The sequence below is a fragment of the Amycolatopsis sp. cmx-8-4 genome, assembly GCF_046548675.1.
In the GTDB taxonomy this organism is placed as follows: domain Bacteria; phylum Actinomycetota; class Actinomycetes; order Mycobacteriales; family Pseudonocardiaceae; genus Amycolatopsis.
Genome location: NZ_JAEBDZ010000042.1, coordinates 1 through 56505, shown reverse-complemented (window position 1 = coordinate 56505; position 56505 = coordinate 1). Strand labels below are relative to the sequence as shown.

At 71.5% G+C, this 56505-nt stretch carries 52 protein-coding genes and 1 riboswitch (1 of these 53 only partly in view); of the genes, 26 read left to right on the top strand and 26 right to left on the bottom strand.

Features of this window, described 5'->3' with window-relative positions; genetic code table 11:
* Together ACLJQZ_RS44540 and ACLJQZ_RS44535 are read left to right on the top strand one after the other, a co-directional pair.
* Positions 1-269: the final stretch of a LacI family DNA-binding transcriptional regulator gene (locus tag ACLJQZ_RS44540; RefSeq protein WP_326951631.1), read on the top strand. It extends 718 nt beyond the left edge of the window; only the last 269 of its 987 coding nucleotides appear in the window; its start codon lies beyond the left edge, outside the window; the stop codon is at positions 267-269.
* A gap of 128 nt (positions 270-397) precedes the next feature.
* Positions 398-583, top strand: a complete 186-nt coding sequence (locus ACLJQZ_RS44535) for a hypothetical protein (RefSeq protein ID WP_247056556.1) — start codon at positions 398-400, stop codon at positions 581-583.
* A 7-nt stretch (positions 584-590) separates the two neighbouring features.
* Here ACLJQZ_RS44535 and ACLJQZ_RS44530 read toward each other — a convergent pair whose 3' ends face one another.
* Positions 591-1214, bottom strand: coding sequence for a DsbA family oxidoreductase (locus ACLJQZ_RS44530; RefSeq protein ID WP_410627372.1), 624 nt, complete (start codon positions 1212-1214; stop codon positions 591-593).
* A 142-nt stretch (positions 1215-1356) separates the two neighbouring features.
* Between ACLJQZ_RS44530 and ACLJQZ_RS44525 the strand changes: the two genes are divergently transcribed.
* Positions 1357-1944 (top strand): QsdR family transcriptional regulator, encoded by a 588-nt coding sequence (locus ACLJQZ_RS44525; RefSeq protein WP_410627356.1) that lies wholly within the window; start codon positions 1357-1359, stop codon positions 1942-1944.
* On the opposite strand, the gene ACLJQZ_RS44520 is transcribed toward ACLJQZ_RS44525, so the two are convergent.
* On the bottom strand, positions 1941-2111 hold the full coding sequence (locus tag ACLJQZ_RS44520; protein ID WP_410627354.1) for a hypothetical protein: 171 nt from the start codon (positions 2109-2111) through the stop codon (positions 1941-1943). The two genes, ACLJQZ_RS44525 and ACLJQZ_RS44520, sit on opposite strands and share 4 nt — an antisense overlap.
* Positions 2112-2450: 339 nt before the next feature.
* Between ACLJQZ_RS44520 and ACLJQZ_RS44515 the strand changes: the two genes are divergently transcribed.
* Complete coding sequence (locus ACLJQZ_RS44515) at positions 2451-3377, top strand: alpha/beta hydrolase family protein (protein ID WP_410627352.1); 927 nt, start codon at positions 2451-2453, stop codon at positions 3375-3377.
* A gap of 20 nt (positions 3378-3397) precedes the next feature.
* On the opposite strand, the gene ACLJQZ_RS44510 is transcribed toward ACLJQZ_RS44515, so the two are convergent.
* The gene (locus ACLJQZ_RS44510) at positions 3398-4243 is read right to left on the bottom strand and encodes a helix-turn-helix transcriptional regulator (protein ID WP_410627351.1); all 846 of its coding nucleotides are present in this window, start codon (positions 4241-4243) and stop codon (positions 3398-3400) included.
* A gap of 101 nt (positions 4244-4344) precedes the next feature.
* Between ACLJQZ_RS44510 and ACLJQZ_RS44505 the strand changes: the two genes are divergently transcribed.
* Both ACLJQZ_RS44505 and ACLJQZ_RS44500 read left to right on the top strand, forming a co-directional pair.
* Positions 4345-5214, top strand: coding sequence for an aldo/keto reductase (locus tag ACLJQZ_RS44505; protein ID WP_410627349.1), 870 nt, complete (start codon positions 4345-4347; stop codon positions 5212-5214).
* A gap of 101 nt (positions 5215-5315) precedes the next feature.
* Positions 5316-6320 (top strand): LLM class flavin-dependent oxidoreductase, encoded by a 1005-nt coding sequence (locus ACLJQZ_RS44500; RefSeq protein WP_410627347.1) that lies wholly within the window; start codon positions 5316-5318, stop codon positions 6318-6320.
* Positions 6321-6379: 59 nt separating this feature from the next.
* Here the strand turns inward: ACLJQZ_RS44500 and ACLJQZ_RS44495 are convergent, their stop codons facing one another.
* The 3 genes from ACLJQZ_RS44495 to sigK form a co-directional block, all read right to left on the bottom strand.
* Complete coding sequence (locus ACLJQZ_RS44495; RefSeq protein WP_410627345.1) at positions 6380-7051, bottom strand: fasciclin domain-containing protein; 672 nt, start codon at positions 7049-7051, stop codon at positions 6380-6382.
* Positions 7052-7213: 162 nt separating this feature from the next.
* On the bottom strand, positions 7214-7939 hold the full coding sequence (locus tag ACLJQZ_RS44490) for an anti-sigma factor domain-containing protein (protein ID WP_410627343.1): 726 nt from the start codon (positions 7937-7939) through the stop codon (positions 7214-7216).
* Positions 7936-8532 carry an ECF RNA polymerase sigma factor SigK gene (gene sigK, locus ACLJQZ_RS44485; protein WP_247056573.1) on the bottom strand — a complete coding sequence of 199 codons (597 nt, stop codon included), beginning with the start codon at positions 8530-8532 and terminating at the stop codon, positions 7936-7938. Before sigK ends, ACLJQZ_RS44490 begins: the two co-directional genes overlap by 4 nt.
* 390 nt (positions 8533-8922) lie before the next feature.
* Between sigK and ACLJQZ_RS44480 the strand changes: the two genes are divergently transcribed.
* Both ACLJQZ_RS44480 and ACLJQZ_RS44475 read left to right on the top strand, forming a co-directional pair.
* Positions 8923-9336, top strand: a complete 414-nt coding sequence (locus ACLJQZ_RS44480) for an SsgA family sporulation/cell division regulator (RefSeq protein ID WP_247056575.1) — start codon at positions 8923-8925, stop codon at positions 9334-9336.
* Between the two features lie 16 nt (positions 9337-9352).
* Positions 9353-10726, top strand: coding sequence for a class I adenylate-forming enzyme family protein (locus ACLJQZ_RS44475; RefSeq protein ID WP_410627341.1), 1374 nt, complete (start codon positions 9353-9355; stop codon positions 10724-10726).
* Here the strand turns inward: ACLJQZ_RS44475 and ilvD are convergent.
* Positions 10705-12396: a dihydroxy-acid dehydratase gene (gene ilvD, locus ACLJQZ_RS44470; RefSeq protein WP_410627340.1), complete on the bottom strand. Its 1692-nt coding sequence runs from the start codon at positions 12394-12396 to the stop codon at positions 10705-10707. The two genes, ACLJQZ_RS44475 and ilvD, sit on opposite strands and share 22 nt — an antisense overlap.
* A gap of 114 nt (positions 12397-12510) precedes the next feature.
* On the opposite strand from ilvD, the gene ACLJQZ_RS44465 reads away from it, so the two are divergent.
* Together ACLJQZ_RS44465 and ACLJQZ_RS44460 are read left to right on the top strand one after the other, a co-directional pair.
* Positions 12511-13587, top strand: coding sequence for a dihydrodipicolinate reductase (locus tag ACLJQZ_RS44465; RefSeq protein WP_410627339.1), 1077 nt, complete (start codon positions 12511-12513; stop codon positions 13585-13587).
* On the top strand, positions 13584-14069 hold the full coding sequence (locus tag ACLJQZ_RS44460; protein WP_326958590.1) for a carboxymuconolactone decarboxylase family protein: 486 nt from the start codon (positions 13584-13586) through the stop codon (positions 14067-14069). Before ACLJQZ_RS44465 ends, ACLJQZ_RS44460 begins: the two co-directional genes overlap by 4 nt.
* Positions 14070-14123: 54 nt before the next feature.
* Here the strand turns inward: ACLJQZ_RS44460 and ACLJQZ_RS44455 are convergent, their stop codons facing one another.
* A complete protein-coding gene (locus ACLJQZ_RS44455; protein ID WP_410627337.1) occupies positions 14124-15680 on the bottom strand; it encodes a GMC oxidoreductase in 1557 nt (518 codons plus the stop codon).
* Positions 15681-15887: 207 nt separating this feature from the next.
* Between ACLJQZ_RS44455 and ACLJQZ_RS44450 the strand changes: the two genes are divergently transcribed.
* Positions 15888-16253: an RNA-binding S4 domain-containing protein gene (locus ACLJQZ_RS44450; protein ID WP_256475414.1), complete on the top strand. Its 366-nt coding sequence runs from the start codon at positions 15888-15890 to the stop codon at positions 16251-16253.
* 19 nt (positions 16254-16272) lie between these two features.
* Here ACLJQZ_RS44450 and ACLJQZ_RS44445 read toward each other — a convergent pair whose 3' ends face one another.
* On the bottom strand, positions 16273-16644 hold the full coding sequence (locus ACLJQZ_RS44445) for a glyoxalase (protein WP_410627335.1): 372 nt from the start codon (positions 16642-16644) through the stop codon (positions 16273-16275).
* 4 nt (positions 16645-16648) lie between these two features.
* Positions 16649-17518, bottom strand: coding sequence for an alpha/beta fold hydrolase (locus ACLJQZ_RS44440; RefSeq protein WP_410627333.1), 870 nt, complete (start codon positions 17516-17518; stop codon positions 16649-16651).
* 89 nt (positions 17519-17607) lie between these two features.
* On the opposite strand from ACLJQZ_RS44440, the gene ACLJQZ_RS44435 reads away from it, so the two are divergent.
* Together ACLJQZ_RS44435 and ACLJQZ_RS44430 are read left to right on the top strand one after the other, a co-directional pair.
* The gene (locus ACLJQZ_RS44435; RefSeq protein WP_410627331.1) at positions 17608-20598 is read left to right on the top strand and encodes a BTAD domain-containing putative transcriptional regulator; all 2991 of its coding nucleotides are present in this window, start codon (positions 17608-17610) and stop codon (positions 20596-20598) included.
* Positions 20599-20771: 173 nt separating this feature from the next.
* Complete coding sequence (locus ACLJQZ_RS44430; protein WP_410627329.1) at positions 20772-22052, top strand: IS256 family transposase; 1281 nt, start codon at positions 20772-20774, stop codon at positions 22050-22052.
* A 142-nt stretch (positions 22053-22194) separates the two neighbouring features.
* On the opposite strand, the gene ACLJQZ_RS44425 is transcribed toward ACLJQZ_RS44430, so the two are convergent.
* Positions 22195-23172: a GlxA family transcriptional regulator gene (locus tag ACLJQZ_RS44425; RefSeq protein ID WP_410627327.1), complete on the bottom strand. Its 978-nt coding sequence runs from the start codon at positions 23170-23172 to the stop codon at positions 22195-22197.
* A gap of 98 nt (positions 23173-23270) precedes the next feature.
* Between ACLJQZ_RS44425 and ACLJQZ_RS44420 the strand changes: the two genes are divergently transcribed.
* The 5 genes from ACLJQZ_RS44420 to ligD all read left to right on the top strand — a co-directional run bounded on the left by ACLJQZ_RS44420 (position 23271) and on the right by ligD (position 29070).
* Positions 23271-23975 (top strand): DJ-1/PfpI family protein, encoded by a 705-nt coding sequence (locus tag ACLJQZ_RS44420; RefSeq protein WP_410627326.1) that lies wholly within the window; start codon positions 23271-23273, stop codon positions 23973-23975.
* A 104-nt stretch (positions 23976-24079) separates the two neighbouring features.
* On the top strand, positions 24080-27025 hold the full coding sequence (locus ACLJQZ_RS44415) for a BTAD domain-containing putative transcriptional regulator (RefSeq protein WP_410627325.1): 2946 nt from the start codon (positions 24080-24082) through the stop codon (positions 27023-27025).
* Positions 27026-27123: 98 nt separating this feature from the next.
* The gene (locus ACLJQZ_RS44410; RefSeq protein WP_410627323.1) at positions 27124-27630 is read left to right on the top strand and encodes a hypothetical protein; all 507 of its coding nucleotides are present in this window, start codon (positions 27124-27126) and stop codon (positions 27628-27630) included.
* Positions 27631-27734: 104 nt separating this feature from the next.
* Positions 27735-28088 carry an SPW repeat protein gene (locus ACLJQZ_RS44405; RefSeq protein WP_326952977.1) on the top strand — a complete coding sequence of 118 codons (354 nt, stop codon included), beginning with the start codon at positions 27735-27737 and terminating at the stop codon, positions 28086-28088.
* A gap of 97 nt (positions 28089-28185) precedes the next feature.
* Positions 28186-29070 (top strand): non-homologous end-joining DNA ligase, encoded by an 885-nt coding sequence (gene ligD / locus ACLJQZ_RS44400; RefSeq protein WP_410627321.1) that lies wholly within the window; start codon positions 28186-28188, stop codon positions 29068-29070.
* Between the two features lie 18 nt (positions 29071-29088).
* Here the strand turns inward: ligD and ACLJQZ_RS44395 are convergent, their stop codons facing one another.
* The 4 genes from ACLJQZ_RS44395 to ACLJQZ_RS44380 form a co-directional block, all read right to left on the bottom strand.
* A complete protein-coding gene (locus tag ACLJQZ_RS44395; protein ID WP_410627319.1) occupies positions 29089-30165 on the bottom strand; it encodes a DNA polymerase ligase N-terminal domain-containing protein in 1077 nt (358 codons plus the stop codon).
* Positions 30166-30280: 115 nt separating this feature from the next.
* Positions 30281-32293 carry an ABC transporter ATP-binding protein gene (locus tag ACLJQZ_RS44390; RefSeq protein ID WP_410627317.1) on the bottom strand — a complete coding sequence of 671 codons (2013 nt, stop codon included), beginning with the start codon at positions 32291-32293 and terminating at the stop codon, positions 30281-30283.
* Positions 32290-34023 carry an ABC transporter ATP-binding protein gene (locus ACLJQZ_RS44385; protein WP_328648090.1) on the bottom strand — a complete coding sequence of 578 codons (1734 nt, stop codon included), beginning with the start codon at positions 34021-34023 and terminating at the stop codon, positions 32290-32292. Before ACLJQZ_RS44385 ends, ACLJQZ_RS44390 begins: the two co-directional genes overlap by 4 nt.
* Entirely contained in the window at positions 34017-34682 is a 666-nt protein-coding gene (locus ACLJQZ_RS44380; protein ID WP_410627315.1) for a TetR/AcrR family transcriptional regulator, read from the bottom strand. The genes ACLJQZ_RS44385 and ACLJQZ_RS44380 overlap by 7 nt, the downstream gene beginning before the upstream one ends.
* Positions 34683-35093: 411 nt before the next feature.
* Here ACLJQZ_RS44380 and ACLJQZ_RS44375 point away from each other — a divergent pair, with 411 nt between their 5' ends.
* Positions 35094-35981, top strand: a complete 888-nt coding sequence (locus ACLJQZ_RS44375; protein ID WP_410627314.1) for a Ku protein — start codon at positions 35094-35096, stop codon at positions 35979-35981.
* A gap of 320 nt (positions 35982-36301) precedes the next feature.
* Here ACLJQZ_RS44375 and ACLJQZ_RS44370 read toward each other — a convergent pair whose 3' ends face one another.
* The 5 genes from ACLJQZ_RS44370 to ACLJQZ_RS44350 form a co-directional block, all read right to left on the bottom strand.
* Positions 36302-36457, bottom strand: coding sequence for a hypothetical protein (locus ACLJQZ_RS44370; RefSeq protein WP_247052228.1), 156 nt, complete (start codon positions 36455-36457; stop codon positions 36302-36304).
* Between the two features lie 126 nt (positions 36458-36583).
* Positions 36584-38044 (bottom strand): adenosylhomocysteinase, encoded by a 1461-nt coding sequence (gene ahcY, locus ACLJQZ_RS44365; RefSeq protein WP_410627312.1) that lies wholly within the window; start codon positions 38042-38044, stop codon positions 36584-36586.
* 166 nt (positions 38045-38210) lie between these two features.
* Positions 38211-38289, bottom strand: a riboswitch (S-adenosyl-L-homocysteine riboswitch).
* A gap of 66 nt (positions 38290-38355) precedes the next feature.
* On the bottom strand, positions 38356-38838 hold the full coding sequence (locus ACLJQZ_RS44360) for a GNAT family N-acetyltransferase (RefSeq protein WP_410627310.1): 483 nt from the start codon (positions 38836-38838) through the stop codon (positions 38356-38358).
* Positions 38835-39560, bottom strand: a complete 726-nt coding sequence (locus ACLJQZ_RS44355; protein ID WP_410627308.1) for a hypothetical protein — start codon at positions 39558-39560, stop codon at positions 38835-38837. Before ACLJQZ_RS44355 ends, ACLJQZ_RS44360 begins: the two co-directional genes overlap by 4 nt.
* 58 nt (positions 39561-39618) lie before the next feature.
* Positions 39619-40509, bottom strand: a complete 891-nt coding sequence (locus ACLJQZ_RS44350) for an AurF N-oxygenase family protein (protein ID WP_410627306.1) — start codon at positions 40507-40509, stop codon at positions 39619-39621.
* Between the two features lie 87 nt (positions 40510-40596).
* Here ACLJQZ_RS44350 and ACLJQZ_RS44345 point away from each other — a divergent pair, with 87 nt between their 5' ends.
* Positions 40597-41259: a TetR/AcrR family transcriptional regulator gene (locus tag ACLJQZ_RS44345; protein ID WP_410627304.1), complete on the top strand. Its 663-nt coding sequence runs from the start codon at positions 40597-40599 to the stop codon at positions 41257-41259.
* Here ACLJQZ_RS44345 and ACLJQZ_RS44340 read toward each other — a convergent pair.
* Positions 41256-42281 carry a DNA polymerase IV gene (locus ACLJQZ_RS44340; RefSeq protein ID WP_410627302.1) on the bottom strand — a complete coding sequence of 342 codons (1026 nt, stop codon included), beginning with the start codon at positions 42279-42281 and terminating at the stop codon, positions 41256-41258. The genes ACLJQZ_RS44345 and ACLJQZ_RS44340 overlap by 4 nt on opposite strands.
* 23 nt (positions 42282-42304) lie before the next feature.
* Positions 42305-42568 (bottom strand): DUF3040 domain-containing protein, encoded by a 264-nt coding sequence (locus tag ACLJQZ_RS44335; protein WP_410627300.1) that lies wholly within the window; start codon positions 42566-42568, stop codon positions 42305-42307.
* Positions 42569-42861: 293 nt separating this feature from the next.
* Here ACLJQZ_RS44335 and ACLJQZ_RS44330 point away from each other — a divergent pair, with 293 nt between their 5' ends.
* A complete protein-coding gene (locus ACLJQZ_RS44330) occupies positions 42862-43923 on the top strand; it encodes a cobalamin-independent methionine synthase II family protein (RefSeq protein WP_410627298.1) in 1062 nt (353 codons plus the stop codon).
* Positions 43924-43962: 39 nt separating this feature from the next.
* Here ACLJQZ_RS44330 and ACLJQZ_RS44325 read toward each other — a convergent pair whose 3' ends face one another.
* Both ACLJQZ_RS44325 and ACLJQZ_RS44320 read right to left on the bottom strand, forming a co-directional pair.
* On the bottom strand, positions 43963-44595 hold the full coding sequence (locus tag ACLJQZ_RS44325; RefSeq protein ID WP_410627296.1) for a LysE family translocator: 633 nt from the start codon (positions 44593-44595) through the stop codon (positions 43963-43965).
* A 106-nt stretch (positions 44596-44701) separates the two neighbouring features.
* Positions 44702-45178 (bottom strand): MarR family winged helix-turn-helix transcriptional regulator, encoded by a 477-nt coding sequence (locus ACLJQZ_RS44320; RefSeq protein ID WP_410627294.1) that lies wholly within the window; start codon positions 45176-45178, stop codon positions 44702-44704.
* Positions 45179-45255: 77 nt separating this feature from the next.
* Here ACLJQZ_RS44320 and ACLJQZ_RS44315 point away from each other — a divergent pair, with 77 nt between their 5' ends.
* Positions 45256-45867, top strand: a complete 612-nt coding sequence (locus tag ACLJQZ_RS44315) for a GTP cyclohydrolase II (RefSeq protein ID WP_410627292.1) — start codon at positions 45256-45258, stop codon at positions 45865-45867.
* 135 nt (positions 45868-46002) lie between these two features.
* Here ACLJQZ_RS44315 and ACLJQZ_RS44310 read toward each other — a convergent pair whose 3' ends face one another.
* Entirely contained in the window at positions 46003-46533 is a 531-nt protein-coding gene (locus ACLJQZ_RS44310) for a MarR family winged helix-turn-helix transcriptional regulator (RefSeq protein ID WP_410627291.1), read from the bottom strand.
* Between the two features lie 98 nt (positions 46534-46631).
* On the opposite strand from ACLJQZ_RS44310, the gene ACLJQZ_RS44305 reads away from it, so the two are divergent.
* Both ACLJQZ_RS44305 and ACLJQZ_RS44300 read left to right on the top strand, forming a co-directional pair.
* A complete protein-coding gene (locus ACLJQZ_RS44305) occupies positions 46632-47594 on the top strand; it encodes an MBL fold metallo-hydrolase (RefSeq protein ID WP_410627289.1) in 963 nt (320 codons plus the stop codon).
* A gap of 2 nt (positions 47595-47596) precedes the next feature.
* On the top strand, positions 47597-49087 hold the full coding sequence (locus ACLJQZ_RS44300; protein ID WP_410627287.1) for an FAD-dependent monooxygenase: 1491 nt from the start codon (positions 47597-47599) through the stop codon (positions 49085-49087).
* 15 nt (positions 49088-49102) lie between these two features.
* On the opposite strand, the gene ACLJQZ_RS44295 is transcribed toward ACLJQZ_RS44300, so the two are convergent.
* Positions 49103-51316, bottom strand: coding sequence for a discoidin domain-containing protein (locus ACLJQZ_RS44295; protein ID WP_410627285.1), 2214 nt, complete (start codon positions 51314-51316; stop codon positions 49103-49105).
* 496 nt (positions 51317-51812) lie between these two features.
* On the opposite strand from ACLJQZ_RS44295, the gene ACLJQZ_RS44290 reads away from it, so the two are divergent.
* Both ACLJQZ_RS44290 and ACLJQZ_RS44285 read left to right on the top strand, forming a co-directional pair.
* Complete coding sequence (locus ACLJQZ_RS44290; RefSeq protein WP_410627283.1) at positions 51813-53519, top strand: discoidin domain-containing protein; 1707 nt, start codon at positions 51813-51815, stop codon at positions 53517-53519.
* Entirely contained in the window at positions 53516-56446 is a 2931-nt protein-coding gene (locus ACLJQZ_RS44285; protein WP_410627281.1) for a glycoside hydrolase family 3 C-terminal domain-containing protein, read from the top strand. Before ACLJQZ_RS44290 ends, ACLJQZ_RS44285 begins: the two co-directional genes overlap by 4 nt.
* The last annotated feature ends 59 nt before the right edge of the window (positions 56447-56505 follow it).

The window sequence follows — 56505 nt, the reverse complement described above, 5'->3', positions numbered from 1 at the left end:
ACCAGATGGCGCTCGGACTGCTGCGCGCGTTGCACGAAGCCGGCCGGAGCGTGCCGGGCGAGGTGAGCGTCGTGGGCTTCGACGACATGGACGAGTCCGCCCACTTCTGGCCGCCGCTCACGACGATCCGCCAGTCGTTCGAGGCGGTCGGCCGTCACGCGGTGGCGGCCCTGCTCGCCGAGATCGCGGCGGACGTCGAAGCGGGCGCGCCGGTGACCGTCCCGACCGAACTGGTCGTCCGCGCCAGCACGGCACCGCCGCCGGAATAGCCGGTTTCACCCCGCGTCCCAGGGGGAACTACTGGCCACCAGCCGGACGGCGATTTTGTTGCCCGGTAACGCAAATGCCGTAGTGGTGTGGACCATTCAGCGGTGTCCACCAAGGAAACGAGGACGTCATGCTCGCCATCGTCGCCGCAGTGCTGTTCGGGATCGCCCTGATCATGGAGCTCGCCGGGTTCAGCCTCGGCCCGGTCATCACCACGAGCACCCTGACCACCGCCGGGCTCCTGTGCGTCGCGCTGCACCTGGCCGGTGTCGCCACCGACCGGTCGCGCTTCAGCCGGAGCCGCCGTCGCCGCTGACCCGCCGCTAGCCCGCCGCGGGCTCCAGCGCCCGGCGCAGCACCTGGGTGAACACCTCGGGTGTCTGCGCGCCGGCGACACCGAACCGGCTGTCGATCACGAAGAACGGCACACCGGTCGCCCCGAGGGCCCGCGCCTGCTCACCGTCCGCCTCGACTTCGGCTTCGTAGGTGCCGGACGCCAGCACGGCGCGGGCCTCGTCGGCGTCCAGGCCCGCCTCGGCGGCCAGCTCGACCAGCGAGTCGCGGTCGAACAGCGACCGCCGCTCGGTGAAGTGCGCGCGGTAGAAGCGGTCGACGACCTCATCGGCCAGGCCGCGGTCGGCGGCCAGGTGGACCAGCCGGTGCCCGTCGACGGTGTTTCCCATGTGGACACCGTCGAGGTGGTACTCGAGCCCGTCGGCCGCGGCGCGCTGTTCCATCTGCGCCTCCATCTCGTCGGCCTCTTCGAGCGTCCGGCCGTACTTCTCCGAGAGGAGCTCGCGCGTCGGCCGCGACGTCCCGCGCGGGAACGACGGGTCGAGCTGGAACGAGTGGTGCACCACCTCGACGTCCACGCCGAGCTCGGCCACGGCCTGCTCGAACCGGCGCTTGCCGAGGTAGCACCACGGGCAGACGAGATCGGACCAGATGTCGACGCGCACGACGTACTCCTTGATCGGGAACTCCCACCACCGTAACCACGGGGCGCCACGCACTTCAACGTAACCGTCGGCGACCTGCGGGGAATTCCCTGCGCTCAGGGGGATCCGGGCGGGTACTAGGCTGCGCCCGGTGACTGTCTCGACCGACGACATCGTCCGGCACGCGGCCCGGCTGCTGTTCGCCGGCACCCGTCTCGACCTCGGCCGGATGGCCGCCGAGCTGGGGATCTCGCGCACGACGTTCTTCCGCCGCGTCGGCAACCGCGACGACCTGATGGGCGCCGGGCTCCTGCTGCTGTCCGACCGCACCTGGCAGCAGGCGCTGGAGCGCTGGCACGCTCGGTACGGCGACGACGTCCGCGGCCCGGACGGGCGGCTGCGCTGCCTGTGGGTGATGGAGGAGTACCGCCGCGAGGTCGCCGGCAACGAGGGCATGCGCAAGCTGTTCGCGACCGAGTCGACGGTCGCCCTGCGGGTCCTGACCGACCCGCGTGGCGGCGTCCAGCCCGCCCTGGTCGACGCGCACGTCGACCTGTTCCGCGCCGACGCCGAGGCCGCCGGGCTCACCCCGCTGGTCCCGCTGCCCGACCTGGCGTTCGCCGTGGTCCGCCTGGGCGAGTCGTTCCTCTACTCCGACGTCCTGGCCGCGCGCGCGGTCGACCTGGCGGTGGCGACGACGCTGCTCGACAAGCTCGTCCAGGGCGCCCTCGAACGCTAGGCGGGCGCCGTGTTGGCCACTCCGGTCGCCATGTTGGCCACTCCCGGCAGCGTGTTGGCCACTCCGGTCGCCATGTTGGCCACTCCGGGCAGCGTGTTGGCCACTCCGGTCGCCGTGTTGGCCACTCCGGTCGCCATGTTGGCCACTCCGGTCGCCGTGTTGGCCACTCCGGGCAGCCTGTCGGCCGTTGGCGGGCGCCCGGACGTTCACGAACGGCCAATACGGTGACCGGAAGCACCAACACGGCGACCGGAGCGGCCAACACGGCATTGCTCGTCCAGGGCGCCTTGGAGCGCTAGGTCTGGTCCTCATTCACCAGCAACCGGACAATTCCTCACCCGTTCGGCCGTTGTGGAACATTTCAGCGAAGTGTTTCATGGGGCGACGGGAGCGGCCCACTCCGCCTCCTCGCACGCGGCATGCGTTCCCCTGCCGTGCAACGGTTCCATCGATCCGCCGTCCGTATCCGGGCGCACTTTCGCCTGCCCGGGGAAAGAGAGCGATCCATGTCCGTACTCACCAGCCCGCCGACGTCGTCTGGCTCGGGTGAGAAAACCCGCCGCCTCGGCTGGCGCAGCAAGACCGCCGGTGTCGTAGCGGCCGCGCTGGCGCTGACCACCGGTGTCGTCGCGCCGGCCCCGGCCGCCGCGAACCCCTACGAACGGGGTCCGGCACCGACCACGTCCAGCATCGAAGCCAGCCGCGGCAGCTTCGCGACCAGCACCACCACGGTGTCCCGGCTGGCCGTCTCCGGCTTCGGCGGCGGCACCATCTACTACCCGACGAGCACGACCGCCGGCACGTTCGGCGCGATCTCGATCGCCCCCGGCTTCACGGCCACCCAGTCGAGCATCTCCTGGCTGGGCCCGCGGCTCGCGTCGCAGGGGTTCGTGGTGTTCACCATCGACACGCTGACCACGAGCGACCAGCCCGACAGCCGGGGCAGGCAGCTGCTGTCCTCTTTGGACTACCTGACCCAGCAGAGCTCGGTGCGGTCGCGGATCGACAGCAGCAGGCTCGGCGTCGTCGGGCACTCGATGGGCGGCGGCGGCACCCTGGAGGCAGCGCGCTCGCGGCCGTCCCTGCAGGCGGCCATCCCGCTGACCGGCTGGAACCTGACGAAGAGCTGGTCGACCGTGCGGGTGCCGACGCTGGTCGTCGGGGCCCAGGCGGACACCGTCGCCCCGGTGGCGTCGCACTCGATCCCGTTCTACACGAGCCTGCCGTCCTCTTTGGACAAGGCGTACCTGGAACTGCGTGGTGCCAGCCACTTCGCGCCGAACTCGGCGAACACGACGATCGCGAAGTACACGCTGTCCTGGCTCAAGCGGTTCATCGACGACGACACCCGGTACGAGCAGTTCCTCTGCCCGATCCCGGGCACCAGCACGACGATCTCCGACTACCGGGGCAACTGCCCGCACGCCGGCTGATCGGTCCGCCGGGCCCGCGCTCAGCGCGGCGCGGGCTCGGCGGCCCACTGCAGCAGGAACCGCAACGCGGATTCCGAGCCGGACCCGGGCTCGGCGGTGTAGGCCACCAGCCGCTGACCCGGGTGCGTCTCCACCGAGAACTGCTGGACGTCCAACGTGACCGCGCCCGCCACCGGGTGCACGTAGGTCTTGGTCAGCTCCCGCGGCCCGCGCACCTGGTGGCTGCTCCACCACGACCGGAACTCCGCGTCCTTCAGCACCAGCTCACCGACCAGCGCCGCCAGCACCGGGTCGGCGGGGTCCCGGCCGGCCTCCATGCGCAGCACCTCGACGCACGCGCGCGCCGCCCGCGGCCAGTCCGCGTAGCGGGAGCGGTAGCCGGCGTCGAGGAACGTCAGCCGGATCAGGTTGCGCTCGGCCGGCGCCAGCGCACCGAAGTCGATCAGCAGCGCGACGGCCGCGCGGTTCCACGCCAGCACGTCCTGCCGGCGGTTCAGCACCAGCGCCGGGATGTCGGGCATGCTGTCGAGCAGCCGCCGCAACGGGCCCGCGACCCGATCCGCCGCGGACGGCCGGGGTGAGGTGCGCGGCGCGACGTCGGCCAGCGTGAACAGGTACGCGCGCTCGTCCGGGGCCAGCCGGAGGGCGTCCGCGAGCGCGTCCAGGATCGTGCGGGACACGCGCCGGGTGCGGCCCTGCTCCAGCCGGATCACGTAGTCCGTGCTCACGTGCGCGAGCTGCGCCAGCTCCTCCCGGCGCAGGCCGGGCACCCGTCGCGGCCGGTCGTCGTCGGGCAGCCCCGCCCGGCGCGGGTCGAGCGCGGCGCGGCGGGCCCGCAGGAATGCGCCCAGTTCGGTGCCATCCACGCCTCCAGTGTCGCACCGGTCGGCGCCCGGCTGCCTGGTACGCGCGTGCATAGGCAACACCCTCCCTGGCCCGCCGCCCGCGGCCGGCCGACGGTGGGGTCATGACCACTCCACGAATCGGTTACGGCGCGATGCGGCTCACCGGGCCGGGCCACTGGGGCGACTATCCCGACCGCGAAAGCGGCGTCAAGCTGCTGCGCCAGGTCGCCGACGCCGGCGTGACGCTGATCGACACCGCCGACGTCTACGGCCCGCACACGAACGAACAGCTGATCCGCGACGCGCTCCACCCGTACCCGGCGCACCTGCGGATCGCGACCAAGGGCGGGTTCGTCCGCAGCGGCCCGGAGATCTCGACGATCGCCGCGCTCGGCCACCGCCAGTACCTCCGCCAGTCCGCGAAGCTGAGCGCGCGCCGCCTCGGCGTCGAGCGGCTCGACCTCTACTACCTGCACAGCGGCTGGGCGCGGGACGCGTCGTTCGAGGAGCAGGTCGGCACCCTCCCCGAGCTGCGGGACGAGGGCGTGATCGGCGACGTCGGCCTGTCGAACGTGACGCTCGAGCAGCTCCGCACCGCGCAAGGCATCGTCGAGGTCGCCGCCGTCACCGCGCACTACAACGTCGCGGACCGCCACGAGCAGCCGCTGCTGGACGCCGCCACCGAGGCCGGCGCGGTCTTCGTCCCGTGGCAGCCGGTGTCGTTGTCCGTCCCGGGCGCACCGACGGACACCGCCGGGCCGGACGCGGTCCGCCGCGTGCTCGAGCCCATCGCCGCGCGGCACGGCGCGACCGTCTCCCAGGTCGCGCTGGCCTGGCTGCTCGGCCGCTCCCCGGCCGTCCTGCCGATCCCCGGCACGACGTCGATCGCGCACGTGCGGGAGAACCTGGCCGCCGCGGACCTGGCCCTGAGCCCCAAGGACCACACGACGATCACCCGGCTGGGGGGTCGTGAGTGTTTAGGAGGGTTCTAACCCTCCTAAACACTCACGACCGGCGTTCAGCAGGTGGGACGACGGCGTCCGAGGGGCAGAATCGAGAGCGTCATCCCGTCCCGGATCGTGGAGGAACACCGGTGTCGCGACCCCTGCGGAAGCTCGGCTTCCTGACCATCGGCCTGTTCGACGCGGCCGACCCGCGCCGCGGCCACGAATCGACCCTCGAGATCATCGAGCTCGGGGAACAGCTCGGCTTCGACAGCGCCTGGGTGCGGCACCGCCACCTGCAGTACGGCATCTCGTCGCCGGTCGCCGTGCTGGCCGCGGCGTCGCAGCGCACCAGCCGGATCCACCTCGGCACCGCGGTGATCCCGCTGGGCTGGGAGAACCCGCTGCGGCTGGCCGAGGACCTCGCCACGGTCGACCTGCTCTCGGGCGGGCGGCTCAACCCGGGCCTGAGCGTCGGGCCGCCGATGCGCTGGGACGAGGTCAAGCCGGCCCTCTACCCGGACACCGCGGACGCCGAGGACTTCGGCTACGAGCGCGTCCAGCGGCTGCTGGACTTCGTGCGCGGCGAGCCGGCCACGGAGTTCAGCGGCACCGCGGGCTTCGAGGTGTTCTCCGACCGCGTCCAGCCGCAGGCGCCCGGGCTCGGCGACCGCCTCTGGTACGGCGGCGCGAGCCTGCGCTCGGCCGAGTGGGCCGGCAAGCACCGGATGAACTTCCTGACCAGCAGCGTCGTCAAGGCCGAAGAGGCGGACGACTTCGCGGACATCCAGCTGTCCCACATCCGGACCTTCCGCGCCGCCCACCCCGATGGCGAAAACGCGCGGGTCTCGCAGGGGCTCGTCGTCGTCCCGACCGACAGCGCCACGCCGGAACAGCGCGCCAAATACGAAGCGTTCGCCGCGAAACGGCTGCCGCGCACGGAAACCCCGCAGGGCCCGGCGCGAATGCTGTTTTCCCCCGATTTCGTCGGCACTTCCGCGGAAATCGCCGAGCGGCTGCACGCCCACGCCGCGTTCCGGGAAATCGACGAGGTCGCTTTTGCGCTGCCGTTCACCTTCGAGCACGAGGACTACGTCCAGATCCTCACGGACATCGCGACGAAGCTCGGCCCGGAGCTCGGCCGGCACCCCTGAGACGCGGAAAGTCCACAGTGGCCTCGATGAGGCCACTGTGGACTGATCCGGGGAAATGCTTACTTGTTGGTGCCCGGGGTGAGCACCTTGTCGATCACGAAGACGGTGGCGTTCTTGGTGGGGATGTTGCCACAGAGGATCTTCGCGCCGTTGACGGTCATGTTGTCACCGGTGCCCTCGATCTTCAGCGGGCCACCGGCGGCGTTCAGCGAGTCGAGGGTGCCGGCGGACGCGAGGCCCTTGGCGTCGTAGCGCTTGCCGACGACGTGGTACTGCAGGATCGGCGAGAGCTCGGCCGGCTTGCCCGCCAGTTCGTTGAACTTGGCGTCACCCAGCGCCGCGAAGGCCGGGTCGGCCGGGGCGAACACGGTGATGGCCGGGGCGCTGTTGAGGGTGTCGACCAGGTTGGTGGCCTTGACCGCGGCGACCAGCTTGGTCAGCAGCGGGTTGGTCGAGGCGGCGGAGGCGACGGGCTGCGGGCCCATCGAGTCCAGCGAACCCGGCGCGGACCCCTGCGGCAGCTGCGAACAGGCCGGGCCGAAGACGTCGGCGTTGGTCGTCATGCCATCGGAAGCACCGGCGTCGGCGCTGGAGGACGGGGCGGCCATCGAGGACGACGGGGCCGGGGCGCTGGAGCTGCTCGACGACGCGGTGTCGCTGCCGCTGCACGCGGTCAGGGTGAGCGCGGCGGCCGCCGTCAGACCGATACCGGCAATACGAAGGTTACGCACGAAAAATCACTCCATTAAGCGGCTTGGACAGTTCACTCGGAACTGTTTGTTGTGGGTCATTCGGGGCTGCGGTAAAAACGGATTGGGTCCGATCGGGTGACACGGCTCACTATGCGGTGAAAACGAAACCGTGTCACCCTGCCGGCGTTTCGGCGAAACCGGTCAAGAAAGGGAAATCGTGCTGACCGGCGCGGTCGTCGGACCCGCGGAACCGCCCGCGGGCTCGACGGTGATCCCGATGTGGTCGGTGCCCGGCGGGATCGCGGCGAGCATCGGGCGCATCTGGTGCGGCGACTCGGGTTGCATCAACCCCGCCGACCGCGTGCCGTCGGCGCCGGTGAACCACACCTGGTAGGCGTGGCCCGCGTCGAGCGCCGGGAACCCGGAGGCGAGCAGGACGGCCTTGCCCTGGCCGCGCGACACCACGAGCGTGGCGCCGCTCTGGCCGGAGCCCTTGAGCGTCGAGGCGTCCGGCGCGGTCAGCACCGAGTTGAGCGACGCCTGTTCCTGCTGGGCGGTGTCGAGCTGCCGGTCGCTGGAGGCGGTGTGCACGCCGAACGCGACCGCCACGACGGCCGCGGCGGCGGCGCCGAGCAGCGCGACGCGCACCTGCCAGGTCCGCGCCCGGCCGGACGCGGCGCCGATGGCGGTCACCTTGGGCGGCACCTGCCGGGTCCGGGCCACCTCGGCCAGCACGCGGGCCCGCAGCTCCGCCGGCGGGTCGACCGCCACGGCGACGGCGAGCCGCGAGCCGGTCGCCCGCAGCTCTTCGACCTCTTGGCGGCAGGCGGCGCACTCCCCGAGGTGCCGTTCGAACTCGGCACGCTCCGCATCGGACACCGCGTCGAGCGCGTAAGCGCCGGTCAGTGTGTGCAGTTCGGCAGTCATCGTTCCACCCCCAAGCAGTCGCGCAGCCGGATGAGCCCGTCCCGGATCCGGGTCTTGACGGTGCCGGGTGCCACCTTCAGCACCTCGGCCACTTCCGGGTAGGTGTAGCCGTTGTAGTAGGCCAGCACGATGGACTCGCGCTGCAGGTCGGTCAGCGCGGACAGGCACTGGCGCACCCGCTCCTGGTCCAGGCTGGCCATGGTGGACTCGGTGACCTCGTCGAACGGCCGCTGCACGTCCATCCGGCCGACCTTGTCCTCGCGGTCGAGCACGGCCTGGTGGGAGCGCACGCGGTCGACGGCCCGGCGGTGGGCGATCATCAGCACCCACGACAGCGCGCTGCCGCGCTCCGGGGCGAACCTCGTGGCCTTGCGCCACACCTCCACCAGTACCTCCTGAGCCACTTCCTCGGCCTGGGCGTGGTTGCGCAGCACGCGCATCGCCAGACCCAGCACCGGACCGGCGATGAGGTCGTAGAGCGCCGAAAAAGCGCTCTCGTCCCCGGCCCCGACCCGCTGCAGCAGCTCCTCGGCACTGGCCACGGTCACCGGAGCCTCGTCCGTATGCAGCCGCAGCCGCCCACGCTCACCCATCCCCGGCAACCTCCACGTCACCCACGACGCCCTCCGGCATCTGCGAGGGATTCGCGACCGGCGGGCGCGGCGGACTGGTCTGTGCGGCGATGAGGTGGCGTGTCCCACCCGGACGGGGCAAGTTCGGCAACCGGACCCATCCGTCCGGTCAGCGGCTCCGAACGCTTGGTGTCGCGGACTGGGTCCGGTCCGGCCGCTTTGTGAAAGTCGCGACGAATCCTTCACGTTCGAGGCTGCGCGTTGCCCGTTTTTCCGCGCTCACGGTGACCTTTAGCACTTCTCGGTCCCCCTATGGAGTGAAACGCTTTCGCGTTGAGAAGGCATTGACCTCACTATGGGTTATCTCCAGAGCAAGATCGACAGAACCGACGAGACGTGAGGGGCCACCCCATGGCCGAGCCGCACAGCCTGACCAGCACCAGCGTCGACTTCGCCCTCCGCACCTTCGGGGCGGAGCCGAAGCCGGTGCCGGCCGAGCTCGAGTACGACACCCGCGACCCGTACGCGGTCGCCGTCGTGCTCCACGCGGGTGCGAACGCCGTCCGTTGGCTGTTCGGGCGCGACCTGCTCGCCGACGGCCTGCTCGCCCGCTGCGGCGACGGTGACGTGCGCATCGGCCCCGCCGGCAACCCGGAGCTGGTGATCGTCGAGCTGACCTCCCCGGACGGCGCCGCCGTGCTCGAGGCGCCCGCGAAGGAGCTCGCCGCCTTCCTGGACACGACGTACGAGGTCATCCCGGCCGGCAGCGAGAGCGACTGGTTCGACTTCGACACCGAACTCGAAAAGCTCTCCTACCAGGACTGAGCAGTACCGTCGCCGGGTGAGCTTCTTCCTGACGACCGTCCTGGCCGCTCTCGACGACGGCGGCGACCGCGTCCTGTTCCACCAGGACGGCGTCACGACCTACCACCAGGCCCGGGACCGCCTGCGCCGGGTGCACGGCGGCCTGGGTGAGGTGGACGTCGTCGCCATCGACGTCCGGAACCGGCCGGAGACCCTGCTCGTGCAGCTCGCGGCGCTCCTGCGCGGCGCGACCGTGCTGCTGGTCGCCGCCTCGGCGCCGCGTCAGGACCGGCTCGCCGCGGCCACCGCGGCCGGGGTCACCACCGTCGTCACCGACCGGCCGCACGACTGGCCCGGCGACGACGTCCGCACCCTCGACGACCTCGACGGCGAACCCCGGGAGCTGCACCTGCCCGGCGCCGTCCGCGTCCTCTTCCCCACCGGCGGCACCACCGGCACCCCGAAGCTCATCCGGCACAGCGGCATCTACGACGGCATGGCCTACATCTTCGCGCCGTCGCCGGACGGCCCCGGCCGCACGCTGCTCGTCGCGCCGATGACGCACATGACCGGCCACGCCACCGTGCTCGGCGCGCTCCTGCGCCGCGACACGCTCGTGCTCCAGGACGGCTTCGACGCGGGCGCCGTCCTCGCCGCCATCCAGCAGCACCGGATCGACACGCTCTCCCTGACGCCACCGCGCCTCGCCGCGGTCCTGGACCACCCGGCCCTCGGCGAAACCGACGTCAGCAGCGTCCGCTCGCTCTCCCTCGGCGCCGCGCCACTGCCGCCGCACCGGCTCGCGCAGGCGCTCGACGTCTTCGGCCCGGTCGTCGGCCAGGGCTACGGCCTCACCGAGGCCCCGATGATCGCGAGCATCTCCGCCGCCGAGCTGGTCGGGCACCCTGAGCGGCTCGGCTCGGTCGGCCGGATCGTGCCCGGGATGGAGGCGCGGCTCGCCGACGGCGAGGTCGAGGTGCGCGGACTGTCCATGATGGACGGTTACCTCGGCGGCCCGGAGGTCGGCGCCGGCTGGCTGCGCACCGGCGACCTCGGCCGCTTCGACGACGAGGGCTACCTCTACCTGCTCGACCGCGTGGACGACGTCGTCGTGGTCGGCGAGCACGGCACGAAGGTGCCCTCGACCGTCGTCGAACACGCCCTCGCGACGCACCCGGCCGTCCGCGCGGCGGCCGTCTTCGGGAAGCACACCGTGGACGGCCAGGTGCTGCACGCCGTGGTCGTCGCGAGGCACCCGATCACCGTCGCAGAACTGCAGGCCCACGCGCGTGAAGCCTTCGGCCAGGAGCACTACGTCCCGGCGAGCGTGTCCTTCGCCGACGCGCTGCCGCTCACCGAAGTCGGCAAGGTCGACAAGCGCGCCCTCGCTCAGGTCGTGACGGCGCCGTAGGACGACGACCGGACCAGCTTCGCGTACTTGCCGAGCACCCCTTCCGGGAACTTGTTGGGCAGCGGCTCCCAGCCCTCGCGACGGCGGGCCAGCTCGGCCGCGTCGACCAGCAGGTCGATGCTGCGGGCCTTGATGTCGACGGCGATCCGGTCGCCGGTGCGGACGAAGGCGATCGGCCCCCCGTCGACGGCTTCGGGCGCGACGTGCCCGATGCACAGGCCGGTGGTGCCGCCGGAGAACCGGCCGTCGGTCAGCAGCAGGACGTCCTTGCCGAGCCCGGCGCCCTTGATCGCCGCGGTGATGGCCAGCATCTCGCGCATCCCCGGCCCGCCCTTGGGGCCTTCGTAGCGGATGACCACGACGTCCCCGGCCTCGATGTGCCCCTCGTTCAGCGCGGCCATCGCCTCCTGCTCGCGCTCGAACACGCGCGCCGGGCCTTCGAAGCCGGCCGTGTCGAAGCCTGCGGACTTCACGACAGCGCCTTCGGGCGCGAGCGAGCCGCGCAGGATGGTGATGCCGCCGGTCGGATGCAATGGGTTGTCCAGCTTGCGCAGGACCTCGCCGTCGATCGGCTCGGGGTCCAGCTCGGCCAGGTTTTCGGCCACGGTCTTGCCGGTGACGGTGAGCGCGTCGCCGTGGATCAGGCCCTCGTCGAGCAGGGCCTTCATCAGCACCGGGATGCCGCCGTGGCGGTCGATGTCGTTCATGACGTACTTGCCGAACGGCTTCAGGTCGCCCAGGTGCGGGACGCGGTCGCCGACGCGGTTGAAGTCGTCGAGGTCGAGCGCGACCTTCGCCTCGTGCGCGATGGCCAGCAGGTGCAGCACGGCGTTGGTCGAACCACCGAGCGCCATGACGACGGTGATGGCGTTCTCGAACGCCTCCCGCGTGAGGATGTCGCGTGCGGTGATGCCCTTTTCGAGCAGCCCGACCACGGCTTCCCCGGACAGGTGCGCGTAGTTGTCGCGCCGGCGGTCCGCGGACGGCGGCGCGGCCGATCCCGGCATGCTCATCCCCATCGCCTCGGCCGCCGACGCCATCGTGTTGGCGGTGTACATCCCGCCGCAGGCGCCCTCACCGGGGCAGATGGCACGTTCGATGCGGTCCAGGTCGGCGGTCTTGAGCCGGCCCGCCCGGCACGCGCCGACCGCTTCGAAGGCGTCGATCAGCGTGACATCCTTCTCGGTGCCGTCGGTGAGCTTCACCCAGCCGGGGGCGATCGAACCGGCGTAGAGGAAGACCGACGCGAGGTCGAGCCGTGCGGCGGCCATCAGCATCCCGGGCAGCGACTTGTCGCAGCCGGCGAGGAGGATCGAGCCGTCGAGGCGTTCGGCCTGCATCACCGTCTCGACCGAGTCCGCGATGACCTCGCGAGAAACCAGCGAGAAGTGCATCCCGTCGTGGCCCATCGAAATGCCGTCGGAGACGGAGATCGTGCCGAACTGCAGCGGGTAGCCGCCGGCCGCGTGCACACCCTCCTTCGACGCCTGCGCCAGCCGGTCCAGCGACAGGTTGCACGGCGTGATCTCGTTCCACGAGCTGGCGACGCCGATGATCGGCTTGCGCCAGTCGTCGTCGCCCGTCCCGACGGCCCGGAGCATGCCCCGTGCGGGCGCGGCCTCGATCCCGTCGGTCACCGTGCGGCTGCGGGGCTTCGGGTCGATCGTCATGGTGCGCCTTCCGATACGACGTTCGGACGCACTGGATGCTACCCGCGTCCGCGCGGTCCGCTCACCGGAACGATTCCCTTCCTCGAGCCGGTCGGACCGGCGAAAACTCGGCGAATGATCGCCACAGTGGTGTGGGGCACGGGCAACGTCGGCCGGGCCGCAATCCGGGCCGTCGAGGCCCATCCCGCGTTGAAGCTGACCGCGGTGCTGGTGCACAACCCGGACAAGGTCGGCAAGGACGCGGGCGCGCTCGCCGGCGTCGGCGACCTGGGTGTCACCGCGACCGACGACGTCGAGGCGGTGCTGGGCGCGAGTCCGCGCGCGATCGTCTACGCCGCTTCCGGCGACATCCGCTTCGACGACGCGCTGGCCGACATCGTGCGCGCGATCCGGGCGGGCGCGATCGTCGTGACACCGGCCCTCTACCCGCTCTACGACCAGCGCAACGCGCCCCCGGAGCTGCGGGACCCGGTCCTGGCGGCGATCACCGACGGCGGCGGCTCGCTGTTCGTCTCCGGCGTCGACCCCGGCTGGGGCAACGACGTGCTGCCGCTGCTGATCAGCGGGCTCGGCACGGACGTCGACGTCATCCGCTGCCAGGAGATCTTCGACTACTCGACCTACGAGCAGCCCGACTCCGTGCGGTACCTGGTCGGCATGGGCCAGCCGATGGACTACGACCCGCCGATGCTGATGACCGGCGTGCCGTCGATGGTGTGGGGCGGGCAGGTCCGGCTGATCGCGCGCGGCCTCGGCGTCGAGGTGGACGAGCTGCGCGAGACCCTGGACCGGCGTCCGCTCGAGGAGACCGTGACCACGCGGACCATGGGCGAGTTCGAGAAGGGCACCCAGGGCGCGGTGCGGTTCGAGGTCCAGGGCATCGTCGACGGCGAGCCGCGGATCGTCATCGAGCACGTCACCCGCATCCACCCGGCGTGCGCGCCGGACTGGCCGACGCCGCCCAGTGGCGACGGCGCCCACCGCGTGATCATCGAAGGCCGGCCGCGCATCGAGGTCAGCGTCGAAGCGAGCGACGAAGGCGAAAACCGGTCCGCGGGCGGCAACGCCACCGCGGTCGGCCGCCTCGTCGGCGCGATCGACTGGCTGGCCGACGCGAAACCCGGCCTCTACGACGCACTCGACGTCCCGCTGCGCCCGGCAGCCGGCAAGCTCGGAAGGAGGCGCTCGTGAACATCGACATCCCCGAGGGCAAGGACCCGATCGGGTACGTGTGGGGTGAAATGGTGCCCGGTATCGGGGTGGCCGCCTCGAAGTTCTCACTGGCGGTCTATTCGCACACCACGTTGGGGCTGCGGGAGTTCGAGGCCGCGCGGCTGCGGATCGCGCAGATCAACGGCTGCGTCTTCTGCCTGGACTGGCGCACCGAACGCGACGGCGTCAAGGTCGAAGAGGAGTTCGCCGACGCCGTCTCGGAGTGGCGCACCACGGATCTGTTCGACGAGCGGACGCGCCTGGCGGCCGAGTACGCCGAGCGGTACGCGCTCGACCACCACAGCATCGACGACGAGTTCTGGAAGCGGATGGCCGAGCACTACACGCAGCAGGAGGTCGTCGAGCTGAGCATGAGCCTCGGTTCGTGGCTGGCCTTCGGGCGGCTCAACCACGTCCTGGGTCTCGACGTCGCCTGCGTCCTCCCGTCCCACCGCTCGTGAGTGTTTAGGGCGGTTCTAACCGCCCTAAACACTCACGACGAGCCGCGGCAGACCCTAGAAGTCCGTGGCGATGATCTTCTCGATGTTCCGTTCGGCCAGTGCGGTGATGGTGACGAACGGGTTGACGCTCGTGTTGCCGGGGATCAGGGAACCGTCGATCGCGTACAGGCCCTGGTATCCGGCGAGCCTGCCGTAGTTGTCGGTCGCCTTGTCGAGCACCGCGCCGCCGAGCGGGTGGTAGGTGAGATGGTCGCCCCAGATCTTGTAGAAGCCGAAGAGGTCGGACCGGTAGATCGTGCCCTCCTTCGCGTTGATCTTGTCGAAGATGGTCTTGGCCATGTCGATCCCGGGCTGCTTCCACGCGGTCTGCCAGTTCAGGTCGACCTTCTGCGTCGCCGGGTTCCAGCTGAACTGCGCGCGGTTCGGGTTCTTCGTGATGGACAGGTAGAACGACGCCCACGTCTCGATCCCGGTCGGCAGCGGCGCGACCTCCGCGAACGCGCCGCCGGCCGCCCAGTTGTCGATGCCGCCGCACGGGATGGACGACTGGAGGCTGCCGGTCGGGTCCCAGATCTGGTTGGCCCGCCCGACCATCACGTTCCCGTTGTCGCCCCAGTTCTTGCCGACCTCGCCGTTGAGGTTCGGCAGCGCGCCGGTGGCCTTGAGCTTCACCAGCAGCTTGCTCGTGCCGACGCTGCCCGCGGCGAAGAAGACCTTGGCCGCGGTCACGACCTTGGTCGCCGACACGTCACCCGTGGTGTTGAGCTGCTCGATCGTGACGGTGTAGCCGCCGCCGGACGCCGGCGTCACCGTCGCCACCCGGTGCAGTGGCGAGATGGTGACGCGGCCGGTCGCCTGGATCTGCGGCAGGTAGGTCTTCTGCAGCGACTTCTTGCCGTAGTTGTTGCCGTACAGGATTTCCCCGGCCAGCGCGGAGCGCGGCACGGTGTTGGCCTGCTCCTGCTTCATGTAGTTCCAGTCGTACACGTCCGGCACGAAGACGTACGGGAACCCGGACCGCTGCGCCTGCTTCCGCCCGACCCGGGCGTACTGGTAGCACTCGGCGGTGTCGAACCAGGCCGGGTCGATGAGCCCGACGCCGAGACCGGCGTTGGCGCGCGGGTAGTAGGTGTTGTACATCTCGTCGGCGCTGACCGTCGGGAGGATCGCGCCGAAGTTCTCCCGCTTCGGCGTCACGGCCATGCCGCCGTTGACGAGCGAGCCGCCGCCGACGCCGCGGCCCTGGTACACGGTGATGCCGCTGAACTCCTCGGCGTCGAGGATGCCGGTGTACTTCGGGATGTCCTTGTCGATCGGGAACCCGAGGAAGTTGGACAGCGGCTGCTTCGTCCGGGTGCGCAACCAGAACGAGCGCTGGTCGGGCGTGGTCGTGTTGGCGAAGATCTTGCCGTCGGAGCCGGGCGTGTCCCAGGCCATGCCCATTTCGACCAGCTGGACGTCGACGCCGGTCTGCGCGAGCCGCAGGGCGGTGACCTGGCCGCCGTAGCCGGAGCCGATCACCAGGGCCGGCACCCGGGCCCCGTCAGGGATGGGGCCGGCCGCTCTCGGCGTCGCACCGGCGGCGCGGCCGGCGAGCGCGGCCCCGGCCAAGATAGAACCTGTTCCTGCAATGAAGAGACGTCGGGAAAGACCGCCAGAGTTTGTTCTCCCCATGGCTTCGTCGCTCATATGCTTTTCCTCACCGTTGAGGTATTTAGAACACGTTATAGCTCACTGGTACAGACAAGTCGACATATACCCGCGAGTAACCTCCAGGCACGGCGCAGCATTGGCGCGAATGGGCCATGATGGACGACTGTGGAGTCGACCCGTGTGGACCGCTGGCTGTGGGCGGTCCGGCTGATGAAGACCCGCCCGGACGCCGCGGCGGCGTGCCGGGGCGGCCACGTGCGCGTCAACGACAAGCCGGCGAAGCCCGCGACGACCGTCGTCCCGGGCGACGAGGTCCGCGTCCGCGTCGGCGGCACGACCAGGATCCTCGACGTGGTACGGGTGATCCAGAAACGCGTGGGCGCCCCGGACGCGGCGACGTGCTTCCTGGACCGGACGCCGAAGCCGACCCCGGAGTCCGTGATCCCGGTCGCCCGCCGCGACCGCGGCGCGGGCCGACCGACCAAAAGGGAGCGCCGCGTGCTGGACGCGTTCCGCTCGCCGGATCTCTAGCCGCACCACCGCTTTGGGGTCAAGCGGCGGGCGGGACCGGCGTCAGGAACTCCAGGCGGTTGCCGAGGCAGTCGCTTGTGTAGAACCGGCGATGGCCCGGAAAGCCGTCGTCCCATTCGACCGGGCTGCCGTGCGCCGCGAGGCGGGCCGCCAGTCCGTCGAGGTCGTCGGTGAGGATCCCCGGGTGGGCCTTGCGGGCGGGCCGGAAGTCCGCCTCGACGCCGAGGTGGAGTTCCAGCCCACCGTCCCGCACCCACAGCCCGCCGCGAGCGGCCAGCTCCGGCGGCTTGGGGATCTCGGTCAGCCCGAGCACGCCGACGTAGAACGCGCGGCAGCGGTCCTCGCTGCCGGGCTCGATGGCCAGCTGGACGTGGTGCACGCCGAAGGTCATGCCCTCAGCGTGCCACCAGCTCCCGCAGTTCCTTCACGACGTCGGCGGGCGCCTCCTCGGCCATGAAGTGCCCGGACGACACCGTGCGGTGGCGCAGATCGGCCGCCCACGGGCGCCACAGCGCCGTCGCGTCGTAGCCGAGCGCAGCGCCCCAGTCCTGCTGCAGCACGGTGACCGGCATGCCGAGCCGGTCGCCGGCCGCCCGCGACGCCGTGTCGTGCTCGACGTCCACCGTCGCCGTCGCCCGGTAGTCGGCGACGATCGACGGCACGGCCTCGCGGCAGGCCAGCAGGTACTCGGCGCGGACGTCGGCCGGGATCGCGTCCGGGCGCTGCGTCCAGGCGTCGAGGAAGTACCCGAAGAACGCGTCGGGCGCGCCGGCGATCAGCGTCTCGGGCAGGCCCGGCGGCTGGGCCATCAGGTAGAGGTGGAAGGCGACCGCCGCGCTCACGCCGCGCAGCACGTCCCACGTGTCCAGCGTCGGCAGCACGTCGAGGATCGCCAGGTGGGAGACGGCGTCCGGGTGGTCGAGGCCGGCGCGGATGGCGACCAGCGCGCCGCGGTCGTGCCCGGCGAGGGCGAACCGCTCGTGCCCGAACGCGCGGGCGACGGCCACGACGTCGGCGGCCATCGTGCGCTTCGAGTACGTCTCGCCGGTGTCGGCCGGCTTGTCGCTGGCGCCGTAGCCGCGCAGGTCGGGGACGAGGACCGTGTGGTCGGCGGCGAGGTCGGCGGCTACGTGCCGCCACATCAGGTGGGTCTGCGGGAAGCCGTGCAGCAGCACGATCGGGGCGCCGGAGCCGCCGACGGCGACGTTGAGAGCTACGTCGTCACCGACCGTGACGCGCTGGTAGTCGAATCCGGGGATCTGCATGGACGTCCTTTCGCGGTGGTTGCCCGTCGAGCCTGCGTCAAGCCGATCAGCGCCGGGTCAGCGCCGGCTGAGCGCGTTACAGTGCGTGCATGGTCCGGTTCGGCGTGCTCGGTCCGCTCGTGGCCGAGGACGAGCGGGGTCCCTTGGCGCTCAAGGGCCCGCGGCACCGGGCGGTCCTGGCGCGGCAGCTGATCGCGCGCGGCCGGGTCGTGCCGGTGGACGTCCTGGTCGACGACCTCTGGCCGGACCCGCCAGACGGCGCCCTCGGCGCGCTCCAGACGTTCGTGTCCGCGTTGCGCCGCGCGCTGGAACCCGATCGGGCGCCGCGGACTCCGGCCCGTTTGCTGGTCACCTCGGGACCGGGATACGCGCTGCGCGCGGAGTCCGTCGACGCCTGGGATTTCGAAGCCGCGGTGACCACGCCCGGAGCGGCACTGTCCCAAGTGGACGAAGCGCTGGGCCTCTGGCGCGGGCCCGCGTACGCCGAGTTCGCCGACGAGCCCTGGGCCCGCGGCGAGATCAACCGCCTCGACGAGCTGCGCCGGCTGGGCGTCGAGCGGCGGGCGGCGGCGCTGCTGGAGCTGGGCCGCGCGGCCGAGGCGGTGCCGGACCTGGAGGCGCACGTCGAGGCGTGGCCGTTGCGGGAGGACGGCTGGCGGCTGCTCGCGCTGGCCCTCTACCGGGCCGGGCGCCAGGGTGACGCGCTGGGCGCGTTGCGGCGGGCGCGGCACGTCTTGGCGTCGGAGCTGGGCATCGACCCGGGGCCGGCGCTGCGTCAGGCGGAGGCGGACATCCTGGCGGCGACTCCGGCCGTCTCGCCCCTGGTGGGACGCGCGGACGAACTGGCCCGGCTGGCCGCGGAAGCAACCACCGCCCGCACCGGCCGGCTGCGGCTGGCGCTGATCTCCGGCGAGGCGGGCGCGGGCAAGACGGCGTTGGCGGAAGCGTTCTCCGCGCGCCTGGCCGCCAACGGCTGGGCCACGGCGTGGGGCGCCAGCCCGGACGACGAGGGCTTGCCGCCGGTGTGGCCGTGGACCCGCGTCCTGGGCGAGGCGGTGCCGCTCGATCCCGAACCGGGCGGCGATCCCGTGGCCGCGCGGTTCCGGCGTCATCGCGCCGTCGCCGCCCACCTCGCCGCGCTCGGCCGCGCGACCCCGCTGCTGCTCGTGTTCGACGACCTCCAGTGGGCCGGCGCGGAAACCCTCACGCTGCTGGCCTCCGTCGTCGCGGATCCGTCGGTGCGGCGGGTGCTCGTCGTCGGGACGCACCGCAGCACCGACCTGCCCGCCACCCTGGCCGGTTTCCTCGGCCGCGTCGCGCGGGCCGAACCCGCCCGCGTGTACCTGGGCGGGCTTGGGGCCACCGAAGTGCGTGACCTCGTTCGCGCGACACTCGGCCACGACGTCCCCGCGCCCACCGCGGCGGCGATCCACCGGCGCAGCGGCGGCAACCCGTTCTTCGTGCGGGAGCTCGCGCGGCTCTTCGACGCCGATTCCGACGCCGTCGTGCCGCCCGGGGTCCGCGACGTCGTCCGCCACCGCACCTCACGGCTGCCCGCCGGCACGCAGGACGTGCTGCGCCGCGCGGCGGTGCTCGGCCGCGACGTCGACCTCGGGCTGCTCGGCTCGCTGGCCGGCACCGACGTCCTCGACGACGTCGAAGCCGCGGTCCGGGCCGGGTTCCTGGTCGAGCCCGCGCCCGGGCGGGTCCGGTTCGCGCACGACCTGGTGCGGGACACGCTGTACCACGATCTTTCGCGCACGCGCCGCGCCCGCTGGCACGCCGACGCCGGCGACGCGCTGGAGCGGCTGCGCCCCGACGACGTCGACGCGCTGGCCCACCACTTCCTGCTCGCGGAAAGCCCGGCCGCCGTGCGGTACGCGCGGCTGGCGGCGGAACGCGCCGAGCGCCGAGTGGCCCCGCACGAGGCGGCGCGGCTGTGGCGGGCCGCGCTCGACCGGGCCGGCGACGACGTCCGGGAGCGGCTGGACCTGATCATGGGGCTGGTGCGGGCGCTGGCCGTCACAGGTGCGCTGGCGCAGGCCCGCGAGCACCGCGCGGAAGCCGTGACGCTGGCGGAGTCCCTCGGCGACCCGGTGCTGACCGCGTCGGTGCTGGGCGCGTTCGACGTCCCGGCGGTGTGGACGGCCAACGACGACCCGGAGCTGGCCACCAGGATCGTCACGGTTGTCGAGAAGACCCTGGTCGCGCTGCCGCCGGAGCGCCGCGCCGAGCGCGCGCGGCTGCTGGCGACGCTCTCGCTGGAGCTGCGCAACACCGGCGGCGACCGCGGCCGGGAGGCGGCTTTCGAAGCCGAAGCCCTGGCGCGGGAACTGGATGAGCCGGCGCTGCTCGCGTTCGCGCTCAACGCGCGGTTCATGCAGGCGTTCGACCGGGCCGGGCTGGCCTCGGAGCGGGCGCGCATCGGGCGTGAACTGGTCGACGTCGCCACGGCGCACGGCTTGGTGACGTTCGAGGTGCTGGGGCACCTGGTGCTGGTCCAGGCGTTTTCGGCGCTGGCCAACCTGCCCGCGGCCGACGTCCACGCCGAGGCGGCCGACCGCCTGGCCGCCGACCACGACCTGCCGCTGGTCGGCGTGTTCACGCAGTGGTACCGCGCGTTGCGGGCGAGCATCACGGACGATCCCGCGGCGGAAGCGCTCTTCCGCGCGGCGGCCGCCCGCCTCCCGGGGACGGGCATGACCGGCCTGGAGGACGGCATCCTCGACTTCGCCCTGCGGTGTCACCGGGCGCAACGTGGAGCGTCCACAGTGGACTACTCGGGCGACGCCCCGCACGACCTCCTGTACGAGGCCCGCCTGAGCCTCCAGGCCCTGACGGCCATCAACACCGGCGACGTCCCCGCCATGACCCGCCTGTACGACGCGCTCCTCCCGGCGGCGGCCGAGCTGGCCGGCGCGGGCAGCGGCCTGCTGACGCTCCGCCCGGTGGCGTTCTACCTGGGCGAACTGGCGACGGCACTGGGCCGCCCCGCGGCTTCGCACTACCGCCAGGCCCTGGAACTGGCCCGCCGCTGCAACGCGCCCCACTGGATCGCCGCCGTAGAGTCCCGCCCCTGACGCCGTGTCGACCCCCCAATCACACGTGATGTCCCGCCAATCACGCGAGATACACGCCCAATCACGCGAGTTCGGCGTACCGGACGGGACTGTTCCAAGATCGGTGTTTCCGGTCCGACACGCCGGGCCAAGGTCCGGCGGGATGGGCACTGTGAGTGATGACATCGGACCTTGTGAGTCCACGTAAGCGTGAGTCCAAGCCGGCGCGGGAGCAGTCGCCGGAGCAGGCCGCTGCGGCGGCGATGGTGGCCGAGGCGAAGGCCCGCGGGCTGGCGTTGACCGGCCCGGACGGCCTGCTGAAGCTGTTCACCAAGAACGTACTGGAAACCGCCCTCAACGAAGAGATGACCGCGCATCTCGGCCATGAGAAGAACCACGCCGACCCGGACCGGGAGTCGACGAACGTGCGCAACGGCACCCGGCCGAAAACGGTGCTCTCGGACGCCGCCGGTGAAGTTCAGATCGAGGTTCCGCGGGACCGGGAGAGCACGTTCGAGCCGCAGATTGTGAAGAAGCGGCAACGACGGCTCACGGATGTGGACGAGATCGTGTTGTCGCTGTATGCGAAAGGGATGACCACCGGCGAAATATCCGCGCATTTCGCTGAGATCTACGGAGCCTCGGTCAGCAAGGAAACGATCTCGCGGATCACCGACCAGGTCGTCGCCGAAATGAACGACTGGGCCAGCCGCCCGCTTGAGGTCGTGTATGCGGCGGTGTTCATCGACGCGATCCACGTCGAGGTCCGTGACGGCCAGGTCGCCAACCGGCCCGTCTACGCCGCCATCGGCGTGACCATCGACGGCTGCAAGGACGTCCTGGGCCTGTGGATGGGCACTGGTGGGGAGGGCGCGAAGTTCTGGATGAGCGTGCTGATCGACCTGAAGAACCGCGGCGTCCGGGATGTGTTCTTTCTCGTCTGCGACGGCCTCAAAGGGCTTCCCGATGCCGTGACGAACGTCTGGCCGCAAACCATTGTCCAAACCTGCATAGTCCACTTGATCCGGAACACCTTCCGGCTGGTTCCGAGTCAGGACCGGGACGCGGTGAAACGGGACATCAAACCCATCTACACCGCACCCAGTCCGGACGCCGCAGCGATCGCGATGGACGAACTCGAGGAGAGATGGAGGAAGAAGTACGGGGCGATGGTTCGGCTCTGGCGCAACGCCTGGGAAGAGTTCATTCCGTTCCTCGATTACGACGTCGAGATCCGGACGATGATTTGTTCCACGAACGCGATCGAGTCGCTGAACGCCCGTTATCGGCGGGCGATCCGCGCACGTGGGCATTTCCCGACTGAGCAGTCCGCGATGAAGTGCCTGTATCTTGTGACTCGCAGCCTGGACCCGACCGGGACTGGCCGCGCCCGGTGGACGATGCGGTGGAAGCCAGTGATCAACGCGTTCGCCATCACGTTCGGTGACCGCTGGCCGGGAGCCGAGACCTACTGATCAACAACGCCGGAAACACCGATCACGGGATAGACCCCGATCCGGAGCCGACTCGCGTGATCAGAGAGCCGACACACGTGATTGGAGGGTCGACACACGTACACAGAGGGTCGGTTCGCGTGCCTGGAGGGTCGGCTCGGCGTCAGCTGTAGGCCTGGCGGACGTGGACCCGGCGGTAGGCCGACGGTGGCGTGTCGAAGTGGTCCAGGAAGGCTTGCCGCAGGGTCTCCGTCGAGCCGAAGCCGCAGCGGCGGGCGATCGTGGCCAGCGGGAGGTCCGTGCCCGACAGCAGGCGCGCGGCGTGCTCGGTGCGGATGGTGCGGACGTAACGGCCGGGGGTGGTGCCCAGGTGGGCGTCGAAGAGGCGGGTCAGCTGGCGGGTGCTGATCCCGGCGCGGGCGGCCAGGGCCGGGGTGCCGAGGTCGGCGTCCAGGTGCTCGGCGATGTACGCCGTGAGGTCGCGGACCTCGCGGTGCTCCGGCGGCGGCCCGGCCAGGAACAGGCTCACCTGCGCCTGGTTGCCCGGCCGCTGCAGGTACGTCACCAGCGCGCGGGCGGCTTCGCGGGCCAGCGTCGGGCCGTGGTCGGCCTCCACCAGCGACAGCGTCAGGTCCAGCCCGCTGGTGACGCCGGCCGCGGTGTAGACGTTGCCGTGGCGGACGTACAGCGGCACCGGGTCGACCGTCACGCGCGGGTAGTCCGCGGCCAGTTTCGCGGCGTAACGCCAGTGCGTCGTCGCGCGCCGGCCGTTGAGCAGCCCGGCCGCGGCGAGCACCTCGGCGCCGGTGCACACCGACGCGACGCGGCGGCTCGTCCGGGCGAGCCGCCGGATGTGGGCGAGCACGCGCTCGTCGGCCGCGGCGGCCGTGCTGCCCCAGCCGCCGGCGACGACCAGGGTGTCCAGGTCCGCGGCGACCTGGTCGAGCCGCAGGTGCGGCTGCAGGATCAGGCCGGAGGCGGTGTGGATGGCCTGGCCGTCGAGGTTGGCCAGGCGGATTTCGTACGGCGGCCGCGCGCCGAGCCGGTTGGCGGCGTCGAACACATCGGCGGGGCAGGCGATGTCCAGCAGTTCGGCGTCGGGAAATCCGACGATCACGACCCGTCTGGGTGACCCTGGCATGGTCGGACGCTAGCACCCCGGCTGGCGCTCGGACGCGGTTCGCAGGATTCCGGACATCACGACTCCGGCAGGACGGCGTCCCCGCCAAGGTGGGGGTCATGACCGATGAGCAGAAGACCCTCGCTTTCGTCGTCTACCCGGGGCTGACGCCGCTCGACCTGGTGGGCCCGCTGCAGGTGCTGAGCGCGCTGGCCCAGATCGACCCCACCTACCGGACGGTGGCCGTCGGCGCCACCACGAAGCCCGTCCCGACGGACACCCCGCTGCGGATCGCGCCCAGCCACACTTTCGAGGAAGTGTCGGCGCCGTTCGCGGTGCTGGTGCCCGGCGGTGGGGCGCCGACGATTCACGCGATGGCCGACGAGCAGCTGCTGGCCTGGTTGCGCACCGCGGCCGCCGGAGCGGAGCTGATGACGTCGGTCTGCACCGGCTCGCTCGTCCTCGGCGCGGCCGGGCTGCTGGAGGGGAAGCAGGCGACGACGCACTGGATGTTCCGCGACCTGCTGCCCGGCCTGGGCGCGACGCCGGTCGCGCGGCGCTGGGTCGAGGACGGCGACGTGATCACCGCGGCGGGTGTGTCGGCCGGCATCGACCTCGCCCTGCACCTGGTCGAACGGCTGGCCGGGCGCGAGGTCGCGAAGACCGTCCAGTTCGGCATCGAGTACGACCCGGAGCCGCCGCAGGGGGCCCTGGACTGGGACAACCCGCCCTACGGCGACCTGAAGCCGCTTCGCGAGCACACGCTGCGCGAAGGCCTCGCCGAGCACCCGCAGCTGCTGGCGAAGCTGCTCGCGCACACCTGAGGCGAACGGCGTCGGCCATCCGGGTGAGTGGTCGTCCCGGATGGCCCCGGACGGCTAGGGTCAGCTCGCTCGATCAGGTGATCTCGCGGGTGGGGTGTTAAGCCGTGCGGTTCCAGGTCCTCGGCCCTCTGACGGCCGCCGTCCCGCTGCCTTCGGCGGCCCAGCCCCGGCGGCTGCTCGCCGTGCTCCTCGCGCGGGCCGGCCAGTACGTCGGCCGCGACACGCTGGTCGACGAGCTGTGGCCGGACGGCGCGCCGTCGAGCGCCGCGGCGATCGTCCAGGTCACCGTGTCCAAGCTGCGCAAGACGCTCTCACCCGGCCTCGGCGCCGCCGAGGCCGGGCAGCGCCTGCGCTCGGGCCCACGTGGCTACGCGCTGGTCGTCGAGCCCGGCGAGCTGGACGCCGACGACTTCCTGACGCTGCTGGCCGCGGGCGCGGACGACCGGGCGCAGCGCCGCCGCGCGCTCGAACGGGCGCTGGCGTGCTGGCGGGGTGACGCCTTCGCCGACGTCGCCGGCGGGCCGCTGCTGGAGGCCCACAAGCTGTGGCTGGAGGACCGGCGCTCGGCGGCCCTGCTGCAGCTGGTCGAGCTGGAGCTGGCCGACGGCGACGGCGGGGCCGTGGTCGAACGCCTGGATCCGGTCGTCGCGGCCCGGCCCGCCGACGAACGCTTCGCCGGGCGGCTCGCGGACGCGCTCGGCGCCGTCGGCCGCCGCGAGTCGGCCCTGGAGGTGCTCCGGCGGACGCGCCGCGCGCTCTGGGAAGAGGCCGGCGTCTGGCCGAGCGCGGACCTCGTCGACGTCTACCGCCGGATCGCCGGCACCGAGTGGACGACGCCGGGGCCGCCCGCGCAGCTGCCGCCCGCCGTGCCCGACTTCACCGGCCGGACCGCCGAACTCGCCGACGTCGCCCGGGCCCTGCGCGGCCCGGCCCCGGTGGTGCTGCACGGCGCGGCCGGCGCCGGGAAGTCCGCGCTCGCCGTCCAGGCCGCCTGGCGGGCCCGCCGCCGCTTCCCCGACGGGCAGCTGGTCGCCTCGCTCGGCGGCCCGGCCGACCCGGCGACCGTGCTGACCGGGTTCCTGCGCCTGCTCGGCGCGACGCCGGCGGAACTGGCCGACCGGGCGGGCCTGCCCGGGCTCTGGCGGTGCTACACCGCCGACCGGCGGCTGCTGGTGCTGCTCGAGGACGCCGTGTCGGAGGCCCAGGTCCGGGCCCTGCTGCCGAGCGGGCCGGGCTGCGCCACCGTCGTGACGTCCCGCCGTGCGCTGCCCGGGTTGTGCGGCGCCCGCGCGGTCCCGGTCGCCGGACTGTCCACACAGGACGCCCGGACGCTGCTCGCGGCGATCGTGGGGGAGCCGCGGCTGCGCGGGGAACCCGAAGCGACACAACGGCTTCTCGGCCACTGCGCGGGCCTGGCGCTCGCCGTCCGGATCGCCGGGGCCAAGCTCGCCGGCCGGCCGCGGCAGCGCGTCGCGGAGTTCGCCGTGCGGCTGGCCGACGAACGCCGGCGGCTCGACGAGCTGACCGCGGGGGACCTGAGTGTCCGGACGGCCGTGACGGCGGCCCTGCGGGAGCGGCCCGCGGTCGACCGGTACCTCCTGCGGCTGCTGAACGCCTTCGACGGTCCCGTCCCGGACTGGTGCGCGGCCGCGTTGCTGGACAAGCCGATCGGCGAGGCGCGCGACCGGCTCGACGCGCTGGCCGCCGGGCACCTGCTGGTCCCGGCCGGCGCCCGCTGGACCGTGGCGCCGTTCGTCCGGCTCGTGCTGGCCGAGGGCACCCCGCCGGAGACCGACCAGGTCGCGTTGCGCCGGGCGTGCGAGGTGACGCTGACGCTCGCCGAGCGGGCCCGCGGCCGGCCGGCACCCGGTGGGGCGAGGCCGGATCCGGCGACAGCGCGCCGCGTCGCGGCCGACCCGGCGGGCTGGGCGGCCGAGGAGTCCGGCCACATCGCCGCCGCCGTCCGGCTGGCCGGCGCGCACGGCTGGCACGAGCTGACCGGCGGCCTCGCCGACGCCTGCACCGACCTGGCCGCCACGCCGTGGCTCGACCACTCCGCCCGCGCCGTGTCGGTGCTCGGGCTGGCCGCGGCGCGGCGGCGCAAGGACCCGCACGCGGAGGCCGAAAAGCTCTTCACCCTGGGTTCCGTGCACTGGCAGCAGGGCCGGTGGCGGCAGGCGCGCACCTACTTCGTGATGGCCGAGAACCGTTTCCGGGTGCTCGACGACCCGAGCGGCACCGCCGCGGTGCTGGCCGCGCTCGCCGACGTCCACCTCGACAACGGCAACGCCCGGGCCGCGGAGACGGAGCTGCGGGAGGCCCTCGGCCTGCTGCGCGACTGCGGCGACCGCCGCGGTCAGGCGGCCGCGGCGGCGCAGCTGGGCTCGCTGGCCGAGGACGTCGGCGACGTCCGGGGCGCGGTCGAGAGCTTCGAGGTGAGCATGCTGCTCGCCCGCGAGTGCGATGACGGGCGCTGGCACGACCAGGCCGCGAAGCGCTACGCCGACGTCCTGCGCCGCCACGGCGGCAGCGACCAGGCGGCCGATCTGCTCACCGGGGCCCTCGGCGGCGCCGTCCGCACCCGCGAGCGGCACTGGGAGGCGCACGTCCTGCGCAGCCTGGGCGACCTGCACGCCGAGGCGGGGGAGCTGGCCGACGGCGAACGCTGCCTGACGCGCTCGCTGGACCTGTTCGAGCAGATCGGGCACCGCCACGCCGCCGCCTACACCCACCGCAGCCTGGCCGACGCCCGCCGCCGGGCCGGTGACCCCGCCGGCTCGCGACGGCACCTGCGGCTGGCGATGGGCGTGTTCCGCGAGCTGCGCGACCGCCGCGGCGCCGGGTACGCCCTGCTCAGCCTCGGCCGGACCCAGGCCGCCGACGACGCCGGGCCGCAGGCGGTCCGGCTGCTGCGGACCTCGGCCGACGTGTTCCGCGACCTCGGTTTCCCGCTGTGGGAGCTGCGCGCGCTGCACGAGCTCAACGCCGTCACCAGCACGTCACCGGAGCGGGAGCGAACTCGTGAAGTCTTGACGAAGATCAGGACCTGACCCGCCCGCACCCGCCGCGCGCCCGCCCGCGTTTGGCGAAGTTATGGTCGGGACCTTTTGGCTGCCGCTCATCGGACGACGTACCGAGGAGGCAAGTCATGTCGGGACAACGGATGCTCGTGCGGGCGGCGGTGGGGCTGACCGCTTCGGCCGCGGTGGTGTTCGCCACCATCGGAACGGCTTCGGCGGAGGTCGAGGTCACCAAGCTCAGCCAGTCGGCGGCCGCGTCACAGCTGTCCGCGGCCGGGGTGACCCACTCGTCCAGCGGCGGCTGCACCACCAGGTCGAACTCGACCTGCACGTCCTACGAGCAGATCAACCAGACCACGGTCACGGGCGTGATCACGCTGAAGCGGGCGAGCGGGTGCGCCGTCAACATCACCGGCGGCACCGAGGTCGGGCACGCGTCGGGCACCTACAGCCACTACAACGGCTACAAGGTGGACATCGCGCACAACAGCTGTCTCGACAGCTACGTCAAGAACACCTTCAGCTACGACGGCCTCCGCGGCGACGGCTACCCGCAGTGGAAGGCCGGCTCCGGCAACCTCTACTGCGACGAAGGCAACCACTGGGACGTCACGTACTACACCTGCGGCTGCTGAGGTTCCCGGCCGGCGCCTGCCCGTGATGAGGGCTGCGGGCAGGTCCCGGCCGGGCACGATTACCGGGAGCGACACCCGGGTACCTCTCCGGAAGGAGGTGCCTGATGACGTCGCACCGCATCGCTCCCGCACCGGGCGTGGCCGCGGGAGTCGTGCTGCTGGCCGGGGTGTACCTGGTCCTGGCGCCGTGGCTCGCCCACTTCGGCGGGGCCGGGGTGCTGGCCCTGAGCAACACCGTCACCGGGCTGGTCCTGGTGGCCCTGGCGATCGCCCGCACGGCGACGCCGCGGGTGCGCCGGCTGACCTGGGTCGTCCCGGTGCTGGGCGCGTGGGCCGGGCTGTCGCTCGTGGCGCTGCGGCCGACGTGGGTGACCTGGCCGTCGGCGGCCGCGATCGTCGGCAACGTCGTCGCCGCCGTGGTCGCGGTGCTGGCCGGAGTGGCGCTGACCCGGGCCTGAGCATGCTCCGAGTGGACGTCCCCGGCCCCGAGGGCCAGGCTCGACGCCGGTAACGCGCGGGTGGACCGCCCGCCGCCGACCGGCCGAGGGAGGCCCGGTGGATCCCGACGAGATCACCACGTCGAACCCGGACAAGATCTTCTACCCCGAGGCCGGGCTGACCAAGGGCGACGTGGTCGCGCACTACCGGACCGTCGCCGAGGTGATGGTGCCGCACCTGCGCGGGCGGCCGCTCACCCTGCGCCGCTACCCGAACGGCATCGCCGGCCAGACCTGGTACCAGAAGGAGGCCAGCCCGAAGCTGCCCTCCTGGATCCGCGTCGAGGCCATCCCGCAGCGCGCGACGAGCGACGTCCGGCACGTGATCTGCGACGACCCCGCGACGCTGGTGTACCTGGCCAACCAGGCCGCGATCGAGTTCCACATCTGGTCGTCCACTGTGGACGATCTGGAGCACCCGGACACGGTGCTGATCGACATCGACCCGCCCGACGACGTCACCGTCGCCGACCTGCGCGCCATCGCGCGGCTGGTCAAGAAGGTGTACGAGGCCGCCGGGCTCACCGCGTACCTGCAGGCCACCGGCGGACGCGGGTTCCACGTCGTCGCGCCGATCGAGCCCAGCGGGACCTACGACGAGGTCCGCGACCTGGCGAAGGCGGCCGCCGAGGTGCTGGTGCGGCTCGACCCCGACCGGCTGACCACGGCGGTGCGGAAAGCCCAGCGCGGCGACCGCGTCTACCTCGACATCCTGCGCAACGGCTATTCGTCGACGTTCGTGGCGCCCTACTCCCTGCGGGCCCGGCCCTCGGCCGGCGTCGCCACCCCGATCGACTGGCGCGAGCTGGGCAAGGCGGAGCCGGCCGGCTGGACGCCCAAGCGCATCAAGGACCGCTTGGCGCGCAAGGGGGATCCGTGGGCCGGGATAGCCGACCACGCGGCGTCGCCGGTCAAAGCGTTGAAGCTGCTGGAGAAGCTGTAGTCCGCGGAGCGGGCCGGGTCACGTCTCGATGTGGCGCCAGGTCCCGTCCGCCTCGCCGGGGGCGTACTCGCTGTCCGCGCGCTTGGCGTAGATGCCGCCCAGCCCGTGCTCCCGCGCCGCGCCCAGGACGGCCTCGCCGTTGCCCTGGAAGTACTGGGGCACCTGCCACGTCCCACCTGACAACCCGAGGTCCGAGAGCAACGACCGGCGCTCGACGTACGGCAGGTCGAGTGTCGAACGGCCGTCGTGGTGCAGCACGTCGTAGGCGAAGAAGAACGCCGGCTTGTGCTTCATGATCCGCTTCGCGTCGTAGCCTTCGAAGCGACTGCGTTCCTTCAAGCCTTCGGGGTCCGGGCGGCCGTCGCGGACCACCACGATCTCGCCGTCCAGCAGGACTTCCGTCGAACCCAGGCTCTCGCCCAGCTTGTACAGCTCCGGGTACCGGCCGGTGACGTCGGCGCCGGAGCCGTCGTGCGCGGTGATGCGGCCGCCCGACACACAGAGCATCGTGCGGTCGCCGCCCCAGGCGAACTCGTACGCCCAGTCGGCGTCTTCGTCCGGCTCGGGCAGTGCGCCCGGGACCGCCGTCATCGGCTCCAGGAACTCGGGGGCGTCCTCGTGGCCGTCCTCGGCCGGGTCGAGGCGGCGCAAGGTCCAGTCGCCTTCGTCGTCCGGGTTGTGGCGGTTCTGGAACAGGTACTTGCCGCTCGCCCGCGCGCCGTGGAAGACGACCTCGACCTTGTGGTTGTTCCAGTGCAGCGTCTCGTAGCGGCCGGTGTCCCAGATCGCCATCCAGCCGCCGCCGTACTCGCCCGCCGGGATCTCGCCCTCGAAGGAGAGGTAGTCCATCGGGTGGTCCTCGGTGTGCACCGCGAGCCGGTTGACGCCGGGGGAGAGCGGCAGGCCCTTCGGCACCGCCCACGACACGAGCACGCCGTCGCGCTCCAGCCGGAAGTCCCAGTGCAGGCGGGTGGCGTGGTGCTCCTGGATCACGAACAGGTCGTCGCCGCCCGGCTCCGGGGCGCCGTCCGGCCACGGCTCGGGCGTCCGGGAACGGTCGCGCTTGCGCCGGTACTCGTCGAGTCGGTCGGCCATCGCGGGACCGGCACCCCCACTTCGCTCGGAGGGCACCAGGTTACCGTCCGCCACACCGGGTCCCGCCTCCGGTCGTGCCCTCCCGGAGCGCGCCGGCTCCGGGAGGGCACGCGCGTCACTCCGTCTCGGCCATGGCCTCGGCGAACTGCGCCGCGTACAGCCGGGCGTAGGCGCCGCCGCTGCCCAGGAGCACTTCGTGGCTGCCGTGCTCGACGATCTGACCGTGCTCCATCACCAGGATGACGTCGGCGTCGCGGATCGTGGAGAGCCGGTGCGCGATGACGAAGCTGGTGCGGCCCGAGCGCAGCTCGTTCATCGCCCGCTGGATGAGCACCTCGGTGCGGGTGTCGACCGAGCTGGTCGCCTCGTCGAGGATGAGGATGACCGGCTTGGCCAGGAACGCCCGCGCCACCGTGATCAGCTGCTTCTCGCCCGCGCTGACCGTGCCGCCCTCGTCGTCGAGGATCGTCTCGTAGCCGTCCGGCAGGGTGCGCACGAACCGGTCGACGTAGGTTGCCGTCGCCGCCTCGATGACCTCCTCGCGGGTCGGGTCGTCGGCACCGTAGGCGATGTTCTCCGCGATCGTGCCGCCGAAGAGCCAGGCGTCCTGCAGCACCATGCCGGTCTGGTCGCGCAGCACCTCGCGGTTCATCTTCGCGATGTCGACGCCGTCGAGCGTGATCCGCCCGCTGTCGAGCTCGTAGAACCGCATGAGCAGGTTGACCAGCGTCGTCTTGCCGGCGCCGGTCGGGCCGACGATCGCCACCGTCTGGCCGGGTTCGACCGTCAGCGACAGGTCGTCGATGAGCGGCTTCTCCGGCAGGTACCGGAACGAGACGTCCTGGAACTCGACGCGCCCGCGCACGACGTCCGGGCGTTCCGGGTTCGCCGGCTCCGGGCCCTGCTCCTCGGCGTCGAGCAGCGCGAACACCCGCTCGGCCGAGGCGACGCCGGACTGCAGCAGGTTCGCCATGCTGGCGATCTGCGTCACCGGCTGGCTGAACTGGCGCGAGTACTGGATGAACGCCTGCACCTCGCCGAGCGTCAGGCTGCCGGACGCGACGCGCAGCGCGCCGATCACGGCGACCAGCACGTAGCTCAGGTTGCCGATGAACATCATCGCCGGCTGGATCATCCCCGAGATGAACTGCGCCCGGAAGCTCGCCTGGTACAGCGTCTCGTTCTGCTGGTCGAAGATCGCCGCGGACTCGTCGCGCCTGCCGAACACCTTGACCAGCGAGTGGCCGGTGTACATCTCCTCGACGTGCGCGTTGAGCTTGCCGGTGGTCGCCCACTGCTTGATGAAGTTGGGCTGGGCCCGCTTCCCGACCTTGCCCGCCACGACCGCCGACAGCGGCACCGTGACCAGCGCGATCAGCGCGAGCAGCGGCGAGATCAGGAACATCATGATCAGCACACCGATCACGGTCAGCAGCGACGAGACGATCTGGGACAGCGTCTGCTGCAGCGATTGCGCCAGGTTGTCGATGTCGTTGGTGACGCGGGACAGGACCTCACCGCGCGGCTGGCGGTCGAAGTACTTCAGCGGCAGCCGCGCGAACTTCTCCTCGACCTGCTCGCGCAGGCGGTACACCGCGTGCTGCACCAGCGTCGTGGTCAGCCGGGCCTGGATCAGCCCGAAGAACGACGCGATCACGAACAGCGCCAGCACGGTCAGCAGGATCTGGCCGACCTTGTCGAAGTCGATGCCCACCCCGGGCACCAGGTCGACGCGGCCGTAGATGTCGGCGAGCGTGCCGTTGCCCTGGGCGCGCAGCCCCGCGACGACCTGTTCCTTGGTGACGCCGGGTGGCACCGCCCTGCCCAGCACGCCGGCGAGGATCGCGTCGGTGGCCTGGCCGAGGATCTTCGGCCCGATCACGGTCAGCGTGACGCTCGCCGCGCCCAGCACGAGCACGCCGATGAGGGCGGCCCGCTGCGGCGCCAGCAGGCGCAGCAGCCGTTTCAGCGACCCCTTGAAGTCCAGGGCCTTCTCCGGCGGCGCGCCGCCGGCCATCATGCGTCCAGGTCCTACGGTCGCGGCGCCGGTGTTCTTGTGCCGCTGGGCCGTGGGCCGTTCACCGGCCTCGGTGACGGCGGTCTTGGCGGACTCGTCCGTGGTACTCATGCCGCTTCCTGTTCGGTCAGCTGGGACAGCACGATTTCCCGGTAGGTTTCGTTGCCGTCCATGAGTTCGTGGTGGGTGCCGGTGCCGACGACGCGGCCCTCGTCGAGGACGATGATCCGGTCGGCGCCCCGGATGGTGCTGACCCGCTGCGCGACGATGACGACCGTGGCCTCGGCGGTTTCCGGGACCAGCGCGCGGCGCAGCGCCGCGTCGGTCGCGTAGTCGAGTGCGGAGAACGAGTCGTCGAACAGGTAGATCTCCGGTTTGTGCACCAGCATCCGGGCGATCGCGATCCGCTGCCGCTGCCCGCCCGAGACGTTCGTGCCGCCCTGGGCGATCGGCGCGTCAAGGCCCTCGGCCATCGCCGCGACGAAGTCCTTGCCCTGTGCCACTTCCAGCGCGTGCCAAAGCTCTTCGTCGGTGGCGTCGGGGTTGCCGTAACGCAGGTTGCTCGCCACCGTGCCGGCGAACAGGTACGGCTTCTGCGGCACCAGCCCGACCGTGCGGGCGAGCAGCGCCGGGTCGAGGTCGCGGACGTCGACGCCGTCGACCTTCACCGTGCCCTGGGTGGCGTCCATCAGCCGGGGGATCAGGTTGAGCAGCGTGGTCTTGCCGGTACCCGTGGAGCCGATGACGGCCGTCGTCTCACCGGGCCGCCCGACCAGCGAAATGTCGCACAGCACCGGCTTTTCCGCGCCGGGGTAGCGGAACTCGACCCCGGACAGCTCCAGGTGCCCGTGCACCTTGCCGGGCCGGATCGGCGTCACCGGCGGGCGGACGCTCGACTCGGTGTCGAGCACCTCGCTGATCCGCTCGGCGCTGACCTCCGCGCGCGGCACCATCATGAACATGAAGGTGGCCATCATGACCGCCATCAGGATCTGCAGCAGGTAGGACAGGAACGCCGTCAGGGCACCGATCTGCATGCTGCCGGAGTCGATGCGCTGCCCGCCGAACCACAGCACCGCGACGCTGGAGACGTTCATCACCAGCATCACGATCGGGAACATCAGGGCCATCAGCCGGCCGACCCGCAGCGAGACGGTCAGCAGCTCGTCGTTGGCGACGTCGAAGCGCGCGCGCTCGTGGGAGTCCCGGACGAACGCGCGGATGACGCGGATGCCCATGATCTGCTCGCGCAGCACCTTGTTGATCCGGTCGAGGCGGACCTGCATCAGCCGGAACGCCGGGCGCATCCGGGAGATGATCAGCCCGACCGACACGGCCAGCACCGGCACGATGACCAGCAGCAGCGAGGAGAGCGGCACGTCGAGGTTCAGCGCCAGCACGATGCCGCCGATGCACATGATCGGCGCGGACACCATCAGCGTCAGCGTCATCAGCACCAGCATCTGGACCTGCTGGACGTCGTTGGTGGTGCGGGTGATCAGCGACGGCGTGCCGAACTGGCCGACCTCGCGGGCCGAGAAGTCCTGCACCTGGTGGAAGATCCCGCCGCGGATGTCCCGGCCGACCGCCATCGCGGTGCGGGCGCCGAAGTAGACCGCGCCGATCGAGCCGGCGATCTGGGCCACGGTCACCGCGAGCATCACGCCGCCGATGCGCAGGATGTAGTCCATGTCGCCCTTGATCAGCCCGTTGTCGACGATGTCGGCGTTGAGCGTGGGCAGGTAGAGCATGGCGATCGTCTGCACCAGCTGGAGGACGACGATCACCCACAACGTCTTCGTGTACGGGCGCAGGTAGGCGCGCAGGAGCTTGACTAGCACAACGGTTCCCCCAGAGTGGTGGTGTTCGGTTCGGGATTCGGTGCGGTGCCGGCGCCGGTCAGGGCCGGCATGCCGGTGGCGAGCTCGTCCAGCAGCCGTTCCAGGGTCGGCAGGAACGGTTCGCCCTCGCTCATGAACCAGTGGACGAAGGCGACCCGAACCGCGCTTTCCACCGACGAGGCCATCAGCCGGCACAACAGGAGGTCCGCACCGCCCGCCCGCTTCGCGATGGTCTCGGCGAGTACGCGCTCGACCGCCGCGTGGGCGTTGAGGAACTCCCCGCGCAGCATCAGCTGCCCCATCAGCTCGCGGAGACGCACAACATACGCGCGATCCGGCTCGCCCTCACGTGAATATTGCTCGACCACGGCCTGCTTGACGGCCTCCCACAGCGGCTCGCTCTCGGGCCGGCCGAGCAGCGCCTCGTGCATCCCCTCGTGGCGGTCGACGACCATCGAGCAGACCGCTTGCTCCTTGCTGGAGAAGTAGTTGTTGAATGTCCGCGGGGACACCCCGACCTCGGTCGCGATGTCCTCCACCTTGACGTTCTCCAGTCCCCGGTCCAGGGCGAGCCGCAACGCGGCCTGGGCCAGGGCCCGGCGGGCTTCGCGCTTCTTGCGCTCCCGCAGGGTCAGCTTGGGTGGGTCGTGCGACGGCATGGGCGGAGTGTAGCGAAAAAGTTGCGCGCCACGCAAAAAAGTGCGGACTCCGCAAAATACGGACGAACCGGGCAGCCGCCTCGAGGGCGACCGGAGCGGCCACCACGCGGACCGGACCGACGGGAGTGGCCAACACGGCGACCGGAGTGGCCAACACGGCGACCGGAGTGGCCAACACGGCGACGGGAGTGGCCAACACGGCGACGGGAGTGGCCAACACGCGGCCCAGGCCAGCGAACGACCCGATCACCGGCCGGGGATCCGACCGACTTCCGGCACTGGTTCATGGACCCCGCACTCTGGGAGAAATACCTGGCAGAGGTCTGGATCGTCGTCTCCCCGGGCTGTCGCCGCCGGGCATTTCGGGCTACGGTTGTTACGTAGCGTGAGTGCGATCGGGAGGTGCGTGGCATGCGGGCGATGTGGAAGGGCTCGGTCTCGTTCGGGCTGGTGTCCATCCCGATCCAGATGTACGCGGCCACGGAGAACAAGAACGTCGCGCTCCGGCAGGTGCACGAGGCCGACGGCGGCCGCATCCAGTACAAGCGGTTCTGCACCGTCGACGGCGCGGAGGTGCCCTACGCCGAGATCGCCAAGGGCTACGAGCTGCCCGACGGCGAGATGGTCGTGATCACCGACGCCGAGATGGCCGAGCTGCCGCTGTCGTCGCAGCGCACGATCGACGTGCTCGAGTTCGTCCCGCTGGAGTCGATCGACCCGATCCAGTACGACCGGACGTACTACCTGGAGCCGCAGAAGAACGCGGTGAAGCCCTACATCGTGCTGCGCGACGCCCTGCACAAGTCGAGCCAGGTCGCCGTCGCGAAGGTCGCCGTGCGGCAGCGGGAGAGCATGGCGGTGCTGCGGGTGCACGCCGACGTCCTGGTGATGACGACGATGCTGTGGCCCGATGAGGTCCGCGAGCCCGACTTCCCGTTCCTGCGCGACGACCCGCCGCAGATCCGGCCGCAGGAGCTGTCCATGGCCGGCTCGCTGATCGACTCGCTGGGCGAGCCGGTGTTCGAGCCGGAGAAGTACCGCGACCACTACCGCGAGGCCCTCGAGGAGATGATCGAGGCCAAGGTCGCGGGGGAGCAGACGACCAAGCCCGCGGCGGTGACCGCCAAGGCCGACGTCGTCGACCTGATGGCCGCGCTGCAGGCCAGTGTGGACGCGGCGAAGAAGTCCCGCGAACCCGCGAAGGTGTCCAAGGCGGCAGTGTCCGAAGAAGACGCCGCGGACGAGAAGCCGGCCAAGAAACCGGCCGCGCGCAAGCGTGCCCCGAAGAAGACCGCCTGACCCGACGGCCGGGCGGGCTCGACCGTCCGAACGGGATTCTTCACGCGTGCGGAGACGAGCCGGGATGTAACCCGATCGTGTATGCAGCTGTGTACACGGCCTGGGTGATGTGCTAACACTAACGAGGTCCTTCGGCTCTCCCTCCCCCTCGGAGCCGGAGGACCCCTTTTCGTTCCCGGGACAGTCCGTTGTGGATACGTCGGCTACGTCACAGCGTCAGCGGAGCTTTGCCGCGGCGTAGCGGCCCCGGACGGCCGAACGGCCCGGCGCGGTCAGCATCGCTGCTGACGCGCGCCAGGCCGTTGGCGGGGGTCATGGGATCAGTACCAGTGCGCGCGGCCGCCGATCTTGCGGCCGGTGCCACCGAGGATGGCCAGCGCAACGCCGGCCACGGCCAGCACGATGCCGATCGTGTACAGCACCGGAATACCGACAATGAACCCGATGACGAGCAAAATAACACCGAGGACGATCACTTGACACACTCCTTCGCACGAGACCCGGCCCGGCTCCGTGCCGTCCGGGCGGATGCGCTCTCGAGGAGAGGATGGCCAGTTTCCGGGTCTCCCAAACTGCGGCAAATGGAGCAACTCTGAAAAAGGTCAGTATCGGTAGTGGTCGAGCTTGTACGGGCCCTCCACATCCACGCCGATGTACTCGGCCTGAGCCTTGGTCAGCTGGGTGAGCCGCACCCCGAGGGCGTCCAGGTGCAGCCGGGCGACCTTCTCGTCGAGGTGCTTCGGCAGCCGGTAGACCTCGACGGGGTACTCGCCGGGCTTGGTGAACAGCTCGATCTGGGCGATCGCCTGGTTGGTGAAGGAGTTCGACATCACGAACGAGGGGTGCCCGGTCGCGTTGCCGAGGTTCATCAGGCGGCCCTCGGAGAGCACGATGATCGCGTGGCCGTCGGCGAAGGTCCACTCGTGCACCTGCGGCTTGATCTCGTTCTTGACGACGCCGGGCAGCTTCGTCAGGCCCGCCATGTCGATCTCGTTGTCGAAGTGCCCGACGTTCGCCACGATCGCGTTGTGCTTCATCCGGCTCATCTGCGCGGCGGAGATGATGCCGAAGTTGCCGGTGGTCGTGATGAAGATGTCGGCGGTCTCGATGACGTCGTCCAGCTCGACCACGTCGAGCCCGTCCATCGCCGCCTGCAGCGCGCAGATGGGGTCGATCTCGGTGACCGAGACCCGGGCGCCCTGGCCGCGCAGCGCCTCGACCGCGCCCTTGCCGACGTCGCCGTAACCGCAGACGAGGACGCGCTTGCCGCCGATCATCACGTCGGTGGCCCGGTTGATCCCGTCCACCAGCGAGTGCCGGATGCCGTACTTGTTGTCGAACTTGGACTTCGTCACGGAGTCGTTGACGTTCATCGCGGGGAAGAGCAGCTCGCCGTCCTTGGCGAGCTTGTAGAGCCGCTTGACGCCGTTGGTCGTCTCTTCGGTGACGCCGCGGATCTCCTTGGCGATCCGGGTGAACCGGTCGCCGTCCTTGGCGAGGCTGGCGCGCAGCGTCTCCAGGACGATCCGGTACTCCTCGGGGTCCTCTTCGGACGGTTGCGGGACGGCGCCGGCCCCCTCGAACTCGACTCCCTTGTGGACGAGCATGGTGGCGTCACCGCCGTCGTCGAGGATCATGTTCGGCGCCTTGCCGCCGGCGAAGGCGAAGAGCTGGTCGGTGCACCACCAGTACTCCTCCAGCGACTCGCCCTTCCACGCGAACACGGCGGTGCCCGACGGCGCGTCGACCGTGCCCTCGGGGCCGACGACGACCGCGGCGGCGGCCTCGTCCTGCGTGGAGAAGATGTTGCAGGACACCCAGCGCACCTCGGCACCGAGGGCGACCAGGGTCTCGATCAGCACGGCGGTCTGCACGGTCATGTGCAGCGAGCCGGCGACGCGGGCGCCCTTCAGCGGCTGCGCGGCGGCGAACTCGCGGCGGATCGCCATCAGGCCGGGCATCTCGTGCTCGGCCAGCCGCAGCTGCGTCCGGCCGGCGTCGGCCAGCGCGAGGTCGGCGACGGCGAAGTCGAGTCCGTTGCGGCTCTGCAGTTTCTCGCTCATTCTTGCGTTCTCTCCGGAATCGGTGTGTTTCGACAAAAGGGCAGCACGAAGCGGGGCACGGTGAGTGCCGGGAAGTGGTGGGGCGGCGGGGCTAGCCGCGGCCGCGCGGGACCGGGTTTCCTTGCCGGACCATCACTTGCGTCAAATAGAAGATGGGCACCTCCCGTAGTGGGAGGCGCCCTTGGGTCCGTGATCCCCGGGCCGAGCGTGGCGGAAGAAGATCCGTCGCAGCGCCTCTCGGCCCGGAAACGCGCCGAAGGCCGGCGCACGCGGTTTCCGTCATCCAGGATGGCAAAGGCGCCGGGAACCTGTCAAGCGAGCGCGCAGGCCATGAGAAGGTCGTCGACGTACTCGCCATCGAGCAGGAATTCGTCCTGGAGCACGCCTTCCACGGCGAACCCGCAGCTCGCGTAGAGCCGGCGGGCGCCGGTGTTGTGACCGAGCACGCGCAGGCTCAGCTTGCGCGCCCCGCGGCGGCGGGCCTCGGCGACCGCGGCGTCGACCAGGAGCCGGCCGATGCCGAGGCGGCGCCGGTCCGGATCGACGGCGAGCCCGCCGATCACCAGCACGTGCCGGTGGGCGGCGATGCCGAACCCCTCGTCCAGCCGGACGTACCCGGCGACCACGCCGTCGTGCTCGGCGACCAGGACGTCTTCGGGCCGGGTGCCGTCGTCGAAGAACGGCGTGCCGGGCGGGGGAGCGGGCGCCGGGGAGGTCTCCGGGCTCCAGGTCCGCTCGTCGAGCTTCGCCAGGGCGTCGTCGTCGGCGGTCGTGGCCGCGCGGGTCTCGATCACCGGCCCAGCGCCGTCCACGCCTCTTCGACGATCGCGGCGAACCGCGCCGGGTCCTGCGCGTTGTGGGTGGTGGTGTTCTGCAGCTGGACGGTCAGCCCGCCGCCGGTGCGCTGGCAGTTCGTGACGACGGACTGTTCCGGGTCGACCGGCTGGCCCAGCGGGGTGGTGCCGTTGCGGACCAGGCACTGGACGGCGCCGATCCGCTTCAGCTCGTTCGTGGGCACCGCCAGGCCGAGCGCGGCCGTGTCCTCGTACTGGACGAGCAGCTCGGGCGAGTCCGCGCGGACCGCGGCCACCTGGAACATGCTCTCCAGGCCCGGGTCGCTGTAGGACCGGAACACGGCGGCCGCGCCGTGGTAGGCCGCCGAGATCCGCGAGGCGTTCTCGCCCTCGGCCTTGTCGGACCGCTCGATCTGCGACTTCCCGGCTTCGCGGCCGTCGGCGATCTTCGTGACCGCGGCCTGCGTGGTCGTGAACCCGCCGAGGGTGTCCGGCAGCTTCAGCGGCTGGGCGCTCGGCCCGCCGAGCAGGCCGGTCACCAGCCACGGCACGCCGACCACGAAGGCACCCACCACGAAGCCGATCACGGCCGTGAGGGCCGGGCGCGCGAACAGCGGACGACGCCGAGGTGCCTGAGGTGCGGCCGGCGGCATCGGCTGGTGCCACGGCTCCTGCTGGGCGGGCGGCTGCGGCTCGGGTCCGGGCGGGAACTCTGTGGTCACCCGGAGAATCCTGGCGGAACCGGGCATCCGGCGTGAAGGGAATTCCGCGGACAGGGGCTCAGATGAGATGCGCGCGCCGCCAAATGCCCTCGGAGCGGCCGCCGATCAGCCCCGCGTCGCGCAGGAACGGCACGATCTTCTCCGCCATCCACTGGCGCGTCTCGTGGAAGTGCGGGTTCGCCAGCGCCGCGGCGCGCCCCTCGCGCGGGGCGATCCCGACGCTGCGGTAGATCCGCGGGTCGACCATGCTGTCGACGACGCCGAAGGCCACCAGCGCCGTCCGCAGCCGGTGGCGCTGCAGGCCTGCTTTCGACAGTTTCGGCGTCTCCCGCAGCACTTCCTCCTTGGCGAAGCGGACGTGCCGGGCCTCCTCGACGACGTGGATCCGGTTGACCGAGCGGATCAGCGGCTGGATGCCGTCGTCGTCCATCATCGAGCGCTGCAGCCGGTCGGTGGTCTCCTCGGCGACGAGCACGCTGGCGAACATCGACGGCCCGGCCGCGGTGGCGCCGAAGATCTTCGCCGCCCGGTGCACGGCCTTCGGCACGCCGTAGCGCGGCACGCCGAGCCGCTCGGCGGTGCGGGCGAACATCACTGAATGCCGCGTCTCGTCGCCGATCTCGGTCATCGCGTACTGCGAGTGCTCGGTGCGCGCGTCGAGGTCGAAGACGTACCGGGCGAGCAGCTGCATCAGCACGATCTCGAACCACAGCCCGACGCTCATGATGCTGGCGATCTCGTGCTTGGACAGCTCGATCCGCTGCTCCGGCGTCAGCTTCGCCCACAGGTCGGTGCCGTAGAGGGAGACGCGCTCGAGCGGCATGTACGCCTTGCCCTCGGCGAGCGGCGCGGCCCAGTCGATGTCCACGTACGGGTCGTAGGAGTTCTTCGCGGAGCTCTTGAGCAGGCGAGCCGCGGTGACGTCCCGGTTCTGGGCCTCGACGCCCATAGCGGCCTCCGGAAAGTAGGGGGTACGCGATGTACTAGGTACTTCGGAAGCGTACACGGGCCGGCGGGTCCTGAGTAGGCTTTCGCCGTGACCAAGGTCGACGGGCGGGCGGCGCGCTGGGCGGGCCAGCAGGAACGGCGGCGCGCCGAGTTCGTCGACGCCGCCCTGGAGGCCATCGCCGAGCACGGCCCGGACGTCTCGACCGAGCAGATCGCCGAACGCGCCGGCGTCGCCCGCACCCGGCTGTACCGGCACTTCGACGGCGCCCCCGACCTCCAGCGCGCGATCGCGCAACGCGCGGCCGAGCTGGTCACCGCCGATCTGCAGCCGCTCTGGCACCCGTCGGGGTCACCGCGCGAGATGATCGACGCGGCCATCTCGACGCACCTGCACTGGCTGACCGAGCACGCCCAGCTGCACCGCTACCTGGTCCGCACGCTGCCGAGCCTGCCGGAGGCCGGCCGCACCGACGTCCGCGGCGCGATCGCCCGGCACCTCAGCCGCCTGTTCACCGGCTACCTGGCCGCGTTCGGCCTGGACCCGGCCCCGGCGGACACGATCGCGTTCGGCCTGGTCGGCTACGTCGAATCGGCGACGACCCGCTGGCTCGACCACCCGGGCTCGCTGAGCCTGCCGCAGCTGACCGGCCAGCTCACGGGCACGATCTGGGCGATGCTGGACCACACGCTCCGCGCGGGCGGGGTGGAACTGGACGCGGACCGCCCGCTGCCCCTGCCGGACGGGATCTAGTCCTCCCGCGGGAACTCGGCGCGCACCCCGAGCAGGCGGACCGCCCGGGTCAGCTCGAACATCCCCAGCACTTCCTGCGCCGCCCGGTCCAGCTCGACCGGGTCGGACGTCGGCTCGGGCAGCGTCACGCTGTGGGTGTGGGTCGTGAACGGCACGAACCGGACCTTCACGGCGACCCGTGCCGCCGGTCGGCCCTCCTCCAGGACGTCCTGGGCCACGCGTTTCGCGAGCGCCGACACCTCCGCCGCCATCGCCGCGGGGTCGGTGAGGTCGCGCTGGAACGTCGTCTCGCGGCTGCGGGAGCGCGCCACGTACGGCGTCGCGCTGACTTCGGCGTCGCCGATACCGCCGCCGAGCAGGCGCAGCCACGGGCCGGTCCTGGGGCCGAACCGCGCCGCCAGCACCGCGACGTCCGCGCCGGCCAGGTCCAGGACGGTTTCGATGCCCAGCTCGGCGAGCTTCCTGGTCGTCTTGCCGCCGATGCCCCACAGCGCGTCGGTCGGCCGGGAAGCCATGACCTCCCACCAGTTCTCCTGCGTCAGCCGGAAGATCCCGCCCGGCTTGCCGAAGCCGGTGGCGAGCTTGGCGCGCAGCTTGTTGTCGCCGATCCCGACCGCGCACGACAACCCGGTGTCGCGCAGGACCGCCGCGCGCAGGTCCGCGGCCAGGGCCTCCGGGTCGTCGGCCGTCGCGCCGACGAACGCCTCGTCCCAGCCCATCACCTCGACGACCACCGGGAACTCCCGCAGCGTGGTCATCACGTGCTCGGAGACCTCGAGGTAGGCCGGGGGATCGGAGGGCAGGAAGACCGCGCCGGGGCAGCGTTTCGCCGCGATCCGCAGCGGCATGCCGGAGTGGACGCCGAACTCGCGGGCCTCGTAGGACGCGGTCGCCACCACGGCGCGCTCGGCCGGGTCGCCGGAGCCGCCGACGACCACCGGCTTCCCGCGCAGCTCCGGGCGCCGGGCGATCTCGACCGCGGCGATGAACTGGTCGAGGTCGACGTGCAGGACCCACTTCACGGGCCCAGTCTGCCTCAGGGACCTCAGACGCGGTGGCGCGCCACGTGGGTCCAGACCGCGCCGGTCAGGGCGAGGATCCCGCAGAGGGTGACCCCCGGGTCGGGCAGCACCAGCCCGACGACCAGGAGCAGCACGGCGGCGACGTCGAGGGCGAGGAGCAGCGCGGTCTTGAGCGCGCGCGGTTTCCGGCGCCGGCCTTCGCGCAACGCGATGGCCAGGTCGGGGTCACTCAGCTCGAGGCTGCGCTCGATCTTCTCGAGCTCGGTTCGTTCGTGGTGACTGAGCATCGGGGTACTCCTTCGGCGCCGAACCCGCCGTTCCGGAGAGCAGATACCCAATCGTCCTCCTGGCGAACCGCCGAACGACGTCTTGTTTCGTGCTTTTGGTTGCGCCGACCGGGTGATCTCCGATCCGTGACTGCTCATGGTCACGTTAGGTTTCCTTCGAACGTGGCCGGTCACGGCCCGGACGACGAACTGGGGCGCTCGGCAAACGGGCGGTCGTGGGGGCGGGCGGTGACTGCCGCCTGCTGTCGTGCGGGCGGGGGCCGGCCGGCATCTCAAGCAGCTGGAGGCCTTTGATGACCCTGCCCACCGAACCGATCGGCAGCATTCCCCGCCCCGACTACCTCCTCGCGGGGCTGGGGGAGTTCGCCGCCGGCCGGATCGACGCCGCCGCGCTCGCCGAGCTGGAGGGCCGCGCGCTGGCCGACACGATCAGCCGGTTCGAGGAGACCGGCTCGCCCGTGCTGACCGACGGCGAACAGGGCAAGCCGAGCTTCGCGACCTACCCGCTGGCCGGCCTCACGGACCTGGCGCCGGACGGCGTCGTCATCCCGTTCGCCGACGGGCACACCCGGCAGCTGCCGCGGCTGACCGCCGGGCCGTTCCGCTACGCGACCCACGCGGACGAGTACCTGACGCGGGCCAAGGCGCTGACGGACAAGCCGATCAAGCAGGCCGTGATCGCCGCGTCCGCGGTCTCGCTCGTCTACCCGGCCGACGGCATCGAGGGCTACTCGCAGGAGCAGTTCGTCGCGGACCTGGTGAACGAGGCCGAGGCGGACATCCGCCGCAGCTTCGACGCGGGCGCGGACAGCGTCCAGATCGACTTCACCGAGGGACGGCTGTCGCTGAAGCTCGACCCGTCCGGCGGACTGCTGCGGCAGTTCATCGACCTGAACAACGCCGTCCTCGACCGGTTCACCGCCGCGGAGCGCGCCAAGATCGGCGTCCACACCTGCCCGGGTGGCGACCAGGACTCGGTGCACAGCCTCGACGTCGACTACGCGGGCCTGCTGCCGGCATTGTTCGACCTCAAGGCGGGCAACTTCTTCGTCCAGCTCGCGAGCGAGGCCGACCCGTCGCACGCGCTCGAGGTGATCAAGGGCGTCCGCAAGGCCGACCAGCGGGTGTTCGTCGGCGTGATCGACCCGATCGACCCGCGCGTCGAGACGGCCGAAGAGGTCCGCGACCGGGTTCTCGCCGCCGCGCAGTACATCCCGGCCGATCGGTTGGGCACCTGCGACGACTGCGGGTTCTCGCCGTTCGCCGACGACACGTCGACCTCGCGCGACATCGCGTTCGCGAAGATCACCGCCCGCGTCGAAGGCACGAAGCTGGCCGCCGAGAAGCTGGGCTGACCGCGGTGCCGGGGGCTGCCGTGGTGGCGGCCCCCGGCGTCACGCGGTACCGACGGCGACCCGGACCCCGAGCGTGACGAGCACGGTGCCCATCACGGCGTCCAGCCCGCGGCGCACCCGGCCGGAGGAGAAGAAGCGCCGCAGCGCGCCGACCACGACGGCCAGGGTGACGAACCACAGCACGGTGCCGGCGGTGGCGATCGCGGCCAGTTCGAGCGTCTGCAGGGTGGAGCCGTCCGCGGGCAGGAACTGGGGGAGCAGTGCCAGGAAGTAGACGGCGACCTTCGGGTTGAGCAGGTTGGTGAACAGCCCCTGCCGGAACGCCGCCCAGGCCCCCTTCGGCTGTACGGCGGGCGTCTCGCCGAGGTCGCGGTACTCCCCGCGCCGCACGGCCAGCCACGCCCGGATCCCGAGCACCACCAGATAAGCGGCGCCGACGAGCTTGACGACGGTGAAGGCCACCGCGGACGCGGTGAGCACGGCCGCGACCCCGAGCGCGATCGCCACGACCCAGGCGAACACCCCCAGCGCGATCCCGGCCCCGGCGGCGATCCCGGCCCGCCGCCCGCTGGTGAGCGAAGACCGCGTGACAACGACGAAGTCGGGCCCGGGCGACATCGCCCCGAGGATAACGACGAGCAGGAACGAAGCGGCAGTGGCACCGGGGATCATGCGCCGAGAATACGATCCCGCCGCCACCGGATTTCCGCGGTCCGGCGCCGTGTCGACCTCCTGATCACGCGTGTCGACCTTCCGATCACGCGTGTCGACCCTCTGATCACGCCTGAGCGGTGCAGGGGTCCTCGGCGCAGAGGTGTGCGCAAAGTCCTTCGACCCCGGCGGCGAGGGCGGTGAACTGCTCCGGGGTCAGGCCGTCGACGAACAGGGTCCGGACCAGGGTCGCGTGGCCCGCGGCGGCCGCGCGGAGGCGGGCGTGGCCCTCGTCCGTGAGGTAGGCGATGACGCCGCGGTCGTCCGAGGGGCACGAGCGGCGGCCGACCAGGCCGGCCTTCTCCAGCTGGGCCACCTGGTAGCTCAGGCCGCTCTTCGACGTCAGCGCGGCGCCGGCCAGTTCGGTCATGCGCAGCTCGCCGTCCGCGGCGGACAGGCGGGCGAGGACCTCGTACTGCGGGTGCGAGAGCCCGGCGTCGTCACGCAGCTGCTGCTCGACCTTGCGGGTCAGCAACGTGCCCGCCATCAGGAACCCCTGCCACGTCTTCAGCTCGCGCTCGGTCAGCCACCGGGGATCGCCCATGCGTCCATGGTATCAAGATTGTTCGAATTTGAACTTCGTGTAGGGTCGATCTTGTGGGCGACTCCAGGGGAAACAGCATGACGGCTGAGGTGCGGACGCGGGTGCGGATCCCGCTCCGGCTCGACGGCGATGTCACGGTGGACGCCGAGGCCGTCACGTTCCGCGGCCTGGCCGACGACGGCGAGCACCTGGCGTTCGTCCTGGGCACGCCGGGCGAGGTCCCGCTGGTGCGGCCGCATTCGGAGTGCCTCACCGGCGACGTCTTCGGGTCGGCGCGCTGCGACTGCGGGCCGCAGCTGGCCGAGGCCGTCGCGCGGATCGCCGAGGCCGGCGGGTACCTGCTGTACCTGCGCCAGGAGGGCCGGGGGATCGGGCTGTACAACAAGCTCGACGCGTACGCGCTGCAGGACGGCGGCCTGGACACCTACGCCGCGAACGCCGCGCTGGGCCTGCCCGAGGACGCCCGCGACTACACCGTCGCCGCTCAGATGCTGGGCGCGCTGGGCGTGGACCGGGTGGACCTGCTGTCGAACAACCCGGACAAGGTCGCCCAGCTGCGCGCGGCCGGCATCGCGGTGCGCGACCAGGTCGCGACCGGCGTGTACGCGACGGAGAACAACGTCCGGTACCTGCGGGCGAAAGCCGAGCAGACCGGCCACACGCTCAGTCTCCCCGGCATCGCCAGCTGACCCGGCGTACCCGGAGGGTCGGGTCACGTACCTGGAGGGTCGGCCGGCGTACCCAGGCGGTCGGCTCGCGTGCCTGGAGGGTCGGCTCGCGTGATTGGACCGTCGACACGCGTGTCTGGGGGGACGACACGGTGGTCAGGTCAGGCGGGGGGCGTTGGCCGCGGCGGGGCCGGTGGTGAGCTTCTCCAGGAGTCCGATGAGGACGGTGCGTTCCTCGGGGTTCAGCGAGGCGGCCCAGGCCTGCTCGCGTTCGTTGTGGGCCTGGTAGGCGTCGGTGACGGCCGCGTGGCCCTTCGCCGTGATCGCCAGGCTGACCGCGCGGCGGTCGTGCGGGACCTGGGTGCGGGTCACCAGGCCGTCCCGCTCCAGGGTCTTGACCAGCGCCGACACCGCCGCGCGGCTCATCCCGGCCAGCCGGGCGACGTGGCGTGACTCCAAGGGGCCGGCCAGCCAGAGCACGAACAGCACCCGGAACCCCGCCCAGCTGAAGCCGCGGGGGCGGTGGACCGTCGACTCCCAGTCGTAGACCAGCGCGCCCGTCAGGCGGTGCAGGGTCAGGCCGAGGCGCATCGCGACCGGGTCCGTCGAGGGCAGCTCGGCCTGCGTCCTGCCGATCGCGTAGTCGACGAACGAGAGGTAGTCGAGGTCGGCGGGCTGGTCGGTCATGCGGGTCAGGTTAGGCGACGAGGGGTTCCGCGCGGGCGTCCGCCGGGTTAGCCTGGCCGCGGCCGATGGTCAAACCTTTGATCACAGGAGCGCTCGTCGTGACGAAGAAAGCCTTTGCCTCCTCGGCGGACCTGGCCGAGAAAGCGCAGACCCTGGAGGTCCTCGCGGACGGCGTCTACGCGCTGACCGCGGAGGGCGACCCGAACATCGGCGCGATCGAAGGCGAGGACTTCCTCGTCTGCTTCGAGGCGCTGGCGACGCCCGTCGCGGCGCGCGAATGGCTCGCGAAACTGCGGGAGCACACCGACAAACCCGTGCGGTACCTCGTGTTGAGCCACTACCACGCCGTCCGCGTGCTCGGCGCGTCCGCGTTCGACGCCGAGGTGATCGTCGCGCACGAGAACACCCGCGCCCTGGTCGCCGAGCGCGGCAAGGAGGACTGGGCGAGCGAGTTCGGCCGGATGCCGCGGCTGGCGAAGAACGCGGAATCGGTGCCCGGGCTGACCTGGCCGACCCTCACCTTCTCCGACCGCCTCACCATCGACCTCGGCGGCGACCGCGGCGACCTCGTGCTCCAGTACTGCGGCCGCGGCCACACCGAGGGCGACCTCGTGGCCTGGCTGCCGCGCCGGAAGATCCTCTACGCCGGCGACCTGGTCGAGGCCGAAGCCGCGCTGTACACCGGGGACGCGTTCCACCGCGACTGGTCGACGTCCACTTTGGACCGCGTCGCCGCTTTCGGGGCCGAGACGCTGATCGGCGGCCGTGGCGGGGTGAGCCGCGGTGCCGAAGCCGTCGACGCCGCGATCGCGCAGACCCGGCACTTCCTGACGACGATGCTGCGCGAGGTCGGCGCGGTCCGCGACGCCGGCGGCACGCTCAAGCAGGCCTTCGAGCGCACCCACGCGGCGCTGGCAGACCAGTACGGCCAGTGGCCGATCTTCGAGCACTGCCTGCCCTTCGACGTCTCCCGGCTGTGGGACGAGCTGGGCGGGATCGAGCGGCCGGTGGTGTGGACCGCCGAACGCGACCGCGAAGTCTGGGACCAGCTGCAGGACTGACGATGACCGTCGCCGTCCTCGGCAGCGGCCCGGTCGGGCAGACGGCCGCGCTGCTGCTCGCGCGCTGGGGCGTGCCGGTCGTGCTCCTCGACGAGCACCCGGTGCGCGATCCCGTCGGGTCCAAGGCGATCTGCCAGCAACGGGACACCCTCGACGTCTGGGCGTCGCTCGGCGCCGGCTGTCTCGCCGAGGAAGGCCTGACCTGGACGACCGCACGGACCTTCCACCGCGAGACCGAACTGTTCGCGCTGAAGCTGCCGGACGGCGGGTCCGCGTTGCCGCCGTTCGTGAACCTCTCGCAGGCCCGCGTCGAGGAGGTCCTGGACGGGCTGATCGCGGAACAGCCGCTGATCGACGTCCGCCGCGGCCACCGCGTCACCGGCTTGACCCAGCCGGGTTGCGTGGTCGTGGAATGTGAGACGGCGGATGGGCCGCGCACGATCGAGGCCGACTACGCGATCGCGTGCACCGGCGCCCGCGGCGACGCGGTGCGGCGAGCACTCGGGCAGCGCCTCGAAGGAGTGTCCTTCCGGGACCTGTTCCTGATCTGCGACATCCGGGCCGACCTGCCCGGCTGGGCGGCGGAACGGCGGTTCTACTTCGACCCGCCGTGGAACCCGGGCCGCCAGGTGCTGATCCACCCGTGCCCCGGCTCGCGGTTCCGCATCGACTGGCAGGTCCCCGCCGACTACGACCTCACCGCCGAGGAAACCGGTGGCGCCCTGGACCAGCGGATCCGGGCGATCCTGGGCGACCGGCCGTACGAAGTGGTGTGGCGGTCGGTCTACCGGTTCCACACGCGGCTGGTCGAGCGGATGCGCGCCGGGCGCGTCCTGCTGGCGGGGGACTGCGCGCACCTGGTCGCGCCGTTCGGCGCCCGCGGGCTCAACTCGGGGGTCGCGGACGCGGAGAACGCCGCGTGGAAGCTGGCCTGGGTCCTGCGCGGCCACGCGGGGGCGGAGCTGCTGGAGAGCTACCACACCGAGCGGCACGCGGCCGCCGTCGAGAACGCCGAGGTGACGACGGCGACTATGGACTTCCTGGTGCCCCAGGACGAAGCCCGGCGCGAACACCGCGCCCGGGTCCTGGCCGGGGGTGTCCACGCCGAGGTCGACTCGGGACGGCTCGCCGAACCGTTCTGGTACGCGGACTCGCCGTTGACGACGCCGGACCCGCGCCGCGCGTTCGCCGGGCGCCCGCCGCGCGGCACGCTGCCGCCACCCGGGCCCGGGGTGTTGCTGCCGGACATCGAGGTCCCCGCCGGCCGGGTCAGAGACCTGGCGCGGCAAGGGTTCCTGCTGCTGACGACGCCGGGCGTCGACCCCGCGGGACTGCGGTCGGTGGAGATCCCGGTGGGCGGTGCGCTGGGTGCGCGCCCGGGCGAGGCCTGGCTGGTCCGCCCGGACGCCTACGTCGCCGCGGTATTGCCCGACCCGACCGCGCCGGAGGTCGCCATTGCCCTCCGGCGCGGCTCAGGCGGCACTTTCACGTGAAAGTGCCGGACCGGATCACGGGTAGTTGTTCAGCGGGCTCACCTGGTTGGCCTGGTTCGCCGCCGCGCCCGTGTCGTTGATGACGTGGCTGATCGTGCCCACGCCGCCGAGCGAGACCGAGACCAGGTTGTGGAACCGGACCCCGCTGTTGTTCGGCACTTCGAACGAATGACTGGCCACAATGGACGGGTTGGTCTGGAAGAAGCAGTAGCTGCCGACCCCCCAGGCCTCGTGGCTGGTCACCGAGTCGGCCACCTTGTACGCCGCCCAGCCCTGCCGGCCGCCACCGCTGGACCAGGACGCCTGGTCCGGCGGGTCGTACGGCATCTCGTTCTGGAAGAAGTACGTCCGCCCGCCGTTGCCGTTCCAGAGCACCTCGTACTGCTGGTAGTGCTCGACGAACAAGCCGTACATCGTCACGTTCGCGCCGTTGACGACCAGGCCGTTCGCCGCGGTGTTGACGTTCCAGCCGACGCCGTTCGAGTGATCACCGCGCCACAGCCACATGTGGTCGCCGATGACGTTGTTCGAGTTGATCACCAGCGTCTGCGTCGCCCGGCCGACGGCGGCGCCGCCGATCCGGAAGAACACGTCGTGCAGCGACGTCGGGTCGGCCGCGTGGTTCGCGGCCGAGCCCGGCTGCCCGATCTGCATCAGCACCGGCGAGTTCACCGCGCCGGCGTCGATCAGCAGGCCGCCGATCTTCACACCGTCCACATCGGACACCGTGATGGCCGCGGTGCCGTTGGTGGGCTGCAGCGTCGCCAGGCCGAGGCCGAGCACCACGGTGTCCGGGCGCGTGACGTTCAGCGCCTGGTCGAGGTGGTACACGCCCGGTGTGACGAGCAGGTTCTTGCCCGCCGCCAGCGCCGCGTTGATCGTCGCGGCCGAGTCGGACGGCTTGGCCACGTAGAACTCGCTCAGCGAGATCGACGAGCCGGCCGGCGCGCCGTGGCCCCAGCTGGTGCCGACGGAGTTCTGCCGCAACGCGGGCACGAACACGTTGTAGCTGCCCGAGCCGTCGACGTAGAGGAACGGCTTCTCGCGGCTCACCGGCGTCTGGTTGACGACGGTCTCCGGCGGGTTCGGGAACGACGCCGCCGGCGTGCCGGTCGAGCCGACGAACACCATGTTCCACACGCCGCCCGCCCAGCTGCCGAGCTCGCTGTTGCGGGTCAGGAACTGCTGCTGCGACCCGGAAACGGCCTGCCCGTCGATCTTGCTGTCGGCGATCAGGCCGCCACTGGCCCAGCCGTCACCGCCGTTCCACAGCTGGATCTGGCTGCCCTTCAGGTGCATCCGGCGGTACGGCGCGGCCTGCGCGACCGCCCACCGCTCGACCTGCCCGGTCGGCAGCGTCACCGACAGGTTCTCCGCGGAGCGCCAGAAGTTCTGCGTCGCGTTGCCCTTGTTGGCCGGGTTGTCACCCTGCTGCAGCCAGTCCGCCTCGACGCGGACGTGCCCGTTGAGGTTGACGTCGTCGGGGGAGAGGCCCAGCCCGGCGACCTGCTCGTAGAACCCGAGGTTGACGTCGGCGTTGTAGCTGCCCGGCTTGAACAGCACGGCGTAGCGCTGGTCGCCGAACTGGTTGGTGTGCTGCTGGTTCGCGATCTGCGTCAGCCGGTCCTGGATCGTCGACGCCGGGGTCGACGGGTCGAACACCGACACGTTCGACCCGAGGTCCGGGTTGCGCGGGTCGGTCGGCGGGATCGTGGTGCCGCCGCCGGTGCCGTGGGCCGCGACCTCCCATAGTGAATAGCCGTACCCGGTGGCCCGCTGGGTGCCGTTGATCCGCAGGTAGCGGGCCGTGCCGGTGACGGGCACGGTCTGCGTGCCGCCGGTGCCGGTGGTCGTCGAGTAGGCGTCGGTCCAGCTCGTGCCGTTGCTCGAGAGCTGGACGGTGAACGCCTTGGCGTACGCGGCTTCCCACGTCAGCACCACGTCACAGAGCTGCTGCGACGAGCCCAGGTCGACCTGGAGCCACTGCGGGTCGCTGAACGCGCTGGACCAGCGGGTGCCCGTGTTCCCGTCGACCGCGTTCGACGCGGGGGTGCCGCCGTTTTCGGTGGACGACGCGGTCGCGGCGTGGCCCTGGGCGAGGTTCGTGGTCCCGCACGCGGCGGCCTGCGCCGGTGTGGAACCGAGGACGGTCGCCGTGGCGAACGCGGTGAGGAGGGTGCTGGAGACGGCGAGGAACCGCCGTCCCCGGGAGAACGTCGTTGATCTCATCTGCCTGCCTGATCGGTCGGAGAAACTCCGGCGGGCCGCGCTCGGGGCGCGGCGGCGTGCCGGGCGGGCCCCACTGCCCGCGCCGGCGTCCGGGTGGTGCGACGGGTCCGCGGCCGGGGCGTCCGCCGGGCCCCGTGAGCCGGGGAGCGGGGCGAAGCGGGCGGCGAGACGGCGAACCAGTCAGCCCGAAGGGGTGGAATCGATCCAGGTGGCGGCCGCGGAACCGGTTCCGTCGAAGCGAGGAGCAGTTAACATCCCGCGCCGGGCAAGCGTCAAGGTTCCGGGCGGGATTCCTTCTCTCGGCCCAGTGTTCCGGCCGTTCCGGGACCACCCGGCGCACCGTCGTTGACATTTTCACGCTCTTTATTTATATCTTGAACTAAGAGCGTACCGAAGAGCGGGCCCCACACCCGCGCCGAGGCCACGTGAGCCGATCCGCGCCGGGGCAAGGACGTCCCGGCGCCGGTCCCCGTGGAGGTTCCCCATGCACCGACGCATGAAGCGACCCCGAGCCCGCTCGGGCGTGCTCGCCGTCCTCACCCTGGTCCTGGCCGCGCTCATCAGCGCGCCCGCCGCCCAGGCCGCGCCCGTCCTGCTCTCCCAAGGCCGTCCCGTGACGGCGTCGTCCACCGAAAACGCCGGCACTCCGGCGTCGGCCGCGGTCGACGGCGACGGCGGTACCCGCTGGTCGAGCGCGTTCAGCGACCCGCAGTGGCTGCAGGTCGACCTCGGGTCCACCCAGCAGCTGTCCCAGGTGGTGCTGAACTGGGAAACCGCCTACGCCAAGGCGTTCACGATCCAGACGTCCACCGACGGCGCCACCTGGACGTCGCTGTACTCGACGACCACCGCCACGGGCGGGAACCAGACGCTGACCGTCACCGGCAGCGGCCGGTACGTCCGGCTCACCGGCACCCAGCGGGCCACCCAGTACGGCTACTCGCTGTGGGAGTTCCAGGTCTTCGGCGGGGGCGGCACCACGCAGCCCGGCGACGTCCTGCTGTCGTACGGCAAGTCCGGCTCGGCCTCGTCGTACCAGGACGACGGCGCCTGCCCCGGCTGCCTCCCGGCCAAGGCGTTCGACCACGACCCGGCCACCCGCTGGGCGACCAGCGCGACCACCGGCTGGGTCGACCCCGGCTGGATCACCGTCGACCTCGGGGCCACCGCGAACGTGCACCAGGTCGTCCTGCAGTGGGACCCGGCCTTCGCGGTCGCGTACCAGATCCAGGTGTCGAACGACAACGCGAACTGGACGTCGCTCTACTCGACGACCACCGGCAAGGGCTTCAAGGAGACCCTGACCGTCAACGGCAGCGGCCGGTACGTCCGGATGTACGGCACCGCGCGGTCCAACGGCTACGGCTACTCGCTGTGGGGCTTCGACGTCTACGGCACCGGCGGCAACCCGACCACCGTGCCGCCCGCGCCGCCGGCCCCGCACTTCCCGGGCACGCTCGTCTGGAGCGACGAGTTCAACGGCGCCTCGGGCGCCGGCCCGGACGCGAGCAAGTGGACGGCCGAGACGGGCGCCGGCGTCAACAACGAGCTCGAGTACTACACGAACAACAACAACGCCAAGCAGGACGGCCGCGGCAACCTGGTCATCCAGGTCCGCCGCGAGGCGACGCCGGGGTCGGCGTGCCCGGTCGACCCGATCAGCGGCAGCGGCACCTGCCAGTACACCTCGGGCCGGATCAACACCGCGGGCAAGTTCAGCTTCACCTACGGCCACGTCGAGGCCAACATCAAGGTGTCCGGCACCCAGGGCCTCTGGCCCGCGTTCTGGTTGCTGGGCGCCAACTTCTTCAACGGCACGCCGTGGCCCAACTGCGGTGAGATCGACATCATGGAGCACGTCGGGAAGTCGCCGAACCTGGCCTACTCGACCATCCACGCCCCGGCCTACAACGGTGGCGGCGGCATCGGCGCGCCCTTCGACGTGGGCCAGGACGTCTCCGCCGGGTTCCACAAGTTCGGCCTCGACTGGGACGCCTCGCACATGACGTTCTCCGTCGACGGCAACGCGTTCGAGACGATCAACCGCGACACCGTGGAGAGCACGCGCGGGCCGTGGGTTTACGACCATCCGTTCTTCCTGATCCTCAACAACGCCATCGGCGGCGACTTCCCCGGTCCGCCGGGAGCGGGCACCGTGCTGCCGCAGGACATGGTGATCGACTACGTCCGGGTGTACCAGTGAGGCGGCGGCTCGCGCTCGTCACGGGAGCAGTGGTCGCGGCGGGCCTGCTGACCGCGCCACTGTTCACCGCCCAGGCGGCACCGACCTTGCTCTCGCAGGGCCACGCGGTGACCGCGTCCTCCACCGAAAACGCCGCCTTCCCGGCCAGTGCGGCGGTGGACGGCGACCCCGGCACGCGCTGGTCGAGCCTGGCCGCCGACCCGCAGACGCTGCAGGTCGACCTCGGCGGCTCGCACCCGCTCAACCAGGTCGTCGTCCAGTGGGAGGCGGCCTACGCCAAGGCGTTCACCATCCAGGCGTCGGCCGACGGCAACCAGTGGTCGACGGTGTACTCGACGACGACGGGCACCGGCGGCACGCAGACACTGCCGGCGTCGGGCAGCGGCCGGTACGTCCGGCTGACCACGACCCAGCGCGCGACCCAGTGGGGTGTGTCGCTGTGGGAGTTCCAGGTGTTCGGCGACGGCACGGCGCAGGCGTGCGGCAGCGCGAACGCCGGCCTGCGGCAGCCGTCGTCGGCCTCCAGCGTCCAGTCGGACGCGTTCCCGGTCAGCGCCGCCTTCGACGGTGACGCCGGGACGCGCTGGTCCAGCCTGGCCGCGGACCCGCAGTGGATCCAGGTCGATCTGGGCAGCTCACGGCCGGTGTGCGGCGTCGACCTGACGTGGGAGGCCGCGTACGCGAGCGCGTACACGATCCAGCTGTCCACGAACGGGACGTCCTGGACGACGGCGGCCACCGTCGCCGGGGCCGGCGGCACCGAGCACCCCGCGGTGAGCGGCACGGCTCGTTATGTCCGGATGAACGCGACCGCACGAGCCACTCAATGGGGTGTCTCGCTGTGGGAGTTCGCGGTGCACACCAGTGACAGCGCGCCGCCGACGACCACGCCGACCAACCCGGGTGGCTGCCCGTGGGTCGGCTCGACGGCGCCGGTCGCGGACCGCGTCAACCAGCTGATGGCGGCCATGACCGCGCAGCAGAAGATCAAGGTGCTGCACGGCAACGGCGCGACCGGGCCGTACATCGGCGACACCGACGCGGTGCCCGAGCTGTGCATCCCGGCGCTCGGCCTGCAGGACGGCCCGGCCGGGGTCGGCGACGGCCTCGACGGCGTCACCCAGTTCCCGGCGCCGGTCACCGCCGCCGCGACCTGGGACACCGGGCTGATCAACCGGTACGGCACCGCGATGGGCGCGGAGTTCGCCGGGAAGGGCGTCGACATCGCCCTCGGCCCGACGATCAACCTGGTCCGCGACCCCCGCTGGGGCCGCAACTTCGAGACCTACGCCGAGGACCCCTACCTCGCCGGAGCGGCCGGGACCGCCACGATCCAGGGCATCCAGAGCCAGGGGGTGATGGCGCAGGCCAAGCACGCGGCGGCCTACAACGTCGAGGCCGGGGCGTCGCGCGGGACGCCGTCGGACAACGTCATCGTCGACGACCGGACCCTCCACGAGCTGTACCTGCCGGCGTTCCAGCAGGTCGCGAGCCAGGGCCAGGTCGCGTCCATGATGTGCGCCTACAACCAGATCAACGGCGTCCCGGCGTGCCAGAGTGCCGGTGTGCTGACGACCGCGATCAAGCAGGACGCCAACTGGGGCGGTTTCGTCGGCTCCGATTGGGGCTCAGCGACCGGCGGCCCGCGGCAGCTGGCCAACGGCGGGCTCGACATGGAGATGCCCGGCGGCGCGTTCTTCGGCCAGGGCCTGCTCGACGCCGTCTCGCGCGGTGAGGTCACGCAGGCACGGGTCGACGACATGGTCCGGCGGGTGCTGACCCAGATGTTCAAGTTCGGCGTGTTCGACCGGGCCCGGCGGGGCACACCTGCTTCCGTGGTCACCAACGCGGCGAACGTGACGACCGCCCGGGACGTCGCGGCGGCCGGGTCGGTGCTGCTGAAGAACAACGGCGTCCTGCCGCTGACGGCTGCGACCAAGTCGATCGCGCTGTCCGGCGGCGACGGGATCGACCCGCAGAACATCGGCGGCGGCAGCGCCAAGGTCAACCCGTCCCCGGCGTCGGTGAACCCGATCAACGGGATCAAGGCGCGAGCCGGGTCCGGCGTGACGGTGTCCTATGTGGACGGCGCGGGCGAGCACGTGCAGACGCCGAACATCGCGGGCGCGGTGGCCCAGGCCCGCACCGCGGACGTCGCGGTCGTGTTCGCCAGTTACGGCGAGTCCGAGACGCAGGACCTCGACACGATCGATCTGCAGAACCAGCAGAACGACCTGATCGACGCGGTCGCCACGGCCAACCCGCGCACGATCGTCGTCCTCAACACCGGGTCGGCGGTGACCATGCCGTGGCTGTCGAAGGCGGCGGCGGTCATCGAGGGCTGGTACCCGGGGCAGGAGAACGGCAACGCGATCGCGTCGCTGCTCTACGGCGACGTCAACCCGTCGGGCAAGCTGCCGGTCAGCTTCCCGAAGCAGATCGCCGACCTGCCGACGGCGAACGTCCAGCAGTTCCCGGGCGCGAACGACCGGATCGAGTACTCGGAGGGCCTCAACGTCGGGTACCGCTGGTACGACACCCGCAACATCGAGCCGCTGTTCCCGTTCGGGTTCGGCCTGTCGTACACGACGTTCGGGTTCTCGAACCTGGTCGTCACCCCGCAGGGGACGAACGGCACGGCGACCGTGACGGCGACGGTCACCAACACCGGCACCCGCGCGGGCGCCGACGTCGTCCAGCTCTACGTCGGGCAGCCCGCCGCCAACGGCGAGCCGCCCAAGCAGCTGAAGGGATTCAAAAAGGTGCAGCTCAACGCCGGCCAGAGCCAGCAGGTGTCGTTCCCGCTCACCCCGCGGGACCTCGCCCACTGGACGGGCTCCTGGACGACCAACGCGGGCCAGTACCGCGTGTCGGTCGGGGACTCGTCGCGCAACGTCCCGTTGTCGGCGGCGCTGAACGTCACCTGAGCGCTCGGTGCAAGTTGTCGTGAGTGGGTAGGGCGGGTCGAACCGCCCAAACCACACAC

Excerpts from the sequence above, each read along its gene's own strand:
- ACLJQZ_RS44535 (WP_247056556.1), top strand. The coding sequence starts at position 398 with ATGCTCGCCATCGTCGCCGCAGTGCTGTTCGGGATCGCCCTGATCATG.
- ACLJQZ_RS44515 (WP_410627352.1), top strand. The coding sequence starts at position 2,451 with ATGTCCGTACTCACCAGCCCGCCGACGTCGTCTGGCTCGGGTGAGAAA.
- ACLJQZ_RS44505 (WP_410627349.1), top strand. The coding sequence starts at position 4,345 with ATGACCACTCCACGAATCGGTTACGGCGCGATGCGGCTCACCGGGCCG.
- ACLJQZ_RS44490 (WP_410627343.1), bottom strand. The coding sequence starts at position 7,939 with ATGACTGCCGAACTGCACACACTGACCGGCGCTTACGCGCTCGACGCG.
- sigK (WP_247056573.1), bottom strand. The coding sequence starts at position 8,532 with ATGGGTGAGCGTGGGCGGCTGCGGCTGCATACGGACGAGGCTCCGGTG.
- ACLJQZ_RS44480 (WP_247056575.1), top strand. The coding sequence starts at position 8,923 with ATGGCCGAGCCGCACAGCCTGACCAGCACCAGCGTCGACTTCGCCCTC.
- ilvD (WP_410627340.1), bottom strand. The coding sequence starts at position 12,396 with ATGACGATCGACCCGAAGCCCCGCAGCCGCACGGTGACCGACGGGATC.
- ACLJQZ_RS44465 (WP_410627339.1), top strand. The coding sequence starts at position 12,511 with ATGATCGCCACAGTGGTGTGGGGCACGGGCAACGTCGGCCGGGCCGCA.
- ACLJQZ_RS44445 (WP_410627335.1), bottom strand. The coding sequence starts at position 16,644 with ATGACCTTCGGCGTGCACCACGTCCAGCTGGCCATCGAGCCCGGCAGC.
- ACLJQZ_RS44440 (WP_410627333.1), bottom strand. The coding sequence starts at position 17,518 with ATGCAGATCCCCGGATTCGACTACCAGCGCGTCACGGTCGGTGACGAC.
- ACLJQZ_RS44435 (WP_410627331.1), top strand. The coding sequence starts at position 17,608 with ATGGTCCGGTTCGGCGTGCTCGGTCCGCTCGTGGCCGAGGACGAGCGG.
- ACLJQZ_RS44425 (WP_410627327.1), bottom strand. The coding sequence starts at position 23,172 with ATGCCAGGGTCACCCAGACGGGTCGTGATCGTCGGATTTCCCGACGCC.
- ACLJQZ_RS44420 (WP_410627326.1), top strand. The coding sequence starts at position 23,271 with ATGACCGATGAGCAGAAGACCCTCGCTTTCGTCGTCTACCCGGGGCTG.
- ACLJQZ_RS44410 (WP_410627323.1), top strand. The coding sequence starts at position 27,124 with ATGTCGGGACAACGGATGCTCGTGCGGGCGGCGGTGGGGCTGACCGCT.
- ACLJQZ_RS44405 (WP_326952977.1), top strand. The coding sequence starts at position 27,735 with ATGACGTCGCACCGCATCGCTCCCGCACCGGGCGTGGCCGCGGGAGTC.
- ACLJQZ_RS44395 (WP_410627319.1), bottom strand. The coding sequence starts at position 30,165 with ATGGCCGACCGACTCGACGAGTACCGGCGCAAGCGCGACCGTTCCCGG.
- ACLJQZ_RS44390 (WP_410627317.1), bottom strand. The coding sequence starts at position 32,293 with ATGAGTACCACGGACGAGTCCGCCAAGACCGCCGTCACCGAGGCCGGT.
- ACLJQZ_RS44380 (WP_410627315.1), bottom strand. The coding sequence starts at position 34,682 with ATGCCGTCGCACGACCCACCCAAGCTGACCCTGCGGGAGCGCAAGAAG.
- ACLJQZ_RS44375 (WP_410627314.1), top strand. The coding sequence starts at position 35,094 with ATGCGGGCGATGTGGAAGGGCTCGGTCTCGTTCGGGCTGGTGTCCATC.
- ahcY (WP_410627312.1), bottom strand. The coding sequence starts at position 38,044 with ATGAGCGAGAAACTGCAGAGCCGCAACGGACTCGACTTCGCCGTCGCC.
- ACLJQZ_RS44350 (WP_410627306.1), bottom strand. The coding sequence starts at position 40,509 with ATGGGCGTCGAGGCCCAGAACCGGGACGTCACCGCGGCTCGCCTGCTC.
- ACLJQZ_RS44335 (WP_410627300.1), bottom strand. The coding sequence starts at position 42,568 with ATGCTCAGTCACCACGAACGAACCGAGCTCGAGAAGATCGAGCGCAGC.
- ACLJQZ_RS44330 (WP_410627298.1), top strand. The coding sequence starts at position 42,862 with ATGACCCTGCCCACCGAACCGATCGGCAGCATTCCCCGCCCCGACTAC.
- ACLJQZ_RS44325 (WP_410627296.1), bottom strand. The coding sequence starts at position 44,595 with ATGATCCCCGGTGCCACTGCCGCTTCGTTCCTGCTCGTCGTTATCCTC.
- ACLJQZ_RS44320 (WP_410627294.1), bottom strand. The coding sequence starts at position 45,178 with ATGGGCGATCCCCGGTGGCTGACCGAGCGCGAGCTGAAGACGTGGCAG.
- ACLJQZ_RS44315 (WP_410627292.1), top strand. The coding sequence starts at position 45,256 with ATGACGGCTGAGGTGCGGACGCGGGTGCGGATCCCGCTCCGGCTCGAC.
- ACLJQZ_RS44310 (WP_410627291.1), bottom strand. The coding sequence starts at position 46,533 with ATGACCGACCAGCCCGCCGACCTCGACTACCTCTCGTTCGTCGACTAC.
- ACLJQZ_RS44300 (WP_410627287.1), top strand. The coding sequence starts at position 47,597 with ATGACCGTCGCCGTCCTCGGCAGCGGCCCGGTCGGGCAGACGGCCGCG.
- ACLJQZ_RS44295 (WP_410627285.1), bottom strand. The coding sequence starts at position 51,316 with ATGAGATCAACGACGTTCTCCCGGGGACGGCGGTTCCTCGCCGTCTCC.
- ACLJQZ_RS44290 (WP_410627283.1), top strand. The coding sequence starts at position 51,813 with ATGAAGCGACCCCGAGCCCGCTCGGGCGTGCTCGCCGTCCTCACCCTG.